This window comes from Janthinobacterium sp. BHSEK, from assembly GCF_056174685.1.
Window position 1 is genome coordinate 1 of the sequence record NZ_JBWBYV010000004.1, and the last position, 56,881, is coordinate 56,881.

The following is a 56,881-nucleotide window of genomic DNA, read 5'->3' on the forward strand; positions in this document are numbered from 1 at the left end:
CACCTGCGTGGCAAAGCCCAGATTACCCGCCGTGCGCGCGCTCGATTCCACGGAATTGTTGGTGCTGACGCCCACGATGACCAGCTTGCTGATGCTGCGCACGCGCAGCCAGCGTTCCAGTCCCGAATGGATGAAGGCATCGGGCACATTTTTCTCCACGACATGCTCTTCCGGTAACGGCGCCAGCGCTGCCTGGAATTCCACGCCGGGCTGGCCGGGCCAGAAGGGCGAGCCTGGCGTTCTGGAAATGTGGCGCACATGCACGACGGTGGCGTCCGCTGCGCGCCAGGCTTGGAGCAGCGTGGCGATCTGGCGTTCCGCGGCGGGATTGTTGCGGCTTCCGGCGGCAGGGCTGGCCATGCCTTGTTGCATGTCGATGATGATCAGTGCGGGACGGTGGGCATGCATGTCTGTAGCCTGGAAATGATGGCAGGCGCACCTGGCGCCTGCCTGGGGAAATAGTGTTGCGGTGATTGCCGCAGGGCCCGAATCTAGCGTCCCACCGTCTGCCGCTGGTCCTTGATGAACAGCGCCGTCAGCATGCCGATCACGCACACGCCGATCACATAATAGGCGGGGCCCAGCACGTTGTTCTTCAGCATCAGGGTCACGACCACGGGCGTCAGGCCGCCGAATATCGCGTACGACAAGTTGTAGGAAAACGACAGTCCCGAGAAGCGCACTTGCGCCGGGAACGCCTGTACCAGCACGTAGGGCACGGCGCCGACGACGCCGACGAACAGGCCCGTCATCGCGTACAGGGGCAGCAGCAGGTCGGGGCGGCTGCCTATCGTCGTGTAGAAGATATAGGTACTGATGGCCAGCAGCACGGAGCCGGTGAAGATCACGCGCTTGCCGCCCAGGCGGTCGGCCAGCATGCCGGCGATGATGCAGCCGAAGGCCAGGCACAGGGTCGCCACGGTATTGGCCACCAGCGTGGTGCGCGGCGCGATGTGGTGGATCTTTTGCAGCAGGGCAGGCGTCATCAGGATGACGACGACGATGCCGGCCGACAGCATCCACGTCAGCAGCATCGATACGGCGACGGCGCCGCGGTGGCTGCGCAGCACGGATTTCAAAGGCATTTCCGTGGCCAGCGCCTTGCGCTGCTGCATTTCCGCGAAGACCGGGGTTTCATGCAGCCAGCGGCGCAGATACATGGCGCCAAAGCCGAAGATACCGCCCAGCAAGAACGGATAGCGCCAGGCGCCGTCGGCGATTTCCGCCGGCGTATAGACGGTGTTGAGGCCCGTCGCGACGAGCGAACCGAGCAGGATGCCGACCGTCAGGCCGGCCGTCAGCACGCCGCAGGCAAAGCCCGTGTAGCGGCTCGGCACGTGTTCCGAGACAAACACCCAGGCGCCCGGCACTTCGCCGCCCACGGCCGCGCCCTGGAAGATGCGCATCAAGAGCAGCAGCAGCGGGGCGGCCAGGCCGATGCTGGCGTAGGTGGGCAGCAGGCCGATCAGCAGGGTCGGCACGGCCATCATCAGGATGGAGAGGGTGAACATGCGCTTGCGGCCGAGCAAGTCGCCGAAGTGGGCCATGACGATGCCGCCCAGCGGACGCACGACGTAGCCGGCGGCGAAGATGCCGAAGGTTTGCAGTAAACGCAGCCAGTCCGGCATTTCCGGCGGGAAGAACAACTGGCCGATGGCGTTGGCAAAGAAGACGAAGATGATGAAATCGTAGAACTCCAGCGCGCCGCCGAGGGCGGCCAGCGACAGGGTCTTGTAGTCTTGTTGCGTGAGGGGACGGCTTGCGGCGTTGCTTGCGGCGGTGTTGGAGGTAGGCATGTGTCTCGTTCTTGTGTGTTATCGGAGATTGCCCGATCTAGCATACGCATTTCCGCCGCGTGAGTAAACGCGGCGCGTATGGGGAGCCGCCTCAGCTGTGCTTAATACAACGCCGCTATCATCCGCGTTGACTTCATTGGAAAGGACACAGTATGCATATCATGATCGTGGGCGCCAGCCGGGGCCTGGGACGCGCGCTGGTGGACGGTTTGCTCGCTGACGGCCATGCCGTCATCGGCGTATCGCGCCAGCAACCCGCCGACTTGCCTGCCGGCCAGGACACACGGCTGCAATGGATCGCGGCGGACCTGGCCGCACCTGCCGAGGCCGTCGAACGCATCGCGCGTGAAGCGCCGGCTACGCTGGACGCGGTGATCTACAACCTGGGCATATGGGAAGAAAAGGCCTTCAGCGATGACTACGCGTTTCTCGGCGATGCGGATGACACCATCGTCGACATGGTCAATACCAACATCACGTCGACCATTTTGCTGCTCAAGCGCCTGGTGCCGCGCTTGCTGGCCAGCAGCAAGCCGCAGCTGATCCTCACGGGCTCGACATCCGGCCTGCGCCAGAGCGGCCGTCCGGAAGTGACGTTCAGCGCCTCGAAATTCGCCCTGAACGGCATCGCCGATGCCTTGCGTGAAGGTTTCCGTGCACAGGGGCTCGCCGTGACGGCGCTGCAGCTCGGTTATCTGAATACCTACGACGGCTTGTCCGTTCCGCTGGCGGACGCCGCCGCGCGGGGCGAGGGCGAGCTGATCCCCGTGCATGACGTCGTCGCCGTCGTGCGCATGTTGCTGAACCTGTCGAATGCCTCGTTCGTGCGCGAACTGGTGCTGCCGGCGCTGCGCGACGAGCGTTTTTAGCCGCTAGACGTCTGCGCCATAGACTTCGGACCAGCCGAGACGCTCTTCCAGCCACTCGTCCGCTTCGGACGAGTCCATGTGCAGCAGCAGGGCGCCTAGGCGCAAGCTGCCCTTGGCCAGGGCCAGCACGGCGAACACGGATTCGAGCATGGCGGGGTCCAGCTGGCCCTGCAGGTCGCGCGCGGCGATGGCGGGCAACTGCGTCCAGGCCGCCTGATAGCTGGCGGCCAGCCAGTCCGGCAGCGGCGGATTGTGCGGGCGGTGGCGCTCCAGCTCGATCAGGGCGATGAGCGCATAGAAATCTTCCTCGCGCGAATCGGCGCCGCCCAGCAGGTGGACGAGCTGGGGCACGGCCGCATACGAGGCGACGCCCACGTCGCCCTGGTGGTGCAACTCTTCCCACAGCTCATGCCAGACGTCCTCGCCCGCCTGCATGGCCTTGAGCGCCCCGGCCACGTCATAGGGCATGCGGTAGCCGCCTTCCAGGGTTGGCCAGATGGGATCGTCGAGTGATAGCAGCATGGGTTTCCTTGATGGGACGGCTCGGGTGAGCAAACGCGCACTATACAAGCGCTAAGCAAGCACGCGGCGCACGCAGCGCGCATAGCCGTCAAATTCGCGCGCGTTCTGGTAGGCGACGCCCGTGTCGAAATCCTTGCACCAACTTTCGCTCTCGATGTCGCCGGGCTCGCTCGACCAGTGCCAGTTCGGCCGGAATGCGTCTTTCAAGGTCGCATACAGCAAGGTCTGCTCGCGCCGATCCGGCAGGCTGTGGCCCAGGCTGGCGGCCCAGTTGGATGCGGCTTGCCAGGACTGGTATTCCGGCTCGCACTCGTCCGGCAGCAGCAGCAGGTGGTAATCGGGTGCGCCATCCGTACCGAGGATCAGGCCGGCGTAGCGTTCGCCCTGCCGCAAGGGGACGGGCGCGGCGGCCGAGGGCGGCAGTTCGGCCCGGCGCACGGCGCAGGCGCGGCCAGAATAAGTCTTGCGATAGTTGTACTGGGTGCCGTTGTCGAAATCGTGGCTCCAGGCCATGCGTGGCAGGATGGCGTCCGCTTCCGACGACCAGTACCAGGCATCCGGGACGGCGTGGCCCAGGTTGGCGTGCAGCAGGGCCAGTTCGCTGCGCGTCGGCAAACAGGCGCCGCGCGCCGCGGCCCAGTCCAGCGCGGCTTGCCAGGGCAGGGCATCGGCCTCGCCGGGCAGCAGGAACAACTGGTAGCCGGCGGCGCCATCGTGGCCAGGCATGATGCCCGCGTAGCGTTCGCCGGCAACGGCTACCTCGTGGCTATGCCGGGCGTGCATAGGCAAACATATGTTGTACGTACTCGGCCTTGCCAAGCGGCACGCCGTTATGGCGCAGGATGTTGTAGGCCGTCACCAGGTGAAAATAGAATTGCGGCGTGGCCCAGTTGAGCACGTATTCCAGGCCCGTCATGTCGAACGTCAAGCCGCCAGCCAGGGTGATCGACACTTGCTGCTGGGCACTGTCGTCGATTGCGCTGCGGTCCGCGGCGGCCAGCAAGTCCAGCGTGTGCGCGATCAGCACCTTGGCTTCCGCCATGCTGGCGGGCGTGGCGAGCCGGGGCAGCGCTTGCCGCGTCAGCCGGCACACGGCTTCCTGCGCCTGCGTACACGTGAATTCCACCTGCCGCGCCAGGGTGTGCATGTCGGGCGCCAGGCGCGCATCGAGCAGGTTCTGCGGATCGAAACCCAGCGCCTGGGCGCGCTCCTCGCCTTTAGTTAACAGCGTCGTCAGGGAGCGCAGCATCTGTGCAAAGCTGGGGATGGTGATGGCGTAGACCGACATTGATATTCCTCAAGTAGTTATATGGACAGGGAGTGGAAAGGCAGGCGGTCCCTACGGATGCCCCAGCACGCCCGGGCAATGCTCGAACCAGCCATCGTCTTCTTCCTGCGTAATAAATGCCGCGACCAGCGCCTGCTGCGCGGGCGGCGCGGCGGCCAGCAGGGCGTTGAAGCAGGCAATGGCCGAGGCGTGGGGCGTGCCGGTGCCGTTGGCGATACCGACGAGAAAGTCGCCAGCCCAGTCGGGCAAGGTGGCGATCAGGCGCGGCAATTCGTGCAGCAGGGCCGTGCAATACGCCGTCTCGCCGAAGCGCCAGGCGGCGCGGTTGGCCGTCTGGTAGGCGCCGTAATCGTGCTCGGCCTGCACGGATTGAAAGATAGCCAGCGCGTAGTGCGCGCCTTCATTCCCCGTCAGCGCATCGAGCATGGCGCAGTAGCGCTGGAAGCGCCGCTGGGCTTCATCGGGCGGCGTGGTGCTGTCGCCATCCTGGACGATATTGCCCACAATTAGTAATTCGGCTTTCCAGAGTTCAAAGGCGGTTGGCATGGCTGTGGCTGGCGAGAGTGGCGTCGGCCATGATTATGCCCCGTTCATTGGTCTTTCAGCGTGTTGATTGAACATGCTACAGTCCGCTTTTGCCGCCAGCCTGGCGCTGCACTACCTGGATCAAGATTGATGCCCACCTGGACTTCCCCGCCCCAACTCGTCGCCCTGGCCGCTTTTTATGCGCAAGCGCAAGCCCACCCTGAAACGATCAGCGACGCGGCCTTCCTCGATGCCGTCAAGGCTGCCCACTGGCCCAGCAACTGCTGGAGCTACGTGGAAGCGTCGTTTGCCATCATCGCGCCCGCCTGCCTGCTGCGTCCGCATCTGACCGCCGAGCTGATCGCCTTGCCCATAGCCGCCATGATCGCCGGCGGCCTGGAAGAGGCCGGGCAAGTCATCGCGATCGGCCGGGCCTGCGCCACGCGCGATGCGCCGTATGTGGAGATGAGCGAGGAGGGCAGGCGCTGGCTGACGCAGGTGTGGCCGGGGCTGGGGGAGGTCGTCGATACCGTGTTCCAGGCCAGGCTGCAGGCGGCGCTGGCCGATGACGATGATGAATAAGCGATGAACAAGCGATCAACAAGCGATCAACAAGCGCCGACGCTTGACGCCGAAAGCCCGTTTACGTTAGGGTATACGTAACTACTTACATATATTCTGATCACATGTCTTCCAACCTGCAAACCTACGGCTCGCTGATGCTGGCCAGCCGGCTGCGCCGTCTTTCCGATCAACTGTATGCCGGTGTCGATACCAGCTATCTGGCGGCCGGCGTCGAGCTGACGTCGCGTTGTTTTCCCTTGTTATTGCTGCTGCGCGACAATGGTCCCACGGCCATCACGGCCCTGGCCGCGCAGATCGGGCAGACGCATCCGGTGGTGGTACAACTGGGGCGCAAGCTGCTCGATGCCGGCGTGGTGGCGGAACTGCCGGACGCCAAGGATGAGCGCCGCCGCCTGCTAGCGCTGTCCGACGCCGGGCAAGCCTTGCTGCGCAGCATGGCGCCCCTGTGGGATGACGTGCGCGCCGCCGTCGATATGGTGTTCGAGCACGGCACGCCGCAGCTGATGGCCAGCCTGGACCGGGCCGAGGCGCGCTTGCAGGCGCAGGGTTTCGGCGAGACGATCGCCGCCTGCCGGCGCCAGCGCGAGCGGGCCGCCGTGGAGATCATCGATTACGCCGCACCTTACGCGGCCGATTTCAAGCGCCTGAATATCGCCTGGCTGGAGCGCTACTTTTATGTCGAGGCGCTGGACGACAAGGTGCTGTCCGATCCGCAACGCTCGATCCTCGACGCTGGCGGGCAGATTTTCCTGGCGCGCCTCGATGGCCGCATTGTCGGCACCTGCGCCCTGATCCGCGCCGGCGAGGGCAGCATCGAGCTGTCGAAGATGGCCGTCACGCCCGAATGCCAGGGCCTGGGCATCGCGCGCCGGCTGATCGAGCGGGCCTTCGACGCCTTCGAGGCCAGCGGCGCGCAACTGCTGTTCCTGGAGTCGAACAGCAAGCTGGCGCCCGCCATCCGCCTGTACGAAAGCAGCGGTTTTAGCCACGTGGCGCGGCCCGCCGGCGACGTCCATTACCAGCGCGCCGACGTCTACATGGAGTGGCAGGGCAGGTAGCGCGCGCCAGGGCGCCACGCGGCGCTCCCCATCGGCCGTCTCCCGCGTTACAATACGTGCTCCCATAACGGAACCACGGTTCCACTATCGAGAGACGCCGACGCCGCATGCCTTCCTTTCCGATGCCCTTCCCGCAGATGATCGTTCCCCCGGAGCCCACTCAGGCGCGCAGCAAGCAGGCGTTCGAGCGCCTGTTGCAGGTGGGCGAACAGTTACTGGCGGAAAACCGTTTCGATGAAATCGGCGTGGCCGACCTGGCCAAACTGGCGGAAACCTCGGTGGGCACGTTTTACCGTTTACTGGGCGACAAGGACACCCTGAGCCGCTTGCTGCTGCAGCGCTTTTTTTCCGACATGGTGGAAAAGGTCGAGACCCTGACGGAACTGCGCCAGTGGGAAGGACGCAGCCTGGAAGACTTCATCCGCGCCATGGTGGCCATGTTCGTGGCCGTGAATGGCGGGCGCAGCGGTGTCCTGCGCGCCCTGATCACGCGCGCGTCGCAGGATGCGCAATTCCGCGACAGGGTGCACCAGATCAATCATCTGATTTCACAGCGCACGGTCGCCGTGCTGGCCAGCAAGTCGTCCAGCATCCGCCACCCGAACCCCACGCAGGCGATGATGGTGGTGCCGCCCGTGCTGCTGGGCATCCTGAACCAGCATACCTTGACGGGTTCGCTGTCCTTTTTGTCGGGCGCGGCGCTTGAGGATGAACTGGTGCGTGTTGCTTTAAATTACCTGACCTGAGATATTTAGCGATTTAACTTGAAATCGGAATTCGGATTCCATATTATGTTTTCCAACAGCAGGAAAACATATTCCTGCACCTGAACACAAAGCATGTTCAACAGCAAGGAGACAGAATGCGGCGTCACACGACATCCGATGTTCCATTACATTACCTCGACCTGGGCAGGGAGCAGAGCGATCCCGCGCAGTCAGAGCCTATTTTCCTGTTGCACGGCCTCGGTTCCTGCGCCGAAGACTGGCGCCCGCAAATCGATGCCCTCGGCAGCAGCTATCGCCTGATCGTGCCCGACCTGCGCGGCCATGGCGCCAGTCCGGCGCCGAACGGCGACTGGCAGATCGGCGACTTCGCCAACGACCTCTTCAACCTGATGGACCAGCTCGACGTGCCGCGCGCGCACATCGTCGGCTTTTCCCTGGGCGGCATGGTGGGCCTGGAAATGGCAAACCGCGCCCCTGGCCGGGTGGCCAGTTTGTGCCTGATCAATTCGCAACCGTTTCAGGGCAGCAAGCCGGCGTCCTTGCTGTTTGCCTACTGGCTGCGCCGCACGGTGATCGCCACCTTCGGCTTGAAAGCCATGGGCAAGATCATCGGCAAGAAACTGTTTCCCGATCCTGCCCAGCAGCCTCTGGTTGAGCGCTTCGCCACGCAGATGGCGGGCATGGACAAGCGCGCCTACCTGGCCGCGCTGGACGCCATTTTCCACTGGGATATCGACATCCATTTCCAGGCCCTGGTCATGCCCGTCTTCATCATGGCGGCCGACCAGGATTACACGCCCGTCGCCAGCAAGCGGGCCTTTGCCGCACAGTTTCAGCAGTGCGAGATCGAGATCATCGCGAACTCGCGCCATGCCACGCCCCTGGACCAGGCGCAGCGTGTGAATACCTTGTTGCAGTCCTTCCTCGCCACACATTCAAAATAAACAGGCCACTCGCCGCACGGGCAGGGGCCGGGAAACAGTCATCGCAGGGCAGGTGCTCGCTTCACGCGCGCGGGTACCGTGACGTCTTGCGATTCTGCAAACCGGCCGTCTTCCCTGGTGGTAAGCAAGCCTGACATTGGAGACGCTATGAAACTTGCTTTGAAATTAATGCCCGCCGCCCTCGCTCTTGCCGGTGCGTTCAGCTTTTCCACCCAGGCCCTGGCGCAGGAAGCCGCCACGTCTGCCGCCGCCAGCGCCCAGGAAGCCAGCGACGCCAGCGACGCAAAAGAACGCATGGAAACCGTGACGGTCTCTGCCCGCCGCCGCGAAGAACGGCTGCAGGACGTGCCGCTGGCCGTCACGGCGTTTTCCGCCAAGGCCCTGGAACGGGCGAATATCCAGAACCTGGCCGACTTGCAGGAGCGCGTGCCGAACCTGACCGTGTACGCTTCGCGCGGCACGAATACCACCTTGACGGCCTTCATCCGCGGCGTCGGCCAGGCCGACCCCGTCTGGGGCGTGGACCCGGGCGTGGGCATTTATTTCGACGACGTCTATATGGCGCGTCCGCAAGGCGCCTTGCTCGACGTATTCGACGTGCAGCGCATCGAAGTGCTGCGCGGCCCGCAAGGCACCTTGTACGGCAAGAACACCATCGGCGGCGCCATCAAGTACATTTCGCGCCCCCTGGCAAAGGAAAACGGTGCCTCGGCGGAAGTAGGGATTGGCAATTACAATCAGCGCAACTTCAAGGCCGCCTTCAATGTGGCCAACGAGAGCGGCACCTGGCGCGCGCGCCTGGCCGCTGCCAAACTGGACCGCGACGGATTCGGCCGCAACACGTTTAACGGCGAACAGGTCAGCGACCAGGACAGCACGGCCGCGCGCCTGTCCGTCGGCTACTTTCCGCAGGACATCCCCCTCACCGTCGTGCTGAGCCTGGACGCCACGGACGACAAATCGGGCGTGCGCGGCTTCCAGCGCATGGGCGTGAGCGCTTTCGATCCGCTCAAGCGGCCCGCCAGCACGGATGCGTATGACATCCAGAGCGGTATGCCGGGCAACAACTTCACGCACAACCGGGGCGGTTCGCTGGTGGCCAATTACACGCTGTCGAATGACTGGTCCGTGAAAGTAATCGGCGCCAAGCGGCGCAGCACGTCCGAGCAAACCATCGACTTCGACGGCTTGCCGCAACCGATTGCCGACGTCTTCGGCGATTCGCGCGACGAACAGAAAAGCCTGGAATTGCAGGCGTCATACAGCGGCGACTATGGCGCCGGCGTGATCGGCCTGTACCGCTTTGAAGGCACGGCCGGCGGCGGCATCTACAACAACTTCCTGGGGCGCCAGTTCACGGCCGCCGTCAGCACGGTGGAGACGGACAGCACGGCGCTGTACACGGACTGGACCTGGCCGCTGGGCAAGGTGTGGAGCATCAATGTGGGCTTGCGCCATACGCGCGAGGAAAAGCGCGCCATCGTGCTCAACCGCGCTTTTGCCGACGTGGGCTTCACGCGGCCCATCCAGACGGCGGCCGACTTCGACAAGTCCTTGTCGGTGAGCAATACCTCGCCGAAAATCTCCGTGCGCTATGAAGCGTCGAAGACGACGAATTTCTATAGCAATCTGTCGCGCGGCTTCAAGTCCGGCGGCTACAACGTGCGCGCCAACAACCTGGTGGTGCCCGATTCCGCGCGGCCCTACAAGGATGAAAAACTCGACGCGCTGGAAGTGGGCATGAAGTATGCGGCGCCGGACGACACCTTCGACGCCAATGTGGCCCTGTTCTACAACCGCTACAAGGATATTCAATTGTCCGTCTTCACCAGCTATGTGCAGCCGGGCGGCGTGCCGGGCTTCTATGGCGACTTCACGAATGCGGGCAAGGGGACCGTGAAAGGCGCCGAGTTCGAGTTTTCGTGGCGGCCGAACCGCCAGTGGGAAGTCAACGGCTTCCTCGCCTTGCTCGATGCCAACTATGACGAGTTCATGAGCGGAGGCAAGAACATTGCGGATACGCAAAAGTTCAGCAATACGCCAGCCCGGCAAGTGGGCTTGAACGTGACGCGCACGGACCGCGACGTGTTCGGCGGCGCCTTGCGCAGCATGCTCGGCTATGGCTACCGCAGCAAGGTGTATCCGACGACGGACTTGAGCGAAACCCTGGCGCAGGGCGGCTACAGTATCTGGACGGCCGGCGTCGTGTGGGAAGCGCCGAAGAACTGGACCTTCAGTTTGCACGGCAGCAACCTGGGCAACAAGCGCTACCGCACGGATGGCTACAACATACCGGCCGTGTTCATCCTCGACGCTTTCTATGGTCCGCCGCGCCAGATCATCGCCAAGGCTGGCTACAAATTTTAAAGTTCTTCACTGCCGGGGCTGGACCCGCTGGGTCCGGCCTCGCCGGCCGGAAGTGCCGGCTTGACGGGCGTCAAGCCGGGTCGTTGTCGCTGTTTTCGTCGTGAATAATAATCAGGAGACTGGCATGGCAAATCTGTATCAGCAACTGCGTCACTTGTTATCTGCACTGATCGCCGCCTGCGGCTTGCTGGCCGCGCTGCCGGCTGCCGCCGGGCAGTGGGACTTCGGCCTGTACGCGAGCCTGTGGGGTTCGCGCGAATACCAGGTCTGGCTACCGAGCAATTACAATCCCAATACGCCGCTGCCCGTGGTGCTGATGCTGCACGGCTGCGGTTCGGAACCGAACAGCATGGCCGCCGTCAGCCGCTACAACCAGCTGGCCGACAGTGAAAACTTCATCGTCGTCTACCCGCGCCAGAACGTCACGGCCAATCCCATGCGCTGCTGGAATTTCATGCTGCCCCTGAACCAGGAGCGGGGCACGGGCGAGCCGGCCGTGCTGATGGGCATCTTGAACAAGGTCAAGAATAACTACGCGGTGCAGGACAGCCGCGTGTACGTGACGGGCATCTCGGCCGGCGGCGCCATGGCGTCCATCATGGCCGCCTGTTATTCCGATGTGTTCGCTGCCGTGATGGTGCATTCGGGCGGCATGTACAAGGGCGCCACCGGCCTGGTCACGGCCGCCGACTCGCTGTTCAACGGCAGCTCCTTCGACCCGAAAGTGCGCGGCAAGGATGCCTGGCGCTGCTCCGGTTCGCCGCGCCGGCTGATGCCGACGATGGTGTTCCACGGCACTTCCGACATCGTCGTCAACCCCGTCAACGGCGAACAGACCATCGAACAATTCCTGCAGACCAGCGATTACGGCGACGATGGCCTCGACAATGACAGCGTGCGCTATCGTGCCGACAGCATCGTGCGCCAGACCGTGCCGTACGGCCGCAGCTATTCCATCGACACCTACCTGCACAACGGCGCCGTCATCGCGCAAAAGTACACGGTCGAGGGCATGAACCACGCGTGGAGCGGCGGTCCTCCCGGCTGGCCATTCAGCGACGAGCTGGGCCCGGACGCCACCGTGATCAGCTGGAATTTCTTCAAGAATTACCAGCGCTGATGCTGTAAGGAACTAGCAGCTTGTACAATGGGGCGCAGCGATTGCGCCCCATTTTTATGCCTGTGAAAGATCCCATGCCTGCTTGCCGTTTGCTGTCCTGTCTTGCCGCCGTACTGCTGTCCGCTTGCGCCAGCACCGGCCCGTCCGCGCCATCGGCGGCCGACCTGCAAGCGTTCGAGCGTGCCGCCCAGCAAGACAGCATGCGCAGCGAGTGCGACTGGAACGTGCGTTATGCGCCCGTCGCGCCACAGGACGCCAGCGTGGCGCAACTGCAGGCCATTGCCACGGCACGCCTGGCGGCCCTGCAACTGGCGCCCGCCTGGACCTTGTCCATGCCCGGCAGCGCGGCGCACGCCTTTACGGAGTCGGAGCAGGACCGTGCCGGGCTGCAATTGCTGCTCAGCATCGTCCTGCCTGCCATGGAGCGCTACCCGGCCGGCGTCTTCGCGCGCACGGGCTTGCGCCACGTCGTGCTGGTGAAGGACTTGAGCGTGGACGGCCAGCGCCGCCTGGCCATGCCGGCGCCGGACATCGACAGCGTCGTCTACGCCGACAACCTGCTGGCCGCACTGTGTCCATCCGGCATGGAATTGCGCGTGCACCACGAGTATTACCACTTCATCGAATACCGCCTGTTCAACGATTTCTATTACCGCGACCCCGCCTGGCTGGCCTTGAACCCGCCCGGCATGGCCTATGGCCAGGGCGGCGCCACGGCCTACGGCAAGGGTTTCCAGAACCTGGGCCACCCGCAGCCCGGGCTGGTGAGCCTGTACGCCGCCTACGGCCCCGAGGAAGACAAGGCGGAAGTGTTCGGCTGGATGATGGCGCCCGCGTATGCGTTTCGGCTGGAACAGTGGACGGCGTTTGATCCAGCCTTGCTGGCGAAGCGGCAATTGTTGATGGATGTATTGAGCAGCAAGACAGATTCTTACTAAATATCAAGTCTGTTTCGCCTTTGCCACCTTGCGCACGTCCTGACGGCCGTCCGCCTGGCATTTCCTGGTAACTATATAATCGGCGCTTGGGCGATACCCGCCCCTGAACGTCGATTGAAGGAATGCCATGCCAGGATATTTCATGCGCTCTGCAGCGCTCTTTACCGTATCGGCTGCGTGCCTCTCTGCCAGTGCCGCCGAGGCGGTGGCGGTGGATGCGCAGCAGCGCGCGTCCTTGCTGGATTTTTATGCGCAGCAATATCCGGGCGAACCGGCCACGCGCACCGTGTTCGAGAGCGTGCCCGTGGTCGGTGGCCGCGGCAGCGAAGTGGTGGGCAGCGTGGAAGCGCCGCCGTATCGCGGCCATGGCGTGCTGTGCCGGACGCAGCGCACCAAGTTCGTGCTGCACGGCGAAGGCAAGCAGGCGCGCTGGCAGGAGGCGGGCATGGAGTATTACGCCTGGCTCGACCGTGGCACTTGCCGCGCGGTGGCCGAGCCCGTGCGCATGCTGCAACGGATTCCCGATGTGGAACTGGAAGGCGTGTTGCTGTACCAGAAGCCGCTGCTGGAGCGGGCGCGATTATTGATGGCGGGTAACACAGCCTGCGCCCCATTGCGCGCGCTGAAGTTTACGCTGGCGGCCGTCGACGTGGGCGCCGCCGCACCGCGTGCCGAAGAGCGCTACGCGCTGGTGTTCAAGAGCGACCGCGACAGCTACGCCCGCGTCTGGCTGCGCAAGAGCGGTGCCCAATATGACGCCTGGAATGTGACTTGCCCGCCAGTGCTGTAAGCTGCGCTCCCTCGATTTATTTTTTTGATTATTGCAACCATGAACGAAAATTCCACTTCCGCCCGCAGCTGGGGCACCATCGTCACGCATAGCGACGAGATGGCCATCATCTACCGCTATGTCGACGCCTTCCATGACGACTGGGACCTGTCGTCGCAGCCGGACCGCATCATCATCGCCTGGCGTTACGAAGACGAGACGGGCATGCCCGCGCCGAATGAGCGCGAGCACATGGAAGAGCTGGAAGCGGCGCTGGCGCCCGTGGTGGAAGAAGACGGTTTCGCCACCCTGGCGCTCGTGTCGACGGGCGAAAACTTGCGCGAATGGATTTATTACACGCAGTCGGGCGAAGAATTCTTCAACCGCCTGAACACGGCGCTGGCGCCGCGTCCAAAGTTCCCGATTGAAATCCGCAGCGCGGCCGACCCCGCCTGGTCCACGTATGCGGGTTTCATGGCCGCACTGCCGAAGTAATTACGCCAACGCGGCCGTCGCGATACGCGTGGCGGCCGTGATGATGTCCTGATTCGTGTCCGCGTTTTTCTGTTCGCGCGTGTAGTACACGGCGATGAGCAGCGGCGCGCCGCTGGGCGGATAGGCCACACCGATGTCGTTGACGCTGCCGTAGGCGCCCGAGCCCGTTTTATCCGCCACCTGCCAGCCGGCAGGCACGCCGGCGCGGATGCGCTTGTCGCCCGTCGTGTTGCCGCGCATCCAGACGTCCAGTTGCTGGCGCTGCAGCGCCGGCAAACTATTTCCCAATAATAATTGCTGCAAGCTGTGCGCCATCGACGCGGGGCTGGCCGTGTCGCGCACTTCGCCGGGGATGGCGCTGTTGAGTTCCGTTTCCCAGCGTTCCAGCTGGAATACCGTGTTGCCGATGCTGCGCGCAAACGCCGTCACGGCTTGCGGCCCGCCCAATAATGTCATCAGGAAATTGGCCGCGCTATTGTCGCTGTACTGCAAGGTGGCGGCGCACAGCTCGGCCACGCGCATGCCGTCGGCCAGATGCTTTTCCGTGATGGGCGAATAGGTGACCAGTTCCTTTTTTTCGTAACGCACGTGCTGGTCCAGCAAGCCCGGCTGGCTGACGCTGCGGGCCAGCACGGCGCCCGCCAGCATGGCCTTGAAGGTGCTGGCCAGGGGGAAGCGTTCGTCGGCGCGGTAGGCAAGGCGCTGCTCGCTGCCCTGGCGCCAGGCGGCAACGCCGAGGCGTCCGCCGGCGGCCTGTTCCAGCGCGGCCAGCTGCGTGTGGGCGGCGGCGATGCCGGTGGCGGGCGCGGCAAACAGCAGCGGCGTTGGGCACAGCAGGGCGACGCCGCTGGCCAGCAGGAGGTGGCGGCGGACGTGGTTCGGGGAGTCAGTCATGGTCTGTAGGTATTTTGGGAGTGGAAAGGGTAGCCAGCAGTTCGCCGATGGCGAGCAGGTTGGCCGGTTTGGTCAGATGGTGGTCGAAGCCGGCCGCGCTCGACTGGCTGCGGTCGTTTTCGGCGCCCCAGCCCGTCAATGCGACGAGCACGACGCTGGCGCCGGCCGGTATCCGGCGCAGCGCGCGCGCCACTTCGTAGCCGTTCATGCCGGGCAAGCCGATGTCGAGGAAGATGACGTCAGGCAAGAATTGCGGCGCCACGGCCAGCGCCTGGGCGCCATCGTGGGCCACTTGCGTGGCATGGCCCATCATGTCGAGCACGGCCGCCAGGGTATCGGCCGCATCGACGTTGTCGTCGACCACCAGCACGCGGAAATGGCGGGCGCTGGCCGCGGGCGCGGGCGCATCCGGTGCGGCGGGGGCTGTGGCTTTCTCGTTCAGCAGCGGCAGGCGCACGGTAAATGTGCTGCCCAGGCCGGCACCGGGACTGGCCGCCGTGGCGCTGCCGCCATGCAGCTCGGCCAGGCGCCGCACCAGCGACAGGCCGATGCCCAGGCCGCCCTGGGCGCGGCCCATGTTTTGTCCCACCTGGGTAAACATGTCGAAGACGGTGGCGATCGATTCGGCGGGGATGCCCACGCCGCTGTCCCTGACTTCGATCAAGACCGCGTCCCCATCGCGTACCGCGCGCAAGGCGATGTGGCCGCCGGCGGGCGTGTACTTGGCGGCGTTGTTGAGCAAATTGCCCAGCACTTGCGCCAGCCGCGTGGGGTCGGCCTCGAGCGGCAGCGCCTGCTCGTCGAGCACCACTTGCAACTGGTGGCGGCTCGCTTCGATCAGCGGCGTGCTCGTTTCCACGGCGCTGGCGATGATGGTTTTCAAGTCCGCGCGTTCGAGCTTGAGTTCGATCTGGCCCCGCGTGATGCGGGCCACGTCCAGCAAGTCGTTGACCAGGTGCACCATCTGATTGACTTGCCGCTCCATCACATCGCGTACGCGGGCCACGGTGGCGGGCTTGTCGGCGGCCAGGCGCATGATTTGCAAGCCGTTGCGGATCGGTGCCAGCGGGTTGCGCAGTTCGTGCGCCAGGGTGGCGAGGAATTCCGTCTTGCGTCGGTCCATCTCGGACAGGTTGTCGGCCAGCTGGCGCAGCTGCTGTTCCGAGCGCTTGCGTTCGCTGATGTCGCTGAACAGCACCGTCAGCAGGCGGCTGCCGGGGCCGCCCAGGCGCGCCGCAAAAACTTCGAACCAGCGCTCCATGGCCACGGCTTCGTTTTCGTAGCGCACGGGCTCGCCCGTCTTGACGACCTGGTCGTACAGGTCGAACCAGTGCTGGTCATGGTCGGGCACGAAGCTGCGGATGGTCTTGCCGATGGCATTGTCGAGGCCCGACTGCTTGACGAAGGCGGCGTTGCCTTCCAGGTAGCGGAAGTCCACGGGACGGCCTTGCTCGTCGTACAGCATTTCAATGACGCAGAAGGCCTGGTCCATCAGCTCGATCAGGGTGCGGTAGCGTTCCTCGCTGCGCCGCAGCGCATCTTCCACCTGTTTCTGGCGCGTGATGTCGAGCAGCACGCCAGGAAATTGCAAAGGCGTGCCATCGGGCGCGTATTCCGCGCGGCCCCGCGCGATGACCGAGCGGTACTGGCCATCGCCGGCAGCGACGCGGTAGCTGGCCTCGAATGGCGCGTGCGCGTGCATGGCCTGGGCAATCTGCGCGCTGACTTGCTCGCGGTCATCGGGATGGATGATGTCCAGGTAGCGCGCCAGCGGCGGCGCCGTGGGCGCGTCGGCATTGACGGGGAACAAGCGCGCCATATTACTGTCGGCCGTGACGCGGTCGGCAACGATGTCCCAGTTCCAGGTGGCCACTTCGCCGGCCGCCAGGGTCAGGCGCAGGGTTTCCTCGTTTTGCTTGCTGGCCGTCAGGTCGAGCGAAATGCCGGACAGGGCGATCACATTGCCGGCGCCGTCGCTGGCGCAGGTGCCGCGCATGTGCGCCCAGTGCAGCGAACTGTCGGGCCAGCGCACGCGGATATCGATCTCGAAATCGCTGGCGATGGCCGCGTGCACCACCGTTTGCCACTGCTGCAGGTCGCCGTCGAGCATGGCGCCCGTCAGCTGCGCGTAATCGATGTGGCTGGCAGGCGGCAAGCCCAGGTTGGCCTTGAAGGCGTCGGAGCAAGCCATGCTGCCGCTGCCCAGGTCGATCTCCCACGTGCCCATGCGGCCGCCTTGCATGGCCAGGCGCAGCCGCTGTTCCGTCTGCCGTTGCTGCGTCACGTCGCAATGCGAGCCCAGCCATTCAACGATGCTGCCGTCGGGCGCCAGCACGGGCAGCATGCGCACGAGCATATTGCGGTAGCTGCCGCTGACGTGGCGCAGCCGGTATTCCGCTTCGAACACGGTCGTCAGATGTGACGGCATGACGTAAGGCAAGTTACGGTCGTCCGGGTGCAGGGCATTGAGCCAGCCGCGGCCCAGCAGTTCGGCTTCCGTCTGGCCCGTGAAGGCGCGCCAGGAGGGCTGGTCGGCATCGAACTGGCCGAAGGTTTTCGTGCTCCAGACGATGTCGCAATGGGCGCCCAGCAGCATATGCGCGGCCTGGGCGGCGGCGGGGGAGGAAATGATGTCGTGGCTGTGCTGGCTCGGTTCTGGCATGGATAAGGTCGGCAATGGTGCGGCGCGCCGCCGCTGCACTGGGATGGGGCAGCACGGCAAGGTCAAGTATGGCGATATTACAGTCAAATACCGGCCCGGGCCCGTCTTGCAGGCAGCATTTTGCCACCTTGCCGCCATGGCGGCGCCAGGGTTGGGAAATGGATAAAACAGCAAGCTCCTGAGCGTATTGTGGCTGAATAACCACTAGTCAGGCTTTTATGTTGGTGAATAAATATTTTACATAACAATATTCTTGCAGCGCATAAGCCGCTTGAATTAAATTGGCGCCTTACTCAAAAGTTGGTGTTCATCAGACATCCCAGAGATGCGGCCGGAACCGCTGTCAACTTGAGTGACAGACAGGACAGAGCCAGTGACGCCGAGAGCGGGGGAACATCCGCTCGCGCTGCTGCACCGTGATGGTGCAAACGATCGTCCAGCGCCGTAAATAACCCGGAGACAGGTTGCAAGAAAGACAGATTTCGCAATTCTTTTTTTAAACTTCTGGGAAACCACATGATCAAGATGTCCAAGATGCACAAGCGTTTGTGCGCCAAAAGCGCTGCTATGCTGGCACTGTCCGCTGCCTTGCCTATCGGCTCGGCTTATGCTGATGAAGTCGCTGCTGATACGACCCCTGCCGCCAGCCAGCTGGAAACCGTGACCGTGACGGCACAGCGCCGCAAGGAAAATATCCGCGACGTGCCCGTCTCCGTGTCGCTGCTGCGCGACGAGAAGCTCGACGTGCTCGTATCCAGCGGCCAGGATATCCGTGTGCTGGCCGGCAAAGTGCCGAGCCTGAACGTGGAATCGTCGAATGGCCGCACCTTCCCCCGCTTCTACATCCGCGGCTACGGCAATACCGACTTCAACATCTTTGCATCGCAACCTGTTTCCCTGATTTACGACGATGTCGTGCAAGAAAATCCTATCCTCAAGGGTTATCCGATTTTCGACGTGGCTGGCGTGGAAGTGCTGCGCGGCCCGCAAGGTACCTTGTTCGGCCGCAATACGCCGGCCGGCGTGGTCAAGTTCGAATCCGTCAAGCCGAAGCTGGACAAGGTTGAAGGCTATTACAACGTTTCCGCCGCCACGCACAACACGACCAACTTCGACGGCGCCGTCAACGTGCCGCTGAGCAAAGAATGGGCGCTGCGCTTCTCGACCCTGCGCCAGCACCGCGACGATTACGTCGACAACACGTTTACGGGCCAGAAAGATGCGCTGGACGGCTACAACGAACATGCGGAACGCGTGCAATTGCTGTACGCACCGAACACCACGTTCAACGCCCTGTTCAATGTGCACCAGCGCAACACCACGGGCAGCGCGCGCGTCTTCTACGCCAACATGATCAAGCAGGGCACGAACGATATCGTCGACGGTTTCGACCCGAACAAGTCGTTTACGAATGCGCCGAATTTCCAGCGCCTGCGCACCAACGGCGCCAGCGCCCGCCTGAGCTGGGACCTGGACGGTATTAAACTGTATTCGATCACCGGCTTTGAGCAGGTCGGCAATTACGTGTCGCATGGCGACATCGACGGCGGCACGCCGACGGGCCCCGGCTTCATTCCTTTCCAGGTTGAAACGGCCGGCGGCATCACCAGCGTGAAGCAATACTCGCAGGAGTTCCGTGCCGAATCGAAAAATGCCGGTCCCCTGAACTGGCAGGCAGGCGTGTACTACTTCAACGAAGATGCCAACGGTTTCACCGACAACTTCGATACCAGCACGCACGTGCTGACCACGCACCTGGCCAGCCGCCAGAAAAACTCGGCCTGGGCCACGTTCGGTTCCGTCAACTACGCCGTCAACGACGACTTCATGCTGCGCGCCGGTTTGCGCTACACCAAGGACAAGAAGGATTTCGACACGGTGGAAGCGACCAACATCGTGCAGGTCAACCCGACCAGCGCCGATGTCAGCAAAGCCAAGGTCAACTGGGATTTGAGCGGCACCTATAAATACAACAAGGACGTGAACTTCTACGCGCGTATCGCCACCGGTTTCCGCGCGCCAAGTATCGCCCCGGCCAGCACCAGCGTGCCCGTCACCGTGGCCGATGCGGAAACCATCACTTCGTACGAAGCGGGTATCAAGGCCGACCTGTTCAACCGCCGCGCCCGCGTCGCGTTCAGCGTGTATGACTACCAGGTGAAAAACCAGCAGCTGACGGTGGTGGGCGGCACGTCGAACATCACGCGCCTGATCAATGCCGCCAAGACGAACGGCCGCGGCGCCGAGCTGGAACTGGAAGGTTTTGTCACGCCGAGCCTGAAGATGTCCCTGGGCGGCAGCTACAACTTCACGGAAATCAAGGACCCGAGCCTGTCGATCGCCACCTGCGCGCAAACGCGTTGCACCGTGACGGACCCGCTGACCACGGGCAACCGCGCCATCATCGACGGCAATCCGTTGCCGCAAGCGCCGAAGTGGACGATCACCGCCACGGGCCGCTATTCGATCCCGATGGAAAACGGCGAATTCTTCGTCTTCACGGACTGGGCTTACCGCAGCAAGATCAATTTCTTCCTGTATGAGGCAACCGAGTTCACCGGCAAGCCGATGGTCGAAGGCGGCTTGCGCGTGGGTTACACCTGGGATGCCGGCAAGTATGAAGTGGCCGCATTCGGCCGCAACATCACCGACACCCAGCGTATCACGGGCGCCATCGACTTCAACAACCGCACGGGCTTCATCAATGAGCCGCGTCAATTTGGTGTGCAGTTCAAAGGCAACTTCTAAGAACACATAAGCAAACCTGCTGCGCGTCGTGATTTGCGGCCTGCGATGCTCACTGTGCTAAAGCACAGCTGCGCTTCTCGGCCGCAACTCACCGCCGCTCGCTACGGTTTTCTTAAGTGTTCGGTTCCAGGCGCCGGCCATGTGCTGGCGCCTGCATTGCTACCCGCCCGGCTCGCGCCGCGGCGGGTTTTTTTATGCGTGCCCGGGAAGGCGCGCCAGCCGCTGCGCCCAGGCGGGCACGGCTTGCCGCCAGAAGTCTTCCACATCGTCGGCGCGCACCTCGAGGCCGAGGAATCGGGCCGCCGGCAGCAGCGCCGACGCCAGCAGTTCTGCCGCATCGGTGCCCGTATCGAAGGCGAGGGCGCCCGTCTGTTTCGACAATTTCTCGCCGCTGTCATTGACGACGACAGGCACGTGCAAAAAGCCGGGATGGGGCAAGCCCAGCACATCCTGCAGATACAGCTGGCGCGGCGTGGAATCGAGCAGATCCGCCCCGCGCACCACCTGCGTGATGCCCTGCGCGCCATCGTCGACCACCACGGCCAGCTGATACGCCCAAAAACCATCGCCGCGCAGCACGATGAAGTCGCCCACTTCGTCAGCCAGATCCTGCCGCTGCGGACCCGCCCAGCGGTCGGTAAAAGCGTACACGGCTTGCGTGCCTAGCGGCACGCGCAGCCGCCAGGCCCGCGCCGCCTTGCCCTGCGCCAGGCCATGGCGGCAGGTGCCCGGATACACGGCGGCGCCGCCCTTGGGCGCGCCCGCCTGCAGCACCGAATCCTGGATCTCCTTGCGCGAACAGCCGCACGCATACACGAGGCCGTCGTCCTGCAAGCGCTTGAGCGCCGCCTCGTACAGCGGCAGCCGCCTGCTCTGCCACGTCGCCTCGCCATCCCAGTACATGCCGCAGCGCCGCAGGCTGGCCAGGATACCCAGATCGGCACCCTCGACATTGCGGTCATAGTCCAGATCCTCGATGCGCAACAGCCACGTGCCCTGATGCACCTTGGCATCGAGATAACTGGCCATGGCGGCAACGAGCGAGCCCATGTGCAGGGGACCGGAGGGGGAGGGGGCGAAGCGGCCGATGTAGGGGGCGGTGGGGGTGACAATATTCATTCGTGCTGGCAAACGTGACTACAAGGTAGTCTGCGCTTGTGTAGTTGGTACAGATGAGAACAAGTATCGGGGAGGGCGCGAGGCCTGTCAAATCGGGTGGGGTGGCAGGTGATGCCACGCACCTGCAATGTGATCCCGTCTTGCGACATGCACGGGATGGACGTGATTGGATCGTAGCGTAAGGTGTTCGAGCGACCGGGTGAGCGGTATGTTAGATGATTCGCAAGCCCTTGTTCCACGGTCGCGCTCTCCGCCAGCAGGAAAGCTTCATGCTGGCATCAGGCGCGACGGTGGGTGTTGATGCGTGACAATGATTCTTAGAAATGATACTCCGCGCGTATCATCGGCGTCTTCGCCGTCTGGCCCACGTTGCCCGTGGTGGCGGGCGAGTTGCCGAACTTGTTCTTCCAGTACTGGTATTCCAGGCCCACGCGGAAGGTGTTCTTGGCGCTGCCCAGGGCTGCGCCCACGTCGTACATCACTTGCATGTCGATATTCGTTTCCACCGCCGTGTCGCGCCCCACTTCATCCTTGCCTTTCGAGTCGATGAGGTTGAAGAAACCTTCGAACGAGAACAGCGGCGACAATGGGATGGCCCAGGCGCCCGTCAGCATGGCGTGGGTTTTATACGTGTAGCGGCCCGTTACTTGCGAGATGGGCGGGAAGGCGCCGCTGGGGGCATTGCTTTCGCGCAGCAACAGCAGGCTGGTGTTGAAGAAGCCGGGCACGTCCCACATCAGGGTGGGGCCGGCCACCAGCATGCGCTTGCGCGAGTTGTAGCCGACGTCATTCTTCGTGTTGACGTCGAAGCCCAGGGTCACGCCGACGCCGCGCACGGGGCCGAACTTGATGTCGCTGCCGCGCACCTTGCCGATGTCGATGGTGTTGCGGTACACCAGGTACGCCTCTTGCGCGCCGGACGTCTTGCCCAGTGCGCCAGGGTCCTTGCTGTCGGAGATCAGGAAGTCCAGGTTGACGAAGTTGCTGCCGTATTTGTAGCCGCTGGCGTGCGTGATGGCAAAGATATTTTTCTTGATGTCGTCCGGATTGAACGGTTCGCGGTAATCATTGCCGGCGCGCCAGCTCAGCGCGGTATCGCTCCATTCGGCGGCCTGGGCGGTCGCGCCCACGCCCAGAGTGGTGGTGAGGCAGAGCAACAGACACGGTATGGTTTTTGGCACTTTTTCGGCTCCTGATGGCGGTGTTGGAAAACGGGAACTGGGATGGCTGGGCGCAGGGGGGAGCCCACTAGCGCATGAAGCGCGGCGATGGGACATTGCGCGCCGTTCAATCCATGATGCGAGAAGCGCCGCACTGGGCGATATGTCTTGCCTGCATACTTACTATCAGTTCCTGCATATAATCATCGCACCTTCCCGCCCTTGCCGGGCAAGGCGGCCGCTGTAAAGCTGATAATTTTTTTCAGAATTGTAGACAGGTGTTGTTTTTTTGCGGAAATAGAAATGCGTGCCGCCACGCCATCCCCCAAGCGCCGTGGATGCCGATACGATAGAGACAAGAGCTTGAATTTTTCCTCCACCGGCGACCATGCCGGCGACCCCGCAGCGAGGCACGAAAAAAACAATGACGGCACGCCTGGAATTACACGATATCAGCAAGCGCTATCCGGCCGTGGTGGCCAATGACGGCATCGATCTCACCGTCGCGCCCGGACAAATCCACGCCGTGCTCGGCGAGAACGGCGCCGGTAAATCGACCCTGATGAAAATCATCTACGGCGCCGTGCAGCCCGACGGCGGCCGCATTGTGTGGAACGGCCGCGAGGTCGAGATCGCCAACCCGTCGGCCGCGCGCGCGCTCGGCATCGCCATGGTGTTCCAGCACTTTTCCCTGTTCGATACCTTGACGGTCGCGGAAAACATCGCCCTCGGTTTGCCCGCCGGCACCAACATGGCGGAGTTGGCGCAGCGCATCGAAGACACGGCGCGCCAGTACGGCCTGGACCTGGAACCGCAGCGCCACGTGCACACGCTATCCGTCGGCGAATGCCAGCGCGTGGAAATCGTGCGCGCCTTGCTGGCCAAGCCGCAACTGCTGATCCTCGACGAACCGACGTCCGTGCTGACGCCGGGCGCCGTGGAAAAGCTGTTTGCCACCTTGCGCCAGTTGGCGGCCGAAGGCTGCAGCATCCTGTACATCAGCCACAAGCTCGACGAGATCCGCGCCCTGTGCCATACGTGCACGGTGGTGCGCGCGGGAAAGAATGCGGGCGTGTGCGACCCTTCGCAAGAGTCGGCGGCCAGCCTGTCGCGCATGATGATCGGCGCCGAACCGCCCACCGTCACGCGCGTGGCGCGCACGCCCGGCGCCGCCATGCTGAGCGTGCGCAATCTGCATTTGCCGAAGAGCCATCCGTTCGCCACGCAATTGATCGATATCCATTTCGACGTGCGCGCGGGCGAGATCGTCGGCATCGCGGGCGTATCCGGCAATGGCCAGCAGGAATTGCTGGCCGCCCTGTCGGGCGAGGACCTGCGCGCGGCCCCCGCCAGCATCGTGCTCAACGGCATGCCTGCCGGGCGCCTGCCGCCGGGCCGCCGCCGCGCCCTCGGTTTCGGCTTCGTGCCGGAAGAACGGCTGGGGCGGGGCGCCGTGCCCGACATGGGGCTGGCCGATAACGTGCTGCTCAGCTTGCAGACCCCCGCCACCATCCGCCACGGTTTCCTGCGCCGTGGCGCGATCGCGCAGCGGGCGGCCGCCATCATCGCCCGCTTCCAGGTGAAGGCGGGCGGGCCGCAGGCGCTGGCGCGCAGCCTGTCGGGCGGCAACTTGCAGAAATACATAGTCGGACGCGAAGTCATGCGCGAACCCACGGTGCTGGTGGTGGCGCAACCGACCTGGGGCGTGGACGTGGGCGCGGCCGCGCAAATCCGCGCCGAATTGCTGGCGCTGCGCGACGCGGGTTGCGCGCTGCTGGTCGTATCGGAAGAACTCGATGAATTGTTCGAGATCAGCGACCGCCTGCTGGTGATGGCGAAAGGAAAAATTTCACCGTCGCTGGACGTGGGCGAGGCCAGCGTGGATCTAGTGGGGCAATGGATGAGCGGGCTGTGGCCGCAGGAGGCTGCCCATGGCTAAGTTCGCCTTGCGCCTGGAAGCCCGGCCCGCACCGTCGCGGCTGATGTCGTGGCTGTCGCCGGTGCTGGCCGTGCTGCTGACCGTGCTGTGCGGCGCTTTGTTATTTCTTGCGCTGGGCCACGATCCGCTGGCCGGCCTGGCCGTCTTCTTCGTGGAACCCTTGCGCGACGCGCACGGCTGGTCCGAACTGGGGATTAAAGTCGCCCCTTTGCTGTTGATCGCCGTGGGCCTGGCCATCTGCTTTCGCGCCAACATCTACAACATCGGTGCGGAAGGGCAGCTGACCCTGGGCGCCATCTGCGGCGGCGCGGCGGCCCTGTACCTGGACACGGGCGATGGCGCGGGCGGCGCGGCCATCATCGGCATTTCCCTGCTGGCCGGCATGGCGGGCGGCATGGCGTGGGCGGGCCTGGTGGCCTGGCTGCGCGACCGTTACAACGCCAGCGAAATCCTCGTCTCGCTGATGCTCGTCTATATCGCGCAATTGCTGCTCAGCTATCTCGTGTACGGCGTGCTGCGCGACCCGGAAGGGTTCAATTTTCCTCAGTCGAAACTGCTGTCGGACGGCTTGCTGTTGCCGATGGTGATCAGCGATACGCGCTTGCACGTGGGTATCGTGTTTGCCCTGCTGGCCTCGCTGGGCGGCTGGTTGTATCTGTCGCGCAGCATTGCCGGTTTCCGCCTGCGCGTGGGCGGCATGGCGCCCGCCGCCGCCCGCTATGCGGGTTTTTCTTCGCGCAAGACCTTGTGGTCGTCCTTGCTGATCTGCGGCGCCCTGTCGGGCCTGGCGGGCGCCTGCGAAGTGCTGGGACCGATGGGGCAGCTGACGCCCACGGTCTCGCCCGGCTACGGCTTTGCCGCCATCATCGTCGCCTTCGTGGGGCGGCTGCATCCCGTGGGCGTGATTTTCTCCAGCTTCGTCATGGCCCTGTTCTATATCGGCGGCGAACTGGCGCAATCGCGCCTCGGCTTGCCCAGCGCCATCACTGGCGTGTTCCAGGGCATCTTGCTGTTCGCCTTGCTCGCCTGCGACGTACTGATCCAATACAAATTGCGCTGGAGAAAACATGGATAACCTGGCCCTGACGATAGCGCCCTTGATTGCCGCCAGCATCAACGCGGGCACGCCGCTGATGCTCGCCGCGCTCGGTTTATTGGTGAATGAAAAGGCGGGCGTGGTCAACCTGGGCGCGGAAGGCATGATGCTGGTCTCGGCCATCACGGGCTTTGCCGTGGCCGTCAACACGGGCAGCCCCACCCTGGGCTTCCTGGCGGGGGCAGGGGCCAGCATGGTCCTGTCGGGCTTCTTTGCCTGGCTGACCGTGTGGCTGGGCACGAACCAGTACGCGACGGGCCTGGCTTTATCTCTGTTCGGCGCGGGCGCGTCCACGTACATCGGCCTGAAGTACGTGGGCAACAGCCTGCAGAACGGCCGCTTCGGCATCCCTGTACTGGAAGACATTCCCGTGCTGGGGCCGGCCCTGTTCCGCCAGCATCCGATGGTGTATCTGTCCTTGCTGCTGTGCGTGGCCATCGCCTGGTTCTTGTACCGCACGCGGGCGGGCCTGGTGCTGCGCGCCGTGGGCGAATCGCCCGCGTCCGCGCATGCACTCGGCTATCCCGTGCGGCGTATCCGCCTGGCGGCCGTGCTGTTCGGCGGCGCCTGCTGTGGTCTGGCCGGCGCATTTTTGTCGCTCGTGTACACGCCGCTGTGGGTCGAGGGCATGGTGGCGGGACGGGGATGGATCGCGCTGGCGCTGACGACCTTTGCCACCTGGCGCCCGGCGCGCGTGGTGGGCGGCGCCTACCTGTTCGGCGGCATCACGATATTGACGTTCCACGCGCAGGCGCTGGGCGTGCCCATCGCCTCGCAACTGCTGTCGATGCTGCCGTATGTGGCGGCCATCGTCGTGCTCGTGCTCATTTCCAGCAATGCCAATTACATCAAGCTCAACATGCCCGCTTCGCTGGGGAAAAATTTCAATCCCGGAAATTAATCACTCACCACAAGGAAAACCATGTCCAAGAAATTACTGTGCGCCGCCGTCTGCAGTTTTGTTTTGATGCCCGTCATGGCTGCCGCACCGGCCACCGTTCCGCTGAACGTCGGCTTCGTGTATATCAGCCCCATCGGCGACGCGGGCTGGACCACCCAGCACGATCAGGCGCGCAAGGAAATGGAAAAGGCGCTAGGCAACAAGATCAGCACCAAGTATGTGGAAAACGTGCCGGAAAGCGCCGATGCGGAGCGCGTGATCCGCGACCTGGCGCAAACGGGCAGCAAGCTGGTCATCACGACTTCGTTCGGTTACATGAATCCCACCTTGAAAGTGGCGAAGCAATTTCCTAATGTGAAGTTCATTCATTTGACGGGATACAAGACGGCCGTCAACGTGGCCAACACGAATGCCCGGTTCTACGAGGGCCGCTACCTGGCCGGCGTGTTGGCCGGCAAGATGAGCAAGACCCATGTGGCCGGTTACGTGGCGGCGTTTCCCATCCCGGAAGTGTTGCAGGGAGTGAACGCCTTCACGCGCGGCATGCGCAGCGTCGACCCGAAGGCGGAAGTGAAAGTGGTGTGGGTGAATAGCTGGTTCGACCCGGGCAAGGAGCGCGACGCGGCCATCACCCTGATCGGCCAGGGCGCCGACGTGGTCACCCACCACACGGACTCGACCGCAGTGGTGCAGGCGGCGGAAGAGAAGGGCAAATATGCGATCGCCTACCACTCGGACATGAAAAAGTACGGGCCGAAGGCGCAGCTGGCCGCCGTCACCCACCATTGGGGCGAGTACTACACGAAGCAGGCGCAGGCCGTGCTGGACGGCACGTGGAAGTCCAGCAGCACCTGGGGCGGCATCAAGGATGGCATGGTCAAGCTGGAAGGCATCAACGCTGCCGTGCCTGCCGACGTGAAACAGTTTGTATTGGCGCGCGAGAAAGACTTGGTTGCTGGCAAGCTTAATCCTTTCAGCTCGCCGATCAAGGATAACGATGGCAAGGTGCGCCTGGACAAAGGCGTGCTCGACGATGCGGCGCTGACGAAGATGGATTATTTTGTCGAAGGCGTGGCAGGAAAAGTTTCCGGAAAGTAATAGGGTTGCGTATAAACTTGCTGTAATATTGCCGGAAACGGGAGCCAGGCCGGGGATACATGCGCGTTCCCGGCCCACCCACACAGCAGAGCCTAATAGGCCCGTACCGGAGATCGACCCATGGACAGACTGGAAGTATTCAAGATTATCGCGCTGCAAGCGAGCAAGGGCGAGCTGACGTTCCCCGCCAACGTCAAGGCCACCTTGAAGCTGCAGGAAGCGCTGGACGACCCCGATTGCCATATCGAAGCGGCCGCCCGCATGGTCATGGCCGAGCCGCTGCTGTCGGCGCGGGTCGTGGCATTGGCCAACTCGGCCGCCTACAACCGTTCCGGCAATGAAATCGCCAATGTGCGTGCGGCCGTTTCGCGCCTGGGCTTTGCCACCTTGAAATCGATGGTGGCGTCCGTCATCGTGCGCCAGCTGGGCAGCCAGATCACGGACCCGCAATTGCGCGCCAAGGCGGCCAAGCTGTGGGAACACACGGCCCACGTGGCCGCGCTGAGTCAGGTGATTGCCAGGAAAGTCACGCATGTGGACGTGGAAACGGCCATGTTCGCCGCCATCGTGCACGAAGTGGGCGGCTTTTATCTGCTGTCGCGCGCCGAGGAATATCCGGGCCTGCTCGACGACAACACCGAAGACTGGATCGAATACGGCGAAAAACTGATCGGCCGCGGCGTGCTGCGCCAGCTGCAGGTGCCGGACATGGTCTTGCAGGCAGTGGAAGGCATGTGGCACGGCGGCAGCACGTTCCCGCCCCGCACCCTGGGCGCGACCCTGGTGCTGGCCAACGATCTGTCGCCCGTCGGCTCGCCGTTGCACCCGCCGGAAAGCGCCGCGCGGCGCCAGGCGGCGGCGAAGATCGATTTCGGCATCGGCGGCAGCACCCTGCATACGATCCTCGAGGAATCGGCCGAAGAGATCGAATCCCTGGCGGCCGCCTTGCTCGTGTAATTTACTCGGCCATGACATCCCCGCCTTGCCGCGGGGATTTTTTTCGTCCGCATTTTGCCGCGCCTGCCCCATGGCATACAATCGCCGGCTCGGCCATCCGCCGGACTGAATGTCTCCTCTTATCCAAAGGATCTTATGCAGAAGCTGTTTTCTTCCCTCGCCTTGACCGCGCTGGCGTTTTCCGCCCAGGCCGCCACCGGTTTGCCCGTGGTGCAGGAAGCGCCCTTGCGCGCCCACCTGGCCTTCCTGTCCAACGACTTATTGGAAGGCCGGGGCACGGGCCAACGCGGCGCCGACCTGACGGTGGCGTACCTGGAAACCCAGGCGCAGATGGCCGGATTGCAACCTGTGCGCGGCAACAGTTACCGCCAGAGCGTGCAGATCGCCGGCGTGAAGTCGCTGCCTGCCGAGAGCAGCCTGCAGGCGGTGGCGTTCGGCAAGGCCGTGCCGCTGGCGTTCGGCCCCGACTGGGTCTGGGCCACGGGCGACTCCGTTGCCGCGCACACGTTCGACGCGCCGCTGGTGTTCGTCGGCTACGGCATCACGGCGCCGGAAGAGGGCTGGAACGATTTCAAGGGCGCCGATGTCAAAAACAAGATCGTCGTCATGATGGTCAACGACCCGCAGCCGACCGCGCTTGATCCGAACCGCTTCGCCGGCAAGGCGCTGACCTATTACGGCCGCTGGACCTACAAATTCGAGGAAGCCAAACGTCAGGGCGCGGCGGGCGTATTGCTGATCCACACGAAACCGTCGGCCTCGTACGACTGGAGCGTCGTGCAGAACAGCTGGAGCGGCAGCGAACGTTTTCAATTGGCCGACCGCACTGCCGGCACGCCACTGCAGGGCTGGATCGCGGAAGACGCGGCGCGCCGGCTGTTTGCGGCGGGCGGACAGGATCTGGACGCCTTGCGCGCCAAGGCGGAAAGCAAGGATTTCCAGGCCGTCGCCTTGAACGCCAAGCTGTCGGGCGAGATGAAGTCCATCGTGCGCAAGGTGGAGCAATTCAATATCGCCGGCATGGTGCCGGGCACCGACCCGACATTGAAAGATGAAGCCGTCATCTACAGCGGCCACTGGGACCACCTGGGCAAGCAAGGTGACTCTGGAGACACGATCTACAACGGCGCCGTCGACAACGCGTCGGGCACGGCCGGCTTGCTGGCCATGGCGCAGGAAGCCGTGAAAAAGCCTGCGAAGCGCACGCAGATATTCCTGTGGGTGGCGGCCGAGGAACAGGGGCTATTGGGCAGCGCCGCCTACGCGGCCGATCCGCTGTGGCCGCTGGACAAGACGGCCGCCGCGCTGAACCTCGACAGCCTGAACTTCGTGGGCGCCACGCACGACATCGGCGCGCAGGGCAGCGAGCGCACGGAGCTGGGGGCGATGGCGGCGGCAACCGCCAAAGCCATGGGCATGCACATTGCGGCAGCGCGTCCCGACCTGGCTGGCGGTTATTTCCGCAGCGACCATTTCAGCTTTGCCAAGGCGGGTGTGCCCGCGTTTTCCATCAATGGCGGACGCGAGTACATCAAGGACGTGGCAGCATCGAAAGCCAAGGCGGCCGCCTACGGCCCCCGCTACCATCAGGTCACCGATGAGTACGACGCCAGCTGGGATCTGTCCGGCATGACGCAGCAGGCGCAATTTACCCTGAATCTGGGCCTAGCCGTGGCGAATGGCGCGAAGATGCCGGCCTGGAAGGCGGGCGATGCGTTTGGCAAGGCGCGCGGGCAGGCCGCGAAATAAGACGTGGTCCGTGCAAGCAACGTTGTCGCATTACACACGGCCTCGCCGCACCTCGGCGGCCCCGCTAATCCGACCTACGCCTGTTCGCTTGGAGCAAGTGCGTAGGTCGGGTTAGCGCGCCAGCGCGTAACCCGACAACATTGTTGGCGCCGCAGCGCCGGATCAAGCCGTCCGTTCCAGCTTGCGCTGCGTATGTCGGTACTTGCTCCACACCAGCAGCATCAGCAGCGGCATGGCGCCGCCGACCATGCACAGGGCGGGCCAGCCGCCGGCGGCAAAGCTGGCGCTGGCCAGCGCGGAGCCTGCCGAGGCGCCGATGAAGCCGCCCGCGATGAAGACGGTGGTGACCCGCGCCCGCGCATGCGGCGCCAGTTTATAGATGATGGACTGGTGCGTCACTTGCAGGCCCATCACGCCCATGTCCAGCAGCACGATGCCGATCAACAGCAGCACCAGCGAATGGGCGCCGAAGCCGATCAGGGCCCAGCCCGCGATCGAGGCGACCGCCAGCAGCCACGTGGCCTGGCGCGCATAGCCGCGGTCGGCCATGCGGCCCGCCGTGTTGGCGGCAAAGGCGCCCGTGGCGCCCGCCAGGCCGAACAGGCCGATCTGCATTTCCGAGTAATGATACGGCGCGCCGCTGAGCAGGAAGGTCAGGCCCGTCCAGAACACGCTGAAGGTGCCCAGGCCCAGGCCGGAGAACAGGGCGCGCTGGCGCAGCAAGGGTTCCTGGCGGATGATGTCAGCCAGCGAGGCCATCAGCTTGCCGTATTGCAGCGTGCCACGTGGCGCCTCGTTCGGCAGGATGCGGCGCAGCATGACGAGCAGGGCGGCCACGACGATGGCGGCCAGCACGTAGATGGTGCGCCAGCCGCCGCTGATCTGCGACACGGTGCCGGACACGGTACGCGCCAGCAAGATGCCCAGCAACAAACCCGTCATGACGGTGCCCACCATGCGGCCCCGGCTGTGGTCGGGCGCATACGAGGCCACCATGGCCGTGACCACCATCAAGGCGCTGGACGTGATCCCCATCAGGACGCTGGCGATGGCAAAGACGATGATGTTCTGGCTGGTGGCGGCCAGCAGCAGGGCACCGATCTTGGCGATCAGCATCCACGTCAGCAACTGGCGGCGGTTCAGCACGTCACTGAGGGGCACCAGAAACACGATGCCCAGCACGTAGCCGATCTGCGTCGCCGTGACCAGGTAGCCCGCTTGCGGCACGCTGACGCCAAACGAGGCGGCCAGCATGGATGTGAGCGGCTGCACATAGTACAGGCTGGCGACGAGCACGCCGGCGGACAGGGCGAACAACAGGATACGGGTGGAGCTCAGCAGGGCGCTGGCATCGACGGATGAGGGTGCAGATTTCATGCGATACAACTTTCTTGGAATGACGCTTTTGGATGAGCATGATAGCGGGGCTGCGCATTTCTTGCCGGGCGCGGCCGATTTTGCGGCTGGGCGTGAGCAAAAAAATCCCGGCGATCGTTGCCGACGGCCGGGAAAAGGGTATTTGGGGAAATACCGGGGGAGACAGTGAAGTTACTGCGCGCGCGCCAGCTCCGCATGCACCTGCGCCGTGATTTCATACGAGCGCAGGCGGTGCTGGTGCTCGAAGATCTGCGAGGTGATCATCAATTCGTCGGCACCCGTTTCGGCGATGAAGGCGGCCATCTTCGCCTTCACCGTGTCCGGTGCGCCGATGGCCGTGCAGGACAGGACGGAATCGAGCATGGCGCGTTCCTGCGGGCCCAGCTGTTCCAGGTAGCCGGGTACGGGCGGCTGCAGACGCGACGGGCGGCCCGTGCGCAGGTTGACGAACGCCTGCTGCATCGACGTGGCGCGCAAGTGCGCCTCGGCATCCGTGTCGGCGGCGAAGACGTTAAAGCCCAGCATCACGTACGGTTGCACCAACTGCTTCGATGGCTTGAAGTGTTCGCGGTAATAGGCCACGGCTTGCATCATCATCTGCGGCGCGAAGTGCGAGGCGAAGGCATACGGCAAGCCCAGGTGGGCTGCCAGCTGGGCGCCGAACAGGCTGGACCCCAGTATCCACACGGGCACTTTCGCCCCCTTGCCGGGCACGGCCAGCACGCGCTGGCGCGGTTCGTCGGACATATAGTCGATCAGTTCCAGCACGTCCTGCGGAAACTGTTCCGCGTCGGACTGCAGGTCGCGGCGCAGGGCGCGCGCCGTCGTCTGGTCGGAGCCGGGCGCGCGGCCCAGGCCCAGGTCGATGCGGCCCGGATGCAGCGCTTCCAGCGTGCCGAACTGTTCCGCGATGACCAGCGGCGAGTGGTTCGGCAGCATGACGCCGCCCGCGCCCACGCGGATGGTCTTGGTGCCGGCCGCCACATGGGCGATGACGACGGCCGTGGCGGCGCTGGCGATACCGGGCATGCCGTGGTGTTCGGCCAGCCAGTAGCGGTTGTAGCCCCAGCGTTCGCCGTGCTGCGCCAGGTCCAGCGTGTTCTTGAACGACTGGCTAACGTTGCTGCCTTCGGCGATGGGCGCGAGGTCGAGTATGGAAAATGGAATCATGGTAGCGATATCGGGACGTGGTGGAAAATCACAATGGACGATTTGTCTATCCCCTGACGCTGGCAGGGTCACCCATGACGGCGTGGCGGGGAAGACAGGCTGGGCACATGATAATGCGAATCGGGAATTTGCGTACTGATCGGTAAAAAACTCGTGTTGATTGGAAATCGGTGCGGGCGATGCTAGAGTGGGCCTCCCCACTTCACGCGCCCCGCCATGTTCAAGAAACCCCTGCTGTTGTCCCTGCTTGGCCTGCTGCTGCAGCCCTCCGTTCACGCCGCCCCCGTCAGCCCGCAGGCGCAGGAGACGGCCCGCTACGCGCTGGCCACCTATCCCGAACCGCTGATCGCCAGCCTGGCGAAGATGGTCAGTTTCAACACGGTGGCCGACCCGGCCGTGCCGTTTGCCGAGAATCCCCAGCACACGGGTTTTAAACGCTACCTGGCGGCCGAGGCGCAGCGCCTCGGTTTCGATTTCCACGATCACGGCCACGTGCTGGTCATCGGCATGGGCAAGGGCAGCGAGCGGGTGGGCGTGATCACGCACGGCGACGTGCAGCCCGTCAATCCCGCCAAATGGGCCCGCTCGCCATTCGAGCTGGACCGTACCAGCGAACCGGGCAAACTGCTGGGACGGGGCACGGAAGACGACAAGGGCCCCATCGCCACGGCCCTGTACGCGATGAAAGCCATCCAGGACAAGCAAGTGCCGTTGAGCAAGCGCATCGAGCTGTACGTGTACATGGCCGAGGAGTCGGACTGGGAACCGCTGAAACAGTTCCTCAAGACCCACACGCCGCCGCAGCTGAACATCACCATCGATGCGGAATACCCGGTGGTGACGGCCGAGAAAGGCTATGGCTCCATCAAGCTGACCTTGCCGCCGCGCACGGCCATGCCGGCCGACGGCGGCCCCGTGCTGAAGAGCCTGACGGGCGGCTTTTTCGGCAGCCAGATTCCGGAAGACGCGCTAGCCGTCATCGAACGCGCGCCGGCCGCGCTGGAAGCGGCCATCCGCGCCCGCGCGCAGCAGCAGAAGGGCATGCGCTACAGCTACGCGCGCGAGGGCGGCACCTTGACGGTGACGGCGCTGGGCGTGTCGGCCCACTCGTCGAAGCCGGAAGACGGCGTCAACGCCATCAGCATGCTGGCCGATGCCCTGGCCGTGCAGCCGTGGCGGGGCACGCAGGCGGCCGACATGCTGTCGTTCCTGAATGAACTGGTGGGTACCGGCATTTACGGCGAGCGCTTCGGCCAGATCGCCTACCGCGACGGTTTCATGGGCCCGATGACGGTGGCGCCTACCGTGCTCAAGCAAGATGGCGGCGCGCTGGAACTGAACATCAACCTGCGCCGTCCGCAAGGCAAGACGGCGGCCGTGCTGCAGCAGCAGGTGACGGCCGCCTTCGATGGCTGGAAGGCGCGGCGCCAGGTGCCGGCCGCGTTGCAGGTGCAGATCGGCGAGCCGTGGCTGCAGACGGCGGCGCCGCAGATTCCCACCTTGCTGTCCGTTTTCGAGCACTACACGGGCATGGCGCATCCGCAACCGGTGTCCATCGGCGGCGGCACCAATTCGCGCCTGTTCCCGAATGCCGTCAGCTTCGGCCCCGCCATGCCGCATACGGTGTACACGGGCCATTCCGAGCATGAGTTCATCACGGAAAAACAGTTGCTGCTGAACTTGCAGATGTACACGGCCGTGCTGATCGAACTGGCGAAATAAACGTCTTCGCCGGAACTTTTTTGGGCAGTGCCAGTCTTAAGAATTCGTGTCTTAAGATTGCGAAACATCATGTATTGCAAGCAACTCGCCAAGCCCGACGGGCGCCAGCTGACCCTGTACAGCCGGCGTCCCATCGTCGTCGCCGGCGTTGCACCGAGTCCCTTCCCCGCGGCGCAGGAAGCCAATCCGCACTTGCGCTGGCATCCCTTGCGCGGCGAATGGGTGGCCTACGCGGCTTACCGCCAGGGCCGCCCCTTTCTGCCGCTGGACCGGTACAACCCGCTGGCGCCCACGCGCGATCCCGCGCAGCCGACGGAATTGCCTGCCGGCGATTACGACATCGCCGTCTTCGACAACCGCTTTCCCACCCTGGCGCCGCACGCGCATGATCCGCCCGACTTGACGGTCGCCACGGCGCCCGCCCGCGGCCATTGCGAAGTGGTGGTGTTCGCGCAGGATGCCGGCGCCTCGCTGGGCACGCTGGCGCTTGGCCACATGGCCTTGCTGCTGCAGGTGTGGGGGGAGCGCACGGCACAGCTGGCCAGCCGGCCCGGCATCGCGTACGTGCTGCCGTTCGAGAACCGCGGCGCGGAAGTGGGCGTGACCCTGCACCATCCGCATGGCCAGATCTACGCCTACCCCTTTGTTCCGCCCGTGCCGGCGCGCATGCTGGAGCAGGAACACGCATATTTCGCCAGCCATGGCCAGGCCCTGCTGGTCGACATGGCGCGGCGTGAAGCCGATGACGGCGCGCGCCTGCTGTACCTGGGGCCCGAGGCGATTGCCTTTGTGCCCGCCTGCGCCCGCTATCCGTACGAGGCGTGGGTGATGCCGCTGCGGCAGACGGACAGCTTTACGGCCTTGTCGGCGCGGCAGCGCGACGACCTGGCGCGCGCCCTCAAGACCGTGCTGCTGAAATACGACGGCTTGTGGCGGCGCGCCATGCCTTACCTGATGGCCTGGTACCAGGCGCCGCCGGACGGCCGCGCGCACCCGGACACGCAGCTGCACGCACAGTTTTATCCGCCGTACCGCACGCGCGAACGGCTCAAATATCTGGCCGGCACCGAGCTGGCCGCCGGCATGTACGCCATGGATGCCCTGCCCGAGGAATCGGCGCGGCAGCTGCAGCAAGTGCGCGTGGCATGGGAAATGGCAGAGGAAATCGCATGAACTGGAATGTTGAACTGGAAATTGCGCACAAACTGGCGCAGATGCGTGGCTGGCTGGAACAGGAAAGGGCCGGCGCGTTGCGCCTGCGCGGCGTGGACTGGTTCGCCTGGGCCACGGCGGGCGCGTCGGGCAGCAGCTGCCAGACGGCCGAGTGCGGCTGTGCCGAGGTGCTCGTCACGCGCGATGCGGCCTACATCCTCACCGATGCGGCCGAGGCGCAGCGGCTGCGCCAGGAAGAGGTGCGCGGCAGCTGGACCTGGCAAGTGACGCCGTGGATGCAGCCCCGGCTGGCTGAATTGCGCGAGCATTTCGTGCAGCATGCGGCGGGAGGGCGGCCCGTGCTGTGCGACCGGCCCGGCCTGCACGAGCGCTGCCTGCCCGTCGCCTTGCGCGAGGAGCGCCTGCCCCTGCTGGCGCCGGAACAGGCGCGCTACCGCGAAGTGGGCCGGCTGGCCTCCGCTGCCGCCAGCGAGGCGCTGCGCGCCGCGCGGCCCGATTGGAGCGAGCAGGAACTGGCCGGCGCCTGCGCCCGCGCCCTGTGGTCGCGCGGCCTGCATGCCGTGTACGTGCTGGCGGCGGGTGCCGAGCGCTTCGAGCGCTACCGGCGCGCGCCGCCCGCCGCGTCGCCGCTGGGCGAACGGGCCGTGCTGGCGCTGTGCGCGCAAGGCTTCGGCCTGTGCGCCAGCTTGAGCCGCCAGCGCCGTTTCCGCCCCGCGCGCGACGGCATCGGCGAAGCCGACGCGGCCATCCTGGCGCTGGAAGCGGTGGCGCTCGATGCCTGCGTGGCGGGGCATGCGCTGAGCATGGTGTATCACGCGCTCGACAGCGCCTATGCATATGCGGGCCAGCCCGATACGGTGCAGGAATTCCGGCAGGGCGGCATCGCCGGCTACCGCGCGCCCGAGGTGGCCGCCGGCGCGCATACGGAAATCGCCCTGAAGGACGGCATGGCCGTGGCCTTCCATCCCAGCCTGCCCGGCAGCATGGTGGAAGACACTTTCCTGCTCAGCGGCGGGCGCCTGCACAACCTGACCTGCGATCCGGACTGGCCGGCGGCAACGGTGCAGGGACGGCGGCGTCCGCTGACCCTGGAAGTGCAATGATCACTCCCGACGCATATTTCGGCGCCGTCCCCGTGGTGGCGGCCTCGGCGCCCGGAAGGGTCAACCTGCTGGGCGAGCATACGGACTACAACGACGGCTACATGCTGCCGTGCGCCACGCCGCAGCGCACGCGGGTGATGCTGGCGCCGGCCGCCGACGGGCACCACCAGTTCTATTCGGCCACCTTTGACGAACTCGTGCGTTTCGAGCGCCAGAGCGCCGCGCCGCCCGGCTTCGGCCGCTACCTGGAAGGCTGCATACGCCTGTTCGAGGCGCGCGGCGTCGCGGTGCCGGCCGTGCGCGGCCACATCGATTCGGACGTGCCGCCGGGCGCCGGCCTGTCGAGCAGCGCCGCGCTGGAGATCGCCATGCTGCGCGCGCTGCGCCAGTTGCTGGGGCTGCAGATCGACGACGTGTCGCTGGCGCTGATGGGGCAGCAGGCGGAAATCCGCTACGCGCAGGTCAATTGCGGCGTGATGGACCAGATGGCGTGCAGCCTGGCCGACGAGCATCACATGCTGCTGCTCGACGCGCGCACCCTGCGCCATGCGCTGCTGGCGCTGCCCCACGACAGCGAGGTGCTGGTGGTCGACAGCGGCGTGCCGCGCACCCTGGCCGGCAGCGCCTACAACGTGCGCCGCGCCGAGTGCGAACAGGCGGCGCGCCTGCTGGGCGTGGCGGCGCTGCGCGACGTGCGCGAGCCGTCCGTGGTGGAAGGCTTGCCCGAGCCGTACCGCCGCCGCGCGCGCCACGTGGTCAGCGCAAACCTGCGCGTGCTGCAGGCTTGCGGCCAGCATGGTCCCGTGCTCTTCGGCCAGCTGATGGCGCAGTCGCACGCCAGCCTGCGCGACGATTACGAGGTATCGCTGCCGGTGCTCGATGCGCTGGTGGCGCTGCTGTCGGCGCAGTCCGCCGTGTACGGCGCGCGCCTGACGGGCGCCGGTTTTGGCGGCGCCTGCGTGGCCCTGTGCCGCAAGCAGGGCGCGGCCAGCGCGGGGCGTACGGTGGTGCAGCGCTTTAACGCCCTGGGACACCACGCACGCATGGTGGTTCCGCTCGACTGAGCATGGTTTGATCCTGCTCATGCGTTACAGGGCAAGCCCCATACGGCGGAACTTGCCCCATGCCGCACGCATCCAACTGGCATGCTCGACGACCATCTCTCCCCACCCCATACGGATGACGGCCAGGCCGGTATCGCCCTGCCTGGCGCGGGCGGCTTTGCCTATCCCCGCCCGCAGATGGTGCGCGAGAACTGGCAATCGCTGAACGGCGCCTGGCGTTTCACCTTCGACAATGAACGGCGCTACCGCCTGCCCGACGGCGGCATCGGCTGGACACACGAGATCATCGTGCCGTTTCCGCCGGAATCGCAGGCCAGCGGCGTGGGCGACCGCGGTTTTCACCGCGTGTGCTGGTACCAGCGCGACTTCCTGCTGCAGCCGGGCGGTCCCCGCGTGCTGCTGCATTTCGGCGCCGTCGATTACCATGCGAAGGTCTGGCTGAATGGTCACGTGGTGGCCGAGCATGAGGGAGGCCACACGCCGTTTGTCGCCAACATCAGCCATGCCCTGCTGGCCGACGGGCCGCAGGTGCTGACGGTGCGCGTCGAGGACGATCCGCACGACCTGGCCAAGCCGCGCGGCAAGCAGGACTGGCAGCTGCTGCCCCATTCCATCTGGTATCCGCGCACCACGGGCATCTGGCAAAGCGTGTGGATCGAGCGCGTGGCCAGCACCTACATCGGCAAGCTGCGCTGGACGCCCGTGTTCGAGGGCTACGAAATCGGCTGCGACGTGTTCGCCATGGGCGAGCTGCACGACGATCTCATCGTGGGCGTGCGCATCTGGCATGGCGACAACCTGCTGGCCGACGACCAGTACAAGCTGATCGAAAACGAAGCGAGCCGCAAGATCGCCTTGTCCGATCCCGGCATCGACGATTCGCGCAACGAACTGCTGTGGAGCCCGGAGCGGCCCATCCTGCTCGATGCCGAAGTCACGCTGCGGCATGGCGACGCCTTGCTCGACACGGTCAGGTCGTACACGGCGCTGCGCTCGGTGGCCATCAACCGCGACCGCTTCATGCTCAATGGCCGGCCGTATCCGCTGCGCCTGGTGCTGGACCAGGGCTACTGGCCCGATACCCTGCTGGCAGCGCCTTCCGATGCGGCCTTGCGGCACGACGTGGAACTGGCCAAGGCCATGGGTTTCAACGGCGTGCGCAAGCACCAGAAGATCGAGGACCCCCGCTACCTGTACTGGGCCGACCGCCTGGGCTTGCTGGTGTGGGAAGAAATGCCGTCCACCTACCGTTTTTCCGGCAAGGCCATCACGCGCATGGTGCGCGAATGGACGGACGTGATCGAACGCGATTACAGCCACCCGTGCATCCTCGTCTGGGTGCCGTTCAACGAATCGTGGGGCGTGCCCAACCTGACGGCCATCCAGGCCCACCGCAACGCCGTCGAGGCGCTGTATCACCTGACGCGCACGCTCGACCCCACGCGGCCCGTGATCGGCAACGACGGCTGGGAAGCGTCGGCCACCGACATCCTCGGCATCCACGACTACGACTGCGATCCGGAACGCCTGCAGGCGCGCTATGCGATCAGCGATTCGGCCCGCACCACCTTGTTCGACCAGCGCCGCCCGGGCGGGCGCATCCTCACGCTCGACGGTTTTCCGCACCGGGGCCAGCCCATCGTCCTCACGGAATTTGGCGGCATCGCCTTTGACCGGGAACAGGGCGATGCCGATACCTGGGGCTATGCGCGCGTGAGCAACGAGGCGGCCTTCCTCGATCTTTACCGGCGCCTGATGACGGTCGTCAACACGGCGCAAATGTTCAGCGGCTTTTGCTACACGCAGTTCGCCGACACGTTCCAGGAAACCAATGGCCTGCTGACGGCGAACCGAACGCCGAAGGCCGCGCTGGAACTGCTCAGCGCGGCCACCCGCAATATCCGGCTCAATTGAACGCAAGCCGGGCCTGGCAGTTTTCATCCGGTCCCTACATCAAGAGGAGCAGGCATGGCCGATACCGATGGCGCGGCAGCGCCGTTTCCTACTTACTGGCAGGCGGGATACGAGGGCGCCGACCACGTCACCCATGGCGGCCAGGCGCTGGACATGAACCGCTCCACGGGCCACCTGGACCGGGTGCGCGAAGACTACCTGCTGCTGCGCCAGTTCGGCATCCGCAGCGTGCGCGAAAGCATAGGCTGGCGCCTGGTCGAACGCGATGGCCGTTTCGATTTTTCCTGCATCGAGGAGCGCGCCGCCGTGGCGCGGGAACTGGGCCTGCAGGTCAACTGGACCTTCTGCCACTACGGCTGGCCGCCCGACGTCGACCTGTTCTCGCCGGACTTCGTGCCGCGCTTTGCCCGCTATTGCCGGGCTGCGGCGCAGTTTCTCGCGCCCTATGCGGGCAGCGCGCCCGTATATTCGCCCATCAATGAAATCTCGTTTACCAGCTGGGGTTTGTCGGTGCACATGTTCCAGTGCCTGAACATGCAGCGGCCGGACGCGGGCCACGAAGGCAAGCGGCAGCTGGTGCGCGCCACCGTGGCCGGCTGCGACGCCATCCGCGCCGTCAGCCCGCATGCGCGCTTCCTGCAATGCGATCCCCTGATCCACGTGATCGCACCGCCGGGACGGCCGGACTGGGTCGCCCAGGCGGCCGCCTGGCGCGCCTCGCAGTTCGAGGCCTGGGACATGCTGTGCGGGCGCCTGTCCCCGGAACTGGGCGGCGCGCCGCGCTACCTGGACTTGATCGGCCTGAACTACTACCACAGCAACCAGTGGGAAAGCGGCAGCAACCTGCGCCTGTGGTGGCATCTGGGCGAGCCGCGCCGCATGCCCCTGCACCAGCTGCTGCTGGAAGTGGGGCGGCGCTATGGGCGGCCGCTGCTGCTGGCGGAAACGAGCCACGTGGGCAGCGGGCGCGGCGCCTGGATACGCGACGTGGCCGCCGAGGCGGCGCTGGCCGTTCAGCACGGCGCGGACCTGCGCGGCATCTGCCTCTATCCCGTCATCGACCGTCCCGACTGGGACGATGCCAGCCACTGGCACCGCAGCGGCCTGTGGGATGTCAAGCGGGAAGGCGAGGGCGGGGAGCGGCTGCGGCGCATCCTGTCGCCGCCTTACGCGGCGGCGCTACGGCAGGCCCAGCGCCTGACCGCACACCTTTGTTCAACGTTTGCCCCGGCGGGGCAGAAAGGAACTGGCATGCGAACCATTATCGTCTTTTCACACCTGCGCTGGAATTTCGTGTATCAGCGTCCGCAACAGCTGCTGTCGCGGCTGGCGCAGTTCTACCGCGTGGTCTTCATCGAGGAACCCGTCTGGCACGACGGGCCCGGCACGCTGGAGCTGTCCACCCCGGCGCCGAACGTGACCGTGTGCCAGCCCCGCACGGCCGTGCGGGCGCCCGGTTTTCACGACGACCAGCTGGCCGTGCTGCAACCCCTGCTGGCGCAGATCACGCCCGCCGACGACCCCATCGTCTGGTTCTATACGCCGATGGCGCTGCCGCTGCTGCCGGCCCTGCACGCTGGCCTGGTGGTGTATGACTGCATGGATGAACTGGCCGCATTCAAGTATGCTCCCCGACAATTGCTGCAGCGCGAAACGGCCCTGCTGGCGCGCGCCGAACTGGTGTTCGCGGGCGGCCCCAGCCTGTTCGAGGCGAAACGCACGCGCCATGCGAACGTGCATTGCTTCGCCAGCAGCGTCGACACCGTGCACTTCGAACAGGCGCTGGACCGCCACAACGGCCATCCCGCGCAAGCGGAGATCGGGCGGCCCAGGCTGGGCTATTACGGCGTGATCGACGAGCGTTTCGAGCCTGCCCTGGTGGCGGCGCTGGCCGATGCCCATCCCGACTGGCAAATCGTGCTCGTCGGCCCCATCCTCAAGATCGACCCGGCCAGCTTGCCGCAGCGGCAAAATATCCATTATCTGGGCCAGCAGCCGTACCAGGCGCTGCCGCACTTCCTGGCCGGCTGGGACGTGTGCCTGCTGCCCTTCGCCAGGAACGAGGCGACCCGCTTCATCAGTCCTACCAAGGTGCTGGAATACATGGCGGCGCAGTTGCCCATCGTCAGCACTTCGATCACCGACGTGGCCGTGCCGTATGGCGGCATCGTGGCCATCGCCGACACACCCGAGGCCTTTGTCGGCGCCTGCGAGGCGGCGCTGGCTGCGACGCCGGAGCAGCGCGCGGCCATGGCCGCCGGCATGCGCGCCATCGTCGCGGCTACCTCGTGGGATGCCACGGCCGAGCAGATGCGCCACTTGCTCGACACGACGCCGCCGGGACAGGGAGCCCGCCAGGCGTTGCCCGCCGCCAGCACGGCACAGGCCGCCGCACCGGGCGCCGCCGTCAACCTCCTGCATCCCCCCGGTGCGCCGCAAGCCGTGGCCTGCGCCATCATCGGCGCCGGCCCGACGGGCTTGAGCGCCGCCTATCACCTGGGCGCCGACACCTTGTTGCTGGACAAAAATGCCGCGGTGGGCGGCTGGTGCCGCTCCATCGTCGACCGGGGGTTCACTTTCGACCATGCGGGCCACATCATGTTTTCCAACGACGACTATGTGCTCGACATGTACCGCACCTTGCTGGGCACCAACCTGCACTGGCAAAACCGCGAAGCCTGGGTGTACAGCAAGCAGGTCTACACGCGCTATCCTTTCCAGGGGGCGCTGTACGGCTTGCCGCCGGCCGTCATCAAGGAATGCATCGTCGGTGCCGTCGAGGCGCGCTACGGCAAGGCGCCGGCCGTGCCGGGCCATGCGGCGGCGGGGGCCTGCGCCGTGGAGGACTGCTGCGCCGACGGCGGCACGGGACTGGAACAGGCGCACGATGCCGTGGCGGCGCAGCCCCAGGCGGGACTCAATTTCGAACAGTTCATCCATCAGGTATGGGGTAGCGGCATCGCCCGCCATTTCGCCATTCCCTACAACAGGAAATTGTGGACCGTACCGCTGGCCGAGATGGAAACGTCGTGGCTGGGCGGGCGGGTACCCTTGCCGAACCTGGAAGACATCATCGAGGGCGCGCTCGAACCGGTGGCCAGGCCGATGGGCCCGAATGCCCGTTTCGGCTATCCCTTGCGCGGTGGTTTCCAGGCATTGATGTCGGGCTTCCTGCCGCATCTGCAAGGCCAGCTGGAACTTAACGCCGAGGTGGTGCAGATCCTGCCGCGCCAGCACCTGATCGTGCTGGCCGATGGCCGCCGCTTCCGTTACCAGCACCTGCTGAGCACCATGCCCTTGCCGGAGCTGGTGCGCCTGAGCGGTGAGCAGGCGCCGCAGCAGGTACGGGCGGCGGCGCGCGCCTTGCGGCATATTTCCGTGCGCTGCGTCAACCTGGGCGTGGCACGTGAACACATCAGCGAGAAACACTGGATTTACTACCCGGAAGAGACAATATTTCACCGTATCTTCCTGCAAGGTAACGCCAGCCCCCACTGCAATGCGCCGGGCGGCTTTGGCCTGACGTGCGAGATCAGTTATTCGCCCTGGAAGCCGTTGCCGCTGGATGGGCAAGCCCTGATCGACCGCTGCGTGGCCGATTGCATCGCCGTGGGCTTGCTGCGCGACGATGACCGGCTGCTCGCTGCCTGCCAGGTGGACATGCCCTACGCCTACGTCGTGTACGACCACGCGCGGGCCGCCAACGTGGCGCTGGTGAAGGCTTGGCTGGCCACGCAGGATATCGTGCTGGCGGGACGCTACAGCGAATGGGAATACTACAATTCCGACCATGCCTTCCTGGCCGGGAAAAAAGCGGCGGAACAGATCGCCGGGCTGGCGGCCAGCCAGCGCAAGGTGAGCATGGTGGAATAGGCGCTTGCGCCGGGGGCCTGGAACGGTGCTCCCGGCGCGCTGTGGACAGGTAAGCAGGGAAAAGGCGCAAATAGGGAAAAGACAACAGGCAAACGGCAACAGGCAAACGGCAACAGGCAACAGGCAACAGGCAAGGCAGATGAAATACCTGCCTTGCCTGTGCCCGGACGCTATCGCCGCATCGAGATGCGCTATGCCTAGTAGCGCTGCAGCAAGCCGTTGACCACCTTGACGTGGTCGCCGATCTGGTAGCTGGGCTGGGAGTTTTGCATGAGGGTCTGTGTGCTGCCGTCGTCCAGGCGCAGGGTGACCCGGTACTGCGTGTTGCCCGAGGTGCTGCCCGCTGTGCCGGAACTGCCGGATTGCATGTCGCCGCTGCGCTGCTCCATACCGCGCGGCACTGGCTCGATCGATTGCACCGTGGCAGAGGCAATGCTGACACCCGTCTGGCTGCCGTCCATGTTCATGGCGTTGTTGGCCGTGGATGTGCCGGCGGTATTGACCCCTGTACTGCTCATGGTGCTGCTGGTGCTGGTCCCGGCCGTAGTGCTGCCCGTCCCGGCCGTATTGCTGTAGCTTTCACCGCTGCGGCCATTCGTGCTGCTCATGCCGGTGTTGTTCGGATTCGAACTGCAGGCGGCCAGCGTACACAGCAGGCCGGCCAGCGCCATGGTTTTTTTTGCTCTCATCTTGTTCTCCTCTTGGTCTGACAAAGTGGTAACCCGGTTTTCAGGGTGTGGCGGAGGTCAGCGTCAATGGCGCATGCCAGGCATGGCCGTAACTACTGCTAGTAAGAGAGCAGGGGAGGAAAGATGTTCGATCCTTGTTATTTCACATTGAGATACATCAAGCGCTTCAATTGTCGAGCTTGGTATAAAAGACATTCTTGTACGAACGTGCACAGCGTCAGCGCTGTCCCGCTGTCCTTCCCGCTGCTTATCTCAGGAGAATAAATGGCTTCCGATTCCACTAGCGTCAAGCTGATCAATGAGTTGGTGATTGCGGTGTACGGTGCGCCGGGTACGGCGAACGATATGCGCGCCCGCTATGCGTTGACGCAGGCCCTGCATGCCTTGACCCGGCTGTCGCGGTCGGAGCAGTTGATGGAGATGCAGCGCGATGCGGCGCGCGCGGCGGGAGCGCACAGCCGGCGCGAGATGCACGCGGCCTTGCGCCGCATTGCCGGCCGGGCCGCGACCGGCCAGGGCCAGTTGCCCCTGGCGCTGAGCACCGGCGACGGCGCGGCGCCCTGATCAGCCGCGCGACTTCTTCAGCGCGGCGGCGGCCATGCCGGGCCAGAGGAAGTACAGCGGCAGCGCCACGGCCGTGGCGGCCGTGATATCGACCACCCAGTCGCTGACGGCGCCATGGCGATAAGGCAGGAAGCTCTGGATGAATTCGTCCAGCGCGCCCATGGCCGCCACCATCAGCACCGACAGCAGCGCCCGGCGGGCCATGCCGCCGCCCGTGCCGCTGAACAGGATCAGGGCCAGCACGCCATAGCCGAAGGAATGCAGCACGCCGCCCGACGCATATTGGCCCACGTCGGCGCGCACGCCGGGGATGTCGCCGATCAGGATCACCAGCACATACAACACCAGGGCCGTGCGGTAGCGCAGGCGCTCGTAGCGGTCGGCAAAACAAAGTTCGGGCAAGGGTACAGGCATGATGCGTCAGGATGGGTGGAAAGGCAGTCACAATATCATGGGCGTGGCGGGGCACCGTGTTTTTGCGCAAGAGCTTGCCGGGCAGGCAAAAAAAGGCCCGCGGGGGCGCGGGCCAAAAACCCAAATGAAATGGGTCAAGAGTTGAGAGTTGCTCGGTACTCGCCATGTCGCGCGCCTTGCCGGCGCCCGCCACGGCATAAAAGGGGAGTGGTGTGCCATCGCGGCACACCTGTCTGTAGTCAGGCATATCGGTTGCCTGTACAGCAGATGAAGCAAGTATAGGGGGCGAAAATGACGGGCTGATGACACGCCGCAACATTTTTTTGCGGCAGGCAGAATGAGCGGGAAGATTGCGGGAAATGGCAAGAATGGCCATGTTGCAGCAGCGATGGCAAAAAAAAAGCCCGCTGGTGAAAGCGGGCTTAAAACTATTTTCTTGGAGGAGAATAGTGGAGACAGGTGCATTATGCTGCGTCGCACGATATGTGTCTAATGATCTTTTTAGATATGCATTATTCTTTTTTGATATAACTCGATTGCATCACTCTTTCACGGCCACCGTGTAGTTGAGCGCCATGCGTCCGCCATCGACGTAGATGGTCTGGCCCGTCATGTAGGTGGCGTCGTCGCTGGCCAGGAAGGCGGCGATGCCTGCCACTTCTTCCGGCTCGCCGCAGCGCCCCAGCGGCGTGCGCGACAGAATCGTGTGGCGCGCCTGCGGGCTCGACAGTACCGCCTGCTTGGCCAGTTCCGTCAGGATGGTGCCCGGCCCGATGCCGTTCACGCGCACGCCGTGCGGCGCCAGGTTCAGGGCCATGACCTTGGTCAGCTGGTTGATGGCGCCTTTCGACACCACATACGGCACCTGGTTCGGAATGGCCAGTTCCGCATTGACGCTGGACATATTGATGATGCAGCCGCTGTTGCGCTTGACCATCTCGCGCGCCACGGCCTGGCCGCACAGGAACATCGATTTCAGATTGATGCGCATGACCCGGTCGAAATCGTCCTCGCACACGTCGAGGAAGTCGGCCGCGTGCGTGACGCCCGCATTGTTGACGAGGATATCGATGTGGCCGAACTGCGCCAGCGTTTCCTTCAGCATGGCGTCGACGTCCGCCTTCTGGCTGACGTCGGCGCAAAAGAAACGCGCCTGCGGGCCGAGGGCGGCCGCCGCCTGCGCGCCTTCTTCCTTGATGTCGACCAGCATCACCTGCGCCCCTTCGGCGATCAGGCGGGTGGCGCAGGCCAGGCCGATGCCCTGCGTGGCGCCCGTGACGATGGCGGTTTTATTGACCAGTTTCATGTATTCTCCTCGGCGGTTGGGGGCGCCGCCATGCTGCGGCGCCATGGCGGATTTTAATCCCTGTCCGGGATTCAGAGGAGGATGGGTTCGTTCGGCAGCTGGTTGCCGCGCGTCCCATCGGCAGGGAAGTGGCTTTGCAGCAAGGCATTCAACTGCTGCAAGGCATCGAGCGTGCTGTCGTGGTAGTTGCCCTCCTTGAAGCCGCCCGTCATGGTGCGGCATACGGCTTGCCACTGTTCCGGCGTCACGCGCCGGCCCACGTTGCGGTCGGCCACGATATCGACCTGGTGTTCGGCCAGGTTGATATAGATCAGCACGCCAACGTTGTCTTCCGTATCCCACACGCCATACTGGGCGAACAGTTCGCGCGCCCGCTCGCGGTTGCTCACGCCCTGGTAAGCCATGCCCGGCGTCAATGCCGCCTCGACGATCAGGCGCACTTCCGCCCGGTGCATCGCTTCACCATCGGCAATCGCCGTTTCGATGGCTTTCAGGGTGCGCTCGGGAAAGGCCTGGCGCGCCGTCGCCGGCGTGCCCCGCAAATGTTTCAGAGCCCGTCCGCAGCGTTGTCCGAATGTCAGTTGTTTCGTCATTACCAATCTCCCGAGGCGCCGCCGCCGTCAAAACCGCCGCCGCCGCCACCGAAACCACCGCCACCGCCGCCACCGCCAAAACCACCGCCGCCGCCGAAGCCGCCACCGCCACCGCGGTTGTTCAGCGCCTGGCTCAAAATGCTGCCCAGCACGACGCCGGTGGCGCCGCTGGACCAGTTGCTGCCGCGCTGCAGCCGGTTCGGGCCGCCGCGCGAGCGGAACACGGTCAGGAGCACAAGAAAGCCGAAGAACAGCAGCGGCAGCCAGAAGGTCAGGCCGCCCGCTTCCACGGTCGCCGGCGCCTTTTGCTGGGCGGGAGCGGGGAATTGCTCCTGGTTCAGCAAGGTGGCAATCGACCCCACGCCAGCCACCAGGCCGCCGTAATAGTCGTTCTGCTTGAAATGCGGCGCGATCACGTCTTGCAGGATGCGTTTCGATTGCGCATCCGTCAGCACGCCCTGCACGCCACGGCCTGCCTCGATGCGCAGGCGGCGCAAGGACGATGGGTTGTCCTTCGCCACCATCAGCAGCACGCCGTCATCGACGCCCTTGCGGCCCAGCTTCCAGGCATCCGTCACGCGGAAGCTGTATTGCTCAATGGCTTCCGGTTCCGTGCTCTTGACCAGCAGCACGGCGATCTGGCTGCCCGTCTTGGCTTGGTAGTCGGCCAGCACGCCTTCCAGCGCCGCTTTCTGCTTGTCATCGAGCATGCCGGCGTTGTCCGTCACGCGCGCGGCCAGCGGCGGCACGGGCTGCAAGCCCTGCGCGCCGGCTGGCGGCATCGTCCACAGCAGCAGCGCCGTCGCCAGCGCCGCGAGATAGGACCAGGCTTTCATCTTATTTGCCAAAGTTGACGGTCGGTGCGGTCGAGATGGCTTTTTCATTTTCCACCGTGAACGATGGCTTGACCTTGTAGCCGAAGACCATGGCCGTCAGGTTGTTCGGGAAGCTGCGCGCATGCACGTTGTAATCCTGCACGGCAACGATGTAACGCTGGCGCGCCACGGTGATGCGGTTTTCCGTGCCTTCCAGCTGCGACTGCAGGTCGCGGAAGCTGGTGTCGGCTTTCAGATCCGGGTATTTCTCGGACACCACCATCAGGCGCGACAGGGCCGACGACAGCTGCCCCTGCACTTGCTGGAATTTTTCGAACGCGGCCGGGTCGTTCAGCACTTCGGGCGTGATCTGGAAACTGGTGGCGGCGGCGCGCGCCTTGGTCACCGCTTCCAGTGTCTCCTTTTCATGCGTCGCATAGCCCTTGACGGTATTGACCAGGTTGGGGATCAGGTCGGCGCGGCGCTGGTACTGGTTGACCACTTCGCCCCAGGCGGCCTTGGTGGCTTCGTCCTTGCTCTGGAAGTCGTTGTAGCCGCAGCCCGTCAGGATGCCGGCCAGGACGGTGACGCTCAGCGCCAGGCGCAGCCATTTGGTGAATTGTTTGGTGATTTGCATGATGGGTTCCGTGCAGAGTAGAAGGGATGAGGCAAATATACCTGAAACGGCCCGTCATGTCGGTTTAATAAGCGCCGGCCTCCGCCTCAGGCTGCCTTATCGCGCCCGCGCCGCGTTACAATACGGGGTTTGCAACTGAATATAGAGAAGGTGTGCCGTGAATTTCATCAATAAATTATCCGCCGCATGGACGGCCAATAATTCCCTGCTGTGCGTGGGCCTGGACCCGGACCTGGCGAAACTGCCGGCGGACCTGCGCGACTTGCCTGATGGAATCACCACCTTTTGCACGCGCATCATCGACGCCACGGCCGACCTGGCCTGCGCCTTCAAGCCGCAGATCGCCTATTTTGCCGCGCTGGGCGCGGAAAAGCAGCTGGAAGACATCTGCCTCTACGTGCGCGAAAACTACCCGCACATCCCCCTGATCCTCGACGCGAAACGGGGCGACATCGGCGCCACGGCCACGCAGTACGCGCGCGAAGCGTTCGAACGCTACGGCGCCGACGCCGTCACCGTGAACCCGTACATGGGCGAGGATTCGCTCGACCCCTACCTGGCGTGGAAGGACCGCGGCGTGATCATCCTGTGCCGCACCTCGAACCCGGGCGGCTCGGACCTGCAATTCCTGAATACGGACGGCGAACCGCTGTACCAGCGCGTGGCGCGCCTGGTGGCCGGGAAATGGAACAAGAATGGCCAGTGCGCGCTCGTCGTCGGCGCTACTTTCCCTGAAGAGCTGGCGCAAGTGCGCGCCATCGTGGGCGACATGCCGCTGCTGGTGCCCGGCATCGGCGCCCAGGGCGGAGATATTGCCGCCACCGTCGGCGCGGGCCAGACGGCGAACGGCATGGGCATGATGATCAGCTCCTCGCGCGCCATCATCTACGCCACGCCGCAAGCGGGCGAAGACTTCGCCGACGCGGCGCGCCGCGTGGCGATCGAGACGCGCGATGCGATCAATCAACACCGTGCAGCATAGGTCGGATTAGCGGCGACGCCGCGTAATCCGACAACACCAGTAACGTCAACAATGTTGTCGGATTACGCGGGGCCTTGCCCCGCTAATCCGACCTACCCAGCCTGGTCCTTCAGTCGCGCATGGGCGCCACCATCTCCGCATAATCGTAGAGTTCGCCAAGAATCTCTTCCCCACGCTCATCGACCGATTCCGACAGCACGTCGATTTCCGTAAACAGCATTTCGATGGTGCGGGCGCCGCCGTCGCCGTCGAACAATCGGGCGGCGCGGTGCTGTTCCCAGCGCAGGCTTTCCGCTTCGCTCAAGGTTTGCGGGAAATTGCGGGCGCGGTAGCGGAACAGCAATTCCTGCAGGCGTTCGTCGGTAAACGAGGGGCGGGCCGTGGCCAGCTTGGCCGGCGTGTCGCGGCGCAAGGATTCGAGCAGGCGGCGGTCGTCGTTGCTGACGAAACCATTGTACAAATCCTCATCCACGTCCAGCGCGGTGTTCGCGCCCGGACGCTGGAACACTTCGGCCCAGATGGCATCCATGTTCGGCGCCGCGGCGGCCAGCTGGGCGTTGACCTTCGCCGCATCCACGTCGATGCCCCATTGCGCGGCCATGGCCGGCGACAGGGTCTTCAGGTTGCCCACCAGCATGGGCGACTTGTTCAAATGCACGCTTTTCACGGGCAGGCGCGTCATGCCTTCCGGCATGGATTCCTTGCGCGTGAATAAACGCGTGCGGATGGTGTCGGCGTCCAGTTCGAACAGTTCGCGCGGGTCGTAGGCGCAATCCCAGACGAGGATTTCATTTTTATTGCTCGGGTGCGTGGCCAGCGGCCAGACGACGCCCAGGCAACCGCGTTCGGCCGGGAACATGCCGGACACGTGCAGGAACGGCTGGCGCTCGCCAGCGGCCAGGTGCATGCCCATTTCGCTGGCGACCCTGTCCTTCTTGTGCAGGGCCAGGCAGAATTCGAACAGTTTCGGCTGCTTTTCGCGGATCAATCGCGCCAGGGCGATCGTGGCGCGCACGTCGGACAGCGCATCATGCGCCGCTTCGTGCACGAGGCCATTGGCCTTGCTCAAGTGTTCCAGTCTAAAGCTGGTCTGGCCATCGTCGCGCTTCGGCCATTGAATGCCTTCCGGGCGCAGCGCGTGCGTCATGCGCACCACGTCGAGGATGTCCCAGCGGCCGCAATGGTTCTTCCATTCGCGCGCATACGGGTCGATCAGGTTGCGCCAGAACAGGAAACGCGTGACTTCATCGTCGAAACGGATGGTGTTGTAGCCCACGCCGATGGTGCCCGGCTCCGAAAAGGCCGCTTCGACGGTAGCGGCGAACTGGTGTTCGGGCACGCCCAGCTGCAGACATTGCTGCGGCGTGATGCCCGTGATCAGGCACGATTGCGGGTCGGGCAGGAAATCATTGGCCGGCTGGCAATACAGCATGATCGGTTCGCCGATTTCGTTGAGTTCGGCATCCGTGCGGATGGCGGCGAACTGGGCCGGGCGGTCGCGGCGCGGCTGGGCGCCAAAGGTTTCGTAGTCGTGCCAAAGAAAGGTCTGGGTAGTCATTGATGGTCGTTGCTTGCTTAATTGTTATCTTAATTGTCCGGGCCGCTTCAGTTTTCTGAAAACCTGCCGATACTACACGAGAGGATGGTCATCATCGCGTTTCCCGCATGGTGGCATACATTGTCCGTTCAAGGAGGTCTATCGTGTCAATTCCCATCGCCGCAGGCGGCAATTCCACTGCTTCCGTGACTTCCGTCAGTACGGGTGTTGCCGGCAAGGACGATAAAGTCCAGCATGGCGTCAACGCTGAAATGAGCGTGAACGACCGCAGCAAGCTGCAATTGAACGCCTCCATCATGCAGGCGTCGCTGAACGTCTCCATCGGTTCCGAGAACGAACCGCTGGCGCTGCTGTACAAGACGGCCATCACGAATATCAATGAAGCGCTGAAGGGCCAGTACGGCGAGGACGCGATCCAGAACGCCGCGTCGCAGGACAACAGCGCCGAAGCGACGGCGAGCCGCATCGTCTCGCTGTCGACGGGTTTTTTTGAGGCGTTCAAGAAGCAGAACCCCGGCCTGGACGACGATACGGCCCTGACCAAGTTCATGGACACCATCAGCGGCGGCATGGAAAAAGGCTTCAAGGAAGCGCGCGACATCCTGGGCGGCTTGAAAGTGCTGAACGGCGATATCGCCGGCAATATCGACAAGACGTATGAACTGGTGCAGAAGGGCTACGCGGATTTCATCGCCGCGCACAGCAGCAAGAAGGACGATGCCGCCAAGCCGGATGCAAGCAAGCCGGCCGACAGCAAGGCTGCCTGATAATTTATATGAAGCGCCTGAGAATATCAGGTGCTTACGCGGTTGCGGCCCCCGGCTTTGGCCCGGTACAGCGCCGCATCCGCAGTGGCGATCAGCGCTTCGTCGTCCTGTTCCGCCGCCAGGCTGGCCACGCCGAAGGAACCCGTGATGTGCGGCAGCGCGCTGCGCATGTCGGCGAAGATGACGGCTTGCCGCATGCGCTCGCACAGGCGCTCGGCCACCCGCAAGGCCACGTGTTCGCTGGTATCGGGCAAGATCACCATCATTTCCTCGCCACCATAGCGCACGGCAAAATCCGTGGGGCGCAGGGCCGCGCCCAGCACTTGCGCGGCGATGCGCAGCGCCTGGTCGCCCGCCTGGTGGCCGTGGGTGTCGTTGAAGCGCTTGAAATGGTCGAGGTCTATCATCACCAGCGACAGCGGCGAGCCGCTGCCGTGGGCCGTGACGATCATGTTCGGCAGCAAGTCGGTGAGCCAGGCACGGTTGTACAGGCCCGTCAGGCTGTCGACCATCGACAGCTGGCGGTAGAATTCGCCCAGTTTCTGCCGGCGGCGCAGCAGGGCGTTGGCGGCACGGATGCGGAAGGACAGCAAGCGCAGCAGGTTGCGTGCCAGGCCGTTCGATTGCTCGATCAATTCCCAGACGACGGCCGCGTCGATCACCAGCAAGTCGGTTTCTTCCAGAGCGGAAATGGCGGCCAGGTTGCTCGCTTCATCGAGCACCGATTGTTCGCCCACGCTTTCGCCGGGCAAGACCTTGCTGACGGTGCCGTCATCCATGCCCGTGTGGGTGTCGGCGGCCACGGCCAGCGAACCGCGCAGGACGATGTACAGGCTGGCGCCCTGTGTGTCGGCAATGGCTTCGCCCGCTTCGAGGCGCATGACGGGGCAGGGTGCCAGCATGGCGGCCGTCTGGCTATCCGCCCCATCGCGAAATAGCTGTAAATCGCCGATGTTGCAGCCTGAAGCGCCAAAGTTGCCGATCTGTTCCACAATCACACTTTCAAAAAGCCGGCGCGCGCGAGCAGAGGGCCGGTAGCTTCATGATAGCGTAAAGCGGCCTAGGCTGTAACGGCAAAGGCTTGCTTGGTGTCACTTACTGTGGGAAATGCGACAATTATTTCATTGCTGTGTTAATAAGCTGAAATGATGGTGGTTTTACTATGCTTGTTGCCGCAGGCGAAAGGCGGGCCCGGATGTGCAAAGGCAGCCTTGAACGGCTGCCTCAGTCTCTGGAAATCCTGCGGGTGGGGGAATTACTCGGCGGTTTCTTCCGCTTCGGCCGTATCGATCACGGCATTCTTGCCGGTGGCGTGGCGCTTGCTGTCTTGCAGGCGGCCCAGGGCGCTATCGATGGCGCGTTTCAGTTTGTCGGTGGCGCCGGCAACGGATTGGTGCACGGTGGCGTTCTGTTCGGTCACGGCAATCGGTTGATAGCCAGCAACACGTGCTTCCATGACGCAGCGGATATCGTCGGCGCCGCCTTTCGGGCCATTCGTGTCGCTGATGTGGACTTCGATGCGGGTCAGGTTGTCGCGGAAGCGGCTCAGTGCGCTTTCAAGTACGGATTGCACATGTTCGTTCAGTCCAGCGGTGTTGGCGATGGTGCTGTCGGTATGAATATTGATTTGCATATGCTTACTCCTGTCAATTCAAAAAAAACCCATCTCAGGCGTGCTGCGGCCTGGTTGCTGTCTCATGCACATGACCTCGTGCATGGAACTTATCTTACTCCTCTTTCCAGTATTTCAAGAGGGTGCGCACGATTAAGATGAGCTTAACCCTACACCCAGGTCAAGTTTCCTCGCGGAATCTTTTCAAGCCGGCCTCAGTTTTATCCATTGATCAGGCCGGCGGCGATATTGATCGACAGTCCCAGCACGACCAGGTTGAAGAAAAAACTCAGCACGGATTGCCCCAGCACGATCTGCCGCATCGGCCGCGTCTGCACGGAAACGTCCGACGTCTGCACGGCCACGGCGATGGTGAAGGCGAAATACAGGAAATCCCAGTAATCGGGATTCTGCTCGTCGTCGGGAAACTTCAGGGGGCGCAGCGCGGGGTCGGCCTGGTAATACAGGTGGGCGTAATGAAAGCAGAACAGGGTGCCGACGAGGAACCAGGAACCGACCAGGGTGAGGATCGTCAAGCCGTAATGCAGCGCGCGCTCGTCGGGCGCCATGTCTTTCATTGAGGACAGCTGCGAGACGATGGCCACCAGGCTCATCACGGATGCGACGGACAGCGCCGACAGCACCGTGGCCGCCCGCTCATCCTGGCGCGCCGCCATGGCCTTGACCTTGTGATGGTTGGCACGCATCATCATCCAGGCCATCGTCGCCAGGTAGAACCAGACGGCCACGTTCCACGCCGTCAGCAGACGCGTCATCTGTTGCCACGCTGCGGGCAGCAGCAGGCCGGCCGCCACGCCGATGGCCGTGGCCATGCTCAGGTGGGGGCGGCTGCGGATGAAGCCGTGCAAGGGCAGCGTGATTTTCATGGGGAGGCTTAGTCAGTGGCAATAGCGCATCTTAGCCCTTAAGTGCCCGCTCCGGTGGCCGTCCTGCGGCCCCTTCCTTCTCGTGGTGGGGGAAGCGGTCCATGCGCGACAGCACGGGGAACAGCACGGCCCACATGCCCGTCACGGCCAGGGTGGCGGCGCCGCCGAAGAGCACGGCGCGCACGAGGCCGAACCAGCCGGCCGTCAGGCCCGATTCGAATTCGCCCAGCTCGTTCGAGGCGCCGATGAAGACGGCATTCACGGCGCTGACCCGGCCGCGGATCTCGTCCGGCGTCTCGAACTGCACCAGCAGGTGGCGGATGTAGACGCTGACCATGTCGCCGGCGCCCATCAGGAACAGCGCCGCCAGGGCCAGCGGGAAATAGCTGGTGCTGCCCAGCACCAGGGTGCCCAGGCCGAAGACGGCCACGCCGCCGAACATCCAGGCACCGACCCGGCGCGTGATGGGAAAGATGGCCAGCGCGATCGAGCACAGGGCCGCGCCGGCGCCCGGGGCCGTGCGCAGCAGGCCCAGGCCGCCGGGACCGATATGCAGCACGTCGTGCGCGAGCGCCGGCAGCAGGGCCGTGGCGCCGCCGAACAGCACGGCGAACAGGTCGAGCGAAATGGCGCCCAGCACGATGGGTTTCGACCAGACGAAGCGCAAGCCTTCGAGCAGGGTGTGCCAGCTGACGGGTTCGCGCTTGACCACTTGCGGCGCCGGCGTGGTGGCGCGCATCAGCAGCACGGACAGCACCAGCAAGGCCGACGAGATCAGATACACCACCTTGGGGCCGAAGTAATACAGTAAGCCGCCCAGGGTCGGGCCCAGGATGATGGCCACGTGCGAGCTTGACGAGCTGAGCGCGACGGCGCGGCTGAAGTGCTGCGTGGGCACCATGTTGACCAGCACGGCTTGCGTGGCCGGCATCATGAAGGCGCGCGCGCTGCCGAACAGCACCAGCACGGTGAACACGGGCCAGACGATGGAAAGATTGCTTAACGTAAACGCCAGCAGGGCCAGCGCGCAAGCGAGCTGCGCCGTCAGGCACCAGGCGATGATGTTGCGGCGGTTGTAGCGGTCGGCCACGTGGCCGGCCGGCAAAATCAATACGAGGAAGGGCGCGAACTGCGCCAGGCCGATCAGGCCCAGGTCGAACAGGCTGCCCGTGATCTGGTACACCTGCCAGCCGATGGCCACGCTTTGCATCTGCACGGCCACCGTGCCCAGCACGCGGGCGGAAAGATAACAGGCGAAATTGCGGTGACGCAGGATGGAGAGAAACATGAGATTTCCAGGAAGCAGCGGGGTGGGGCGGGTGGCGGCAGCGGATGCCGCGCCAGCAGCTCCCCGCTGTCTGGAAGGAGATGCTTACTTGGCCAGGTCGGCTTCGCTGGTGAAGGCGTCCGCGTAGAACTCGTCGGCTGGCAGCTGGCACCGCTGCACGAAATCGCGGTGGGCCGCATCGACCATCACGGGCGCGCCGCAGGCATACACCTGATACGCGGACATGTCGGGCAAGTCGGCGATGACGGCCTGGTGCACGAAGCCCGTGCGGCCGTTCCAGGCGTCTTCCGGCAGCGCTTCTGAGACGACGGGCACATAGGTGAAGTGCGGCAAGTCGGCGGCCCACTGGCGGCACAGCGCATCCATGTACAGGTCGTGCGGACGGCGGCCGCCCCAGTACAGGGTGATCGGGCGCGTGGAGCGCTCGCTGATCATGTGCTCGACGATGGCTTTCAACGGGGCAAAGCCCGTGCCCGAGGCCAGCAGCACGATGGGCTTGTCGGAATCTTCGCGCAGGAAGAAGGTGCCCATCGGGCCTTCGAAGCGCAGGATGTCGCGCTCTTTCATGCTGCCGAACACCTGGTCGGTGAACAGGCCGCCCGGCAGGTGGCGGATGTGCAGGGTCACGGGGCCGCCGTCGGCAGGCGCGCTGGCCATGCTGTAGCTGCGGCGCTTGTTGTCGCGCAACAGGATTTCGATATACTGTCCGGCGCGGTAGTTGAGGCGCTCGCTGGCCGGCAACTGCAGGGTCAACACGACGACGTCGGGCGCGACTTTCTCGATGGTGGTGACGCGCGACGGCATTTTCTTGATCGGGTAGTCGCTGCTGCCCGCCACTTCGCGCGCCTCGATGACGAGGTCGGCGTGTGTGGTGGCGCAGCAGAACAGGGAAAAGCCGGCCGCTTCCTCTTCCGGCGTCAGGGCGCGCTGCTGGTGCGCCTTGTGCTGGACGGTGCCGGCAACAACCTTGCCCTTGCAGGAGCCGCAGGCGCCATTTTTACAGCCATACGGCAAGCCCACGCCGGCGCGTATCGCCGCCGCCAGCA

At 64.4% G+C, this 56,881-nt stretch carries 50 protein-coding genes (1 of these 50 cut by a window edge); 26 read left to right on the forward strand and 24 right to left on the reverse strand.

Annotated features, from left to right (window positions below; translation table 11 throughout):
• Together AC0V2Y_RS02275 and AC0V2Y_RS02280 are read right to left on the reverse strand one after the other, a co-directional pair.
• A partial coding sequence (locus AC0V2Y_RS02275; protein ID WP_475418319.1) for a cysteine hydrolase family protein occupies window positions 1-408 on the reverse strand: 408 nt, incomplete at its 3' end.
• A gap of 83 nt (window positions 409-491) precedes the next feature.
• Complete coding sequence (locus AC0V2Y_RS02280; RefSeq protein WP_475417420.1) at window positions 492-1,796, reverse strand: MFS transporter; 1,305 nt, start codon at window positions 1,794-1,796, stop codon at window positions 492-494.
• Window positions 1,797-1,948: 152 nt separating this feature from the next.
• Here AC0V2Y_RS02280 and AC0V2Y_RS02285 point away from each other — a divergent pair, with 152 nt between their 5' ends.
• Window positions 1,949-2,665 carry an SDR family oxidoreductase gene (locus AC0V2Y_RS02285; protein ID WP_475417419.1) on the forward strand — a complete coding sequence of 239 codons (717 nt, stop codon included), beginning with the start codon at window positions 1,949-1,951 and terminating at the stop codon, window positions 2,663-2,665.
• A gap of 3 nt (window positions 2,666-2,668) precedes the next feature.
• Here AC0V2Y_RS02285 and AC0V2Y_RS02290 read toward each other — a convergent pair whose 3' ends face one another.
• The 4 genes from AC0V2Y_RS02290 to AC0V2Y_RS02305 are packed head-to-tail and all read right to left on the reverse strand — an operon-like array spanning window position 2,669 to window position 5,021.
• Window positions 2,669-3,187, reverse strand: a complete 519-nt coding sequence (locus AC0V2Y_RS02290) for a hypothetical protein (protein ID WP_475417418.1) — start codon at window positions 3,185-3,187, stop codon at window positions 2,669-2,671.
• A 51-nt stretch (window positions 3,188-3,238) separates the two neighbouring features.
• Window positions 3,239-3,970, reverse strand: a complete 732-nt coding sequence (locus tag AC0V2Y_RS02295; protein WP_475417417.1) for an Lcl C-terminal domain-containing protein — start codon at window positions 3,968-3,970, stop codon at window positions 3,239-3,241.
• A complete protein-coding gene (locus AC0V2Y_RS02300; protein WP_475417416.1) occupies window positions 3,954-4,475 on the reverse strand; it encodes a DUF1993 domain-containing protein in 522 nt (173 codons plus the stop codon). Before AC0V2Y_RS02300 ends, AC0V2Y_RS02295 begins: the two co-directional genes overlap by 17 nt.
• A 51-nt stretch (window positions 4,476-4,526) precedes the next feature.
• Window positions 4,527-5,021 (reverse strand): hypothetical protein, encoded by a 495-nt coding sequence (locus tag AC0V2Y_RS02305; RefSeq protein ID WP_475417415.1) that lies wholly within the window; start codon window positions 5,019-5,021, stop codon window positions 4,527-4,529.
• A gap of 129 nt (window positions 5,022-5,150) precedes the next feature.
• Here AC0V2Y_RS02305 and AC0V2Y_RS02310 point away from each other — a divergent pair, with 129 nt between their 5' ends.
• The 9 genes from AC0V2Y_RS02310 to AC0V2Y_RS02350 all read left to right on the forward strand — a co-directional run bounded on the left by AC0V2Y_RS02310 (window position 5,151) and on the right by AC0V2Y_RS02350 (window position 14,004).
• A complete protein-coding gene (locus AC0V2Y_RS02310) occupies window positions 5,151-5,582 on the forward strand; it encodes a hypothetical protein (protein ID WP_475417414.1) in 432 nt (143 codons plus the stop codon).
• Between the two features lie 104 nt (window positions 5,583-5,686).
• Window positions 5,687-6,643, forward strand: a complete 957-nt coding sequence (locus AC0V2Y_RS02315; protein ID WP_475417413.1) for a bifunctional helix-turn-helix transcriptional regulator/GNAT family N-acetyltransferase — start codon at window positions 5,687-5,689, stop codon at window positions 6,641-6,643.
• Window positions 6,644-6,750: 107 nt separating this feature from the next.
• Entirely contained in the window at window positions 6,751-7,389 is a 639-nt protein-coding gene (locus AC0V2Y_RS02320) for a TetR/AcrR family transcriptional regulator (RefSeq protein ID WP_198521383.1), read from the forward strand.
• Between the two features lie 116 nt (window positions 7,390-7,505).
• On the forward strand, window positions 7,506-8,315 hold the full coding sequence (locus AC0V2Y_RS02325; protein ID WP_475417412.1) for an alpha/beta fold hydrolase: 810 nt from the start codon (window positions 7,506-7,508) through the stop codon (window positions 8,313-8,315).
• Window positions 8,316-8,462: 147 nt separating this feature from the next.
• A complete protein-coding gene (locus tag AC0V2Y_RS02330) occupies window positions 8,463-10,682 on the forward strand; it encodes a TonB-dependent receptor (RefSeq protein WP_475417411.1) in 2,220 nt (739 codons plus the stop codon).
• A 124-nt stretch (window positions 10,683-10,806) separates the two neighbouring features.
• Window positions 10,807-11,802 carry an extracellular catalytic domain type 1 short-chain-length polyhydroxyalkanoate depolymerase gene (locus AC0V2Y_RS02335; RefSeq protein ID WP_475417410.1) on the forward strand — a complete coding sequence of 332 codons (996 nt, stop codon included), beginning with the start codon at window positions 10,807-10,809 and terminating at the stop codon, window positions 11,800-11,802.
• A gap of 74 nt (window positions 11,803-11,876) precedes the next feature.
• Window positions 11,877-12,740, forward strand: a complete 864-nt coding sequence (locus AC0V2Y_RS02340; protein ID WP_475417409.1) for a hypothetical protein — start codon at window positions 11,877-11,879, stop codon at window positions 12,738-12,740.
• Window positions 12,741-12,882: 142 nt separating this feature from the next.
• Window positions 12,883-13,530 (forward strand): hypothetical protein, encoded by a 648-nt coding sequence (locus AC0V2Y_RS02345; RefSeq protein ID WP_475417408.1) that lies wholly within the window; start codon window positions 12,883-12,885, stop codon window positions 13,528-13,530.
• Between the two features lie 39 nt (window positions 13,531-13,569).
• Window positions 13,570-14,004 (forward strand): DUF695 domain-containing protein, encoded by a 435-nt coding sequence (locus tag AC0V2Y_RS02350; RefSeq protein ID WP_051992096.1) that lies wholly within the window; start codon window positions 13,570-13,572, stop codon window positions 14,002-14,004.
• Here AC0V2Y_RS02350 and bla read toward each other — a convergent pair whose 3' ends face one another.
• Together bla and AC0V2Y_RS02360 are read right to left on the reverse strand one after the other, a co-directional pair.
• Window positions 14,005-14,898, reverse strand: a complete 894-nt coding sequence (bla, locus tag AC0V2Y_RS02355) for a class A beta-lactamase (protein ID WP_475417407.1) — start codon at window positions 14,896-14,898, stop codon at window positions 14,005-14,007.
• A complete protein-coding gene (locus tag AC0V2Y_RS02360; RefSeq protein ID WP_475417406.1) occupies window positions 14,891-17,560 on the reverse strand; it encodes a hybrid sensor histidine kinase/response regulator in 2,670 nt (889 codons plus the stop codon). The genes bla and AC0V2Y_RS02360 overlap by 8 nt, the downstream gene beginning before the upstream one ends.
• Window positions 17,561-18,076: 516 nt before the next feature.
• On the opposite strand from AC0V2Y_RS02360, the gene AC0V2Y_RS02365 reads away from it, so the two are divergent.
• The gene (locus AC0V2Y_RS02365) at window positions 18,077-20,308 is read left to right on the forward strand and encodes a TonB-dependent receptor (protein ID WP_475417405.1); all 2,232 of its coding nucleotides are present in this window, start codon (window positions 18,077-18,079) and stop codon (window positions 20,306-20,308) included.
• A 192-nt stretch (window positions 20,309-20,500) separates the two neighbouring features.
• Here the strand turns inward: AC0V2Y_RS02365 and gluQRS are convergent, their stop codons facing one another.
• Both gluQRS and AC0V2Y_RS02375 read right to left on the reverse strand, forming a co-directional pair.
• Window positions 20,501-21,427, reverse strand: a complete 927-nt coding sequence (gluQRS, locus tag AC0V2Y_RS02370) for a tRNA glutamyl-Q(34) synthetase GluQRS (RefSeq protein WP_475417404.1) — start codon at window positions 21,425-21,427, stop codon at window positions 20,501-20,503.
• A gap of 317 nt (window positions 21,428-21,744) precedes the next feature.
• A complete protein-coding gene (locus AC0V2Y_RS02375) occupies window positions 21,745-22,557 on the reverse strand; it encodes an outer envelope protein (protein WP_326458616.1) in 813 nt (270 codons plus the stop codon).
• Window positions 22,558-23,011: 454 nt separating this feature from the next.
• Here AC0V2Y_RS02375 and AC0V2Y_RS02380 point away from each other — a divergent pair, with 454 nt between their 5' ends.
• The 6 genes from AC0V2Y_RS02380 to AC0V2Y_RS02405 all read left to right on the forward strand — a co-directional run bounded on the left by AC0V2Y_RS02380 (window position 23,012) and on the right by AC0V2Y_RS02405 (window position 30,327).
• A complete protein-coding gene (locus AC0V2Y_RS02380; protein WP_475417403.1) occupies window positions 23,012-24,526 on the forward strand; it encodes an ABC transporter ATP-binding protein in 1,515 nt (504 codons plus the stop codon).
• A complete protein-coding gene (locus tag AC0V2Y_RS02385; RefSeq protein ID WP_475417402.1) occupies window positions 24,519-25,601 on the forward strand; it encodes an ABC transporter permease in 1,083 nt (360 codons plus the stop codon). The genes AC0V2Y_RS02380 and AC0V2Y_RS02385 overlap by 8 nt, the downstream gene beginning before the upstream one ends.
• Window positions 25,594-26,523: an ABC transporter permease gene (locus tag AC0V2Y_RS02390; RefSeq protein WP_139090222.1), complete on the forward strand. Its 930-nt coding sequence runs from the start codon at window positions 25,594-25,596 to the stop codon at window positions 26,521-26,523. The genes AC0V2Y_RS02385 and AC0V2Y_RS02390 overlap by 8 nt, the downstream gene beginning before the upstream one ends.
• Window positions 26,524-26,544: 21 nt before the next feature.
• Window positions 26,545-27,621 carry a BMP family ABC transporter substrate-binding protein gene (locus AC0V2Y_RS02395; protein ID WP_475417401.1) on the forward strand — a complete coding sequence of 359 codons (1,077 nt, stop codon included), beginning with the start codon at window positions 26,545-26,547 and terminating at the stop codon, window positions 27,619-27,621.
• Between the two features lie 120 nt (window positions 27,622-27,741).
• Window positions 27,742-28,578: an HDOD domain-containing protein gene (locus AC0V2Y_RS02400; RefSeq protein WP_326458580.1), complete on the forward strand. Its 837-nt coding sequence runs from the start codon at window positions 27,742-27,744 to the stop codon at window positions 28,576-28,578.
• Between the two features lie 135 nt (window positions 28,579-28,713).
• Window positions 28,714-30,327 carry a M28 family peptidase gene (locus AC0V2Y_RS02405; protein WP_475417400.1) on the forward strand — a complete coding sequence of 538 codons (1,614 nt, stop codon included), beginning with the start codon at window positions 28,714-28,716 and terminating at the stop codon, window positions 30,325-30,327.
• A gap of 162 nt (window positions 30,328-30,489) precedes the next feature.
• Here AC0V2Y_RS02405 and AC0V2Y_RS02410 read toward each other — a convergent pair whose 3' ends face one another.
• Both AC0V2Y_RS02410 and AC0V2Y_RS02415 read right to left on the reverse strand, forming a co-directional pair.
• Window positions 30,490-31,704 carry an MFS transporter gene (locus tag AC0V2Y_RS02410; protein WP_475417399.1) on the reverse strand — a complete coding sequence of 405 codons (1,215 nt, stop codon included), beginning with the start codon at window positions 31,702-31,704 and terminating at the stop codon, window positions 30,490-30,492.
• Window positions 31,705-31,875: 171 nt separating this feature from the next.
• Entirely contained in the window at window positions 31,876-32,874 is a 999-nt protein-coding gene (locus tag AC0V2Y_RS02415) for an LLM class flavin-dependent oxidoreductase (protein WP_475417398.1), read from the reverse strand.
• A 216-nt stretch (window positions 32,875-33,090) separates the two neighbouring features.
• Between AC0V2Y_RS02415 and AC0V2Y_RS02420 the strand changes: the two genes are divergently transcribed.
• The 6 genes from AC0V2Y_RS02420 to AC0V2Y_RS02445 all read left to right on the forward strand — a co-directional run bounded on the left by AC0V2Y_RS02420 (window position 33,091) and on the right by AC0V2Y_RS02445 (window position 43,723).
• The gene (locus AC0V2Y_RS02420; protein ID WP_475417397.1) at window positions 33,091-34,596 is read left to right on the forward strand and encodes a dipeptidase; all 1,506 of its coding nucleotides are present in this window, start codon (window positions 33,091-33,093) and stop codon (window positions 34,594-34,596) included.
• Window positions 34,597-34,665: 69 nt separating this feature from the next.
• Window positions 34,666-35,769 carry a galactose-1-phosphate uridylyltransferase gene (gene galT, locus AC0V2Y_RS02425; protein WP_475417396.1) on the forward strand — a complete coding sequence of 368 codons (1,104 nt, stop codon included), beginning with the start codon at window positions 34,666-34,668 and terminating at the stop codon, window positions 35,767-35,769.
• Window positions 35,766-36,872, forward strand: coding sequence for a M24 family metallopeptidase (locus AC0V2Y_RS02430; RefSeq protein ID WP_475417395.1), 1,107 nt, complete (start codon window positions 35,766-35,768; stop codon window positions 36,870-36,872). Before galT ends, AC0V2Y_RS02430 begins: the two co-directional genes overlap by 4 nt.
• Window positions 36,869-37,936 (forward strand): galactokinase, encoded by a 1,068-nt coding sequence (gene galK / locus AC0V2Y_RS02435; protein WP_475417394.1) that lies wholly within the window; start codon window positions 36,869-36,871, stop codon window positions 37,934-37,936. Before AC0V2Y_RS02430 ends, galK begins: the two co-directional genes overlap by 4 nt.
• A 177-nt stretch (window positions 37,937-38,113) precedes the next feature.
• Window positions 38,114-39,850, forward strand: a complete 1,737-nt coding sequence (locus AC0V2Y_RS02440; RefSeq protein ID WP_475417423.1) for a glycoside hydrolase family 2 protein — start codon at window positions 38,114-38,116, stop codon at window positions 39,848-39,850.
• Between the two features lie 54 nt (window positions 39,851-39,904).
• Entirely contained in the window at window positions 39,905-43,723 is a 3,819-nt protein-coding gene (locus tag AC0V2Y_RS02445) for an NAD(P)-binding protein (RefSeq protein ID WP_475417393.1), read from the forward strand.
• A 197-nt stretch (window positions 43,724-43,920) separates the two neighbouring features.
• Here the strand turns inward: AC0V2Y_RS02445 and AC0V2Y_RS02450 are convergent, their stop codons facing one another.
• On the reverse strand, window positions 43,921-44,412 hold the full coding sequence (locus tag AC0V2Y_RS02450; RefSeq protein ID WP_475417392.1) for a hypothetical protein: 492 nt from the start codon (window positions 44,410-44,412) through the stop codon (window positions 43,921-43,923).
• 264 nt (window positions 44,413-44,676) lie between these two features.
• On the opposite strand from AC0V2Y_RS02450, the gene AC0V2Y_RS02455 reads away from it, so the two are divergent.
• Complete coding sequence (locus tag AC0V2Y_RS02455) at window positions 44,677-44,976, forward strand: hypothetical protein (protein WP_475417391.1); 300 nt, start codon at window positions 44,677-44,679, stop codon at window positions 44,974-44,976.
• Here the strand turns inward: AC0V2Y_RS02455 and AC0V2Y_RS02460 are convergent, their stop codons facing one another.
• From AC0V2Y_RS02460 to AC0V2Y_RS02480, 5 genes are all read right to left on the reverse strand, one after another.
• Window positions 44,977-45,390: a VanZ family protein gene (locus AC0V2Y_RS02460; protein ID WP_475417390.1), complete on the reverse strand. Its 414-nt coding sequence runs from the start codon at window positions 45,388-45,390 to the stop codon at window positions 44,977-44,979. It lies immediately after the preceding gene.
• A 541-nt stretch (window positions 45,391-45,931) separates the two neighbouring features.
• Window positions 45,932-46,696, reverse strand: coding sequence for an SDR family NAD(P)-dependent oxidoreductase (locus tag AC0V2Y_RS02465; RefSeq protein ID WP_035825332.1), 765 nt, complete (start codon window positions 46,694-46,696; stop codon window positions 45,932-45,934).
• A gap of 71 nt (window positions 46,697-46,767) precedes the next feature.
• On the reverse strand, window positions 46,768-47,289 hold the full coding sequence (locus AC0V2Y_RS02470) for a TPM domain-containing protein (RefSeq protein ID WP_475417389.1): 522 nt from the start codon (window positions 47,287-47,289) through the stop codon (window positions 46,768-46,770).
• Window positions 47,289-48,125: a TPM domain-containing protein gene (locus AC0V2Y_RS02475; RefSeq protein WP_475417388.1), complete on the reverse strand. Its 837-nt coding sequence runs from the start codon at window positions 48,123-48,125 to the stop codon at window positions 47,289-47,291. Before AC0V2Y_RS02475 ends, AC0V2Y_RS02470 begins: the two co-directional genes overlap by 1 nt.
• A gap of 1 nt (window position 48,126) precedes the next feature.
• A complete protein-coding gene (locus AC0V2Y_RS02480) occupies window positions 48,127-48,741 on the reverse strand; it encodes a LemA family protein (protein ID WP_475417387.1) in 615 nt (204 codons plus the stop codon).
• A 157-nt stretch (window positions 48,742-48,898) separates the two neighbouring features.
• Between AC0V2Y_RS02480 and pyrF the strand changes: the two genes are divergently transcribed.
• Window positions 48,899-49,723 (forward strand): orotidine-5'-phosphate decarboxylase, encoded by an 825-nt coding sequence (gene pyrF, locus AC0V2Y_RS02485; protein ID WP_475417386.1) that lies wholly within the window; start codon window positions 48,899-48,901, stop codon window positions 49,721-49,723.
• A gap of 109 nt (window positions 49,724-49,832) precedes the next feature.
• Here the strand turns inward: pyrF and sbcB are convergent, their stop codons facing one another.
• Window positions 49,833-51,281, reverse strand: coding sequence for an exodeoxyribonuclease I (gene sbcB / locus AC0V2Y_RS02490; protein ID WP_475417385.1), 1,449 nt, complete (start codon window positions 51,279-51,281; stop codon window positions 49,833-49,835).
• Between the two features lie 143 nt (window positions 51,282-51,424).
• Here sbcB and AC0V2Y_RS02495 point away from each other — a divergent pair, with 143 nt between their 5' ends.
• Window positions 51,425-52,048, forward strand: coding sequence for a DUF5610 domain-containing protein (locus AC0V2Y_RS02495; RefSeq protein ID WP_475417384.1), 624 nt, complete (start codon window positions 51,425-51,427; stop codon window positions 52,046-52,048).
• Between the two features lie 26 nt (window positions 52,049-52,074).
• Here AC0V2Y_RS02495 and AC0V2Y_RS02500 read toward each other — a convergent pair whose 3' ends face one another.
• The 5 genes from AC0V2Y_RS02500 to AC0V2Y_RS02520 all read right to left on the reverse strand — a co-directional run.
• Window positions 52,075-53,040: a GGDEF domain-containing protein gene (locus AC0V2Y_RS02500; protein ID WP_475417383.1), complete on the reverse strand. Its 966-nt coding sequence runs from the start codon at window positions 53,038-53,040 to the stop codon at window positions 52,075-52,077.
• 263 nt (window positions 53,041-53,303) lie between these two features.
• Window positions 53,304-53,681, reverse strand: coding sequence for an HPF/RaiA family ribosome-associated protein (locus tag AC0V2Y_RS02505; RefSeq protein ID WP_070221366.1), 378 nt, complete (start codon window positions 53,679-53,681; stop codon window positions 53,304-53,306).
• Between the two features lie 200 nt (window positions 53,682-53,881).
• Window positions 53,882-54,547 (reverse strand): DUF1345 domain-containing protein, encoded by a 666-nt coding sequence (locus AC0V2Y_RS02510; RefSeq protein ID WP_475417382.1) that lies wholly within the window; start codon window positions 54,545-54,547, stop codon window positions 53,882-53,884.
• Window positions 54,548-54,578: 31 nt separating this feature from the next.
• On the reverse strand, window positions 54,579-55,835 hold the full coding sequence (locus AC0V2Y_RS02515) for an MFS transporter (protein ID WP_475417381.1): 1,257 nt from the start codon (window positions 55,833-55,835) through the stop codon (window positions 54,579-54,581).
• 84 nt (window positions 55,836-55,919) lie between these two features.
• On the reverse strand, window positions 55,920-56,881 hold the 3' portion of the coding sequence (locus AC0V2Y_RS02520; protein WP_475417380.1) for a CDP-6-deoxy-delta-3,4-glucoseen reductase. It continues 64 nt past the right edge of the window; 962 of the gene's 1,026 nt are visible here — the last part of the coding sequence; its start codon lies off the right edge, out of view — the gene reads right to left on this strand; it ends in the stop codon at window positions 55,920-55,922.

Bases quoted from the DNA above. Each gene is read 5' to 3' on its own strand.
- AC0V2Y_RS02280 (WP_475417420.1), bottom strand. From the start codon at position 1,796: ATGCCTACCTCCAACACCGCCGCAAGCAACGCCGCAAGCCGTCCCCTC.
- AC0V2Y_RS02285 (WP_475417419.1), top strand. From the start codon at position 1,949: ATGCATATCATGATCGTGGGCGCCAGCCGGGGCCTGGGACGCGCGCTG.
- AC0V2Y_RS02290 (WP_475417418.1), bottom strand. From the start codon at position 3,187: ATGCTGCTATCACTCGACGATCCCATCTGGCCAACCCTGGAAGGCGGC.
- AC0V2Y_RS02295 (WP_475417417.1), bottom strand. From the start codon at position 3,970: ATGCACGCCCGGCATAGCCACGAGGTAGCCGTTGCCGGCGAACGCTAC.
- AC0V2Y_RS02300 (WP_475417416.1), bottom strand. From the start codon at position 4,475: ATGTCGGTCTACGCCATCACCATCCCCAGCTTTGCACAGATGCTGCGC.
- AC0V2Y_RS02305 (WP_475417415.1), bottom strand. From the start codon at position 5,021: ATGCCAACCGCCTTTGAACTCTGGAAAGCCGAATTACTAATTGTGGGC.
- AC0V2Y_RS02310 (WP_475417414.1), top strand. From the start codon at position 5,151: ATGCCCACCTGGACTTCCCCGCCCCAACTCGTCGCCCTGGCCGCTTTT.
- AC0V2Y_RS02315 (WP_475417413.1), top strand. From the start codon at position 5,687: ATGTCTTCCAACCTGCAAACCTACGGCTCGCTGATGCTGGCCAGCCGG.
- AC0V2Y_RS02320 (WP_198521383.1), top strand. From the start codon at position 6,751: ATGCCTTCCTTTCCGATGCCCTTCCCGCAGATGATCGTTCCCCCGGAG.
- AC0V2Y_RS02325 (WP_475417412.1), top strand. From the start codon at position 7,506: ATGCGGCGTCACACGACATCCGATGTTCCATTACATTACCTCGACCTG.
- AC0V2Y_RS02330 (WP_475417411.1), top strand. From the start codon at position 8,463: ATGAAACTTGCTTTGAAATTAATGCCCGCCGCCCTCGCTCTTGCCGGT.
- AC0V2Y_RS02335 (WP_475417410.1), top strand. From the start codon at position 10,807: ATGGCAAATCTGTATCAGCAACTGCGTCACTTGTTATCTGCACTGATC.
- AC0V2Y_RS02340 (WP_475417409.1), top strand. From the start codon at position 11,877: ATGCCTGCTTGCCGTTTGCTGTCCTGTCTTGCCGCCGTACTGCTGTCC.
- AC0V2Y_RS02345 (WP_475417408.1), top strand. From the start codon at position 12,883: ATGCGCTCTGCAGCGCTCTTTACCGTATCGGCTGCGTGCCTCTCTGCC.
- AC0V2Y_RS02350 (WP_051992096.1), top strand. From the start codon at position 13,570: ATGAACGAAAATTCCACTTCCGCCCGCAGCTGGGGCACCATCGTCACG.
- bla (WP_475417407.1), bottom strand. From the start codon at position 14,898: ATGACTGACTCCCCGAACCACGTCCGCCGCCACCTCCTGCTGGCCAGC.
- AC0V2Y_RS02360 (WP_475417406.1), bottom strand. From the start codon at position 17,560: ATGCCAGAACCGAGCCAGCACAGCCACGACATCATTTCCTCCCCCGCC.
- AC0V2Y_RS02365 (WP_475417405.1), top strand. From the start codon at position 18,077: ATGATCAAGATGTCCAAGATGCACAAGCGTTTGTGCGCCAAAAGCGCT.
- gluQRS (WP_475417404.1), bottom strand. From the start codon at position 21,427: ATGAATATTGTCACCCCCACCGCCCCCTACATCGGCCGCTTCGCCCCC.
- AC0V2Y_RS02380 (WP_475417403.1), top strand. From the start codon at position 23,012: ATGACGGCACGCCTGGAATTACACGATATCAGCAAGCGCTATCCGGCC.
- AC0V2Y_RS02385 (WP_475417402.1), top strand. From the start codon at position 24,519: ATGGCTAAGTTCGCCTTGCGCCTGGAAGCCCGGCCCGCACCGTCGCGG.
- AC0V2Y_RS02390 (WP_139090222.1), top strand. From the start codon at position 25,594: ATGGATAACCTGGCCCTGACGATAGCGCCCTTGATTGCCGCCAGCATC.
- AC0V2Y_RS02395 (WP_475417401.1), top strand. From the start codon at position 26,545: ATGTCCAAGAAATTACTGTGCGCCGCCGTCTGCAGTTTTGTTTTGATG.
- AC0V2Y_RS02400 (WP_326458580.1), top strand. From the start codon at position 27,742: ATGGACAGACTGGAAGTATTCAAGATTATCGCGCTGCAAGCGAGCAAG.
- AC0V2Y_RS02405 (WP_475417400.1), top strand. From the start codon at position 28,714: ATGCAGAAGCTGTTTTCTTCCCTCGCCTTGACCGCGCTGGCGTTTTCC.
- AC0V2Y_RS02410 (WP_475417399.1), bottom strand. From the start codon at position 31,704: ATGAAATCTGCACCCTCATCCGTCGATGCCAGCGCCCTGCTGAGCTCC.
- AC0V2Y_RS02415 (WP_475417398.1), bottom strand. From the start codon at position 32,874: ATGATTCCATTTTCCATACTCGACCTCGCGCCCATCGCCGAAGGCAGC.
- AC0V2Y_RS02420 (WP_475417397.1), top strand. From the start codon at position 33,091: ATGTTCAAGAAACCCCTGCTGTTGTCCCTGCTTGGCCTGCTGCTGCAG.
- galT (WP_475417396.1), top strand. From the start codon at position 34,666: ATGTATTGCAAGCAACTCGCCAAGCCCGACGGGCGCCAGCTGACCCTG.
- AC0V2Y_RS02430 (WP_475417395.1), top strand. From the start codon at position 35,766: ATGAACTGGAATGTTGAACTGGAAATTGCGCACAAACTGGCGCAGATG.
- galK (WP_475417394.1), top strand. From the start codon at position 36,869: ATGATCACTCCCGACGCATATTTCGGCGCCGTCCCCGTGGTGGCGGCC.
- AC0V2Y_RS02440 (WP_475417423.1), top strand. From the start codon at position 38,114: ATGGTGCGCGAGAACTGGCAATCGCTGAACGGCGCCTGGCGTTTCACC.
- AC0V2Y_RS02445 (WP_475417393.1), top strand. From the start codon at position 39,905: ATGGCCGATACCGATGGCGCGGCAGCGCCGTTTCCTACTTACTGGCAG.
- AC0V2Y_RS02450 (WP_475417392.1), bottom strand. From the start codon at position 44,412: ATGAGAGCAAAAAAAACCATGGCGCTGGCCGGCCTGCTGTGTACGCTG.
- AC0V2Y_RS02455 (WP_475417391.1), top strand. From the start codon at position 44,677: ATGGCTTCCGATTCCACTAGCGTCAAGCTGATCAATGAGTTGGTGATT.
- AC0V2Y_RS02460 (WP_475417390.1), bottom strand. From the start codon at position 45,390: ATGCCTGTACCCTTGCCCGAACTTTGTTTTGCCGACCGCTACGAGCGC.
- AC0V2Y_RS02465 (WP_035825332.1), bottom strand. From the start codon at position 46,696: ATGAAACTGGTCAATAAAACCGCCATCGTCACGGGCGCCACGCAGGGC.
- AC0V2Y_RS02470 (WP_475417389.1), bottom strand. From the start codon at position 47,289: ATGACGAAACAACTGACATTCGGACAACGCTGCGGACGGGCTCTGAAA.
- AC0V2Y_RS02475 (WP_475417388.1), bottom strand. From the start codon at position 48,125: ATGAAAGCCTGGTCCTATCTCGCGGCGCTGGCGACGGCGCTGCTGCTG.
- AC0V2Y_RS02480 (WP_475417387.1), bottom strand. From the start codon at position 48,741: ATGCAAATCACCAAACAATTCACCAAATGGCTGCGCCTGGCGCTGAGC.
- sbcB (WP_475417385.1), bottom strand. From the start codon at position 51,281: ATGACTACCCAGACCTTTCTTTGGCACGACTACGAAACCTTTGGCGCC.
- AC0V2Y_RS02505 (WP_070221366.1), bottom strand. From the start codon at position 53,681: ATGCAAATCAATATTCATACCGACAGCACCATCGCCAACACCGCTGGA.
- AC0V2Y_RS02510 (WP_475417382.1), bottom strand. From the start codon at position 54,547: ATGAAAATCACGCTGCCCTTGCACGGCTTCATCCGCAGCCGCCCCCAC.
- AC0V2Y_RS02515 (WP_475417381.1), bottom strand. From the start codon at position 55,835: ATGTTTCTCTCCATCCTGCGTCACCGCAATTTCGCCTGTTATCTTTCC.